Source organism: Pseudomonas sp. FW306-02-D09B, assembly GCF_058782685.1.
In genome coordinates this window covers 1-55339 of sequence record NZ_JBYSXY010000001.1, presented here as the reverse complement: position 1 = coordinate 55339, position 55339 = coordinate 1, and the positions used below count along the sequence as shown (strand labels likewise).

The following is a 55339-nucleotide window of genomic DNA, read 5'->3' as shown; positions in this document are numbered from 1 at the left end:
TCATGCACAACGACTCACGGTGAATTTTCGCTTCGAAGAAGGCAGCGCCAACCTGGACAACAAGGCCCGACAGGACCTGTCGCGGGTGCTCGACTATTTAAAGCAGCACGACAAGCTGAACAAACAGGTGACACTGGTTGGCTTCGGCGATGCCAAGACCGATTCGCAGCGGGCGGCCCTGCTATCGAGGCTGCGTGCCATGGCCGTGCGCCGCGAGCTGGTGAAAAGTGCTGTGATATTTCGCGAGATTCGTGGCTTTGGAGACGAAATGCCGGTGGCGGCCAACAGCGCCGATGAAGGACGGATCAAGAATCGCCGGGTGGAAGTCTGGGTTTACTGACAGCCGCGCTCACTCTGGCGATTCAGGCTTGCGCAATAAATAGGTGTCCATGATCCAGCCGTTGGCCAACCGCGCGGCTTTCCTGACCCGCGTTATCTCTTGCGCAACGTCTTTGAGCTTGCCGGAAATAAGAATTTCATCCGGCGTGCCAAGGTAGGCGCCCCAGTAAATCTGTTGCTCCTGATCGGCCACCTGCAGGTAGGAATCTTCTGCATCGAGCATCACCACCAGGCTGTCGGCGTCGCTGACCTGGCCCGCAGCCAGTCGGCGGCCGGTGGTAATTTCAATGGAGCGCCCAATCCGGTTCAACGGCACCTTGTGCTGCGCCGCCAAGGCCTGGACGCTGCTGATGCCGGGAATCACCTCGACGTTGAAGGTACAACGACCGGACTCGAGGATCGCCTGCAAAATGCGCAAGGTGCTGTCGTACAACGCCGGATCGCCCCACACCAGAAACGCCGCACATTCGTCTTCCGCCATCTCCTCGTTGATCAAGCGCTCGAAGATTTGTTGCTTATCGCGGTTCAGTTCTACGACGCTGGCGTTGTAGTCCACATCGCCGCGCACCCGCTCGGGGCTGTCGGCCTCGACGAAGCGATAAGCCGGATCGGTGATATAGCGCTCGCAGATTTCCCGCCGCAGGTCGATCAGCTTGTCCTTGCTCTGCCCCTTGTCCATCAGAAAGAACACATCGACCCGATTCAACGCATTGACCGCCTGCATGGTGATGTATTCGGGATTGCCGGCACCGATGCCAATGACCAGTAGCTGCTTCATGGATGCTTCACCTCGCTGTGCGTCATGGTGTCTAACGGCTCATCCGTAGATAAACGCACCAATTTCCTACACGAACTAAAGCACTAGCGTACAGCATCAGGCGAAACCCACGCAGGCCTTGTCGGACAAGACTTTCGCCCCACTTTAGTGCTTTTCAGGCACATGAAAAAATTCACTAGACATGTAGCATAAATTACATAAATACTGATTTAACGGATTATGAAATAAAAGCAACACCCCCCTCTAGCAGGAGCTCGGATGCCCTCACTCAGAGACCGGATCACCGATCCCGGCCTGGACCTCACGCCGTCGGAACGCAAAGTCATACGTGCATTACTGGACCAGTACCCGCGCAACGGGCTGGGCCCGATGTCACGCCTGTCCGAGCATGCCGGCGTCAGCGATCCGACCATCGTGCGCCTGGTGAAAAAACTCGGCTTCGGTGGCTATGCCGATTTTCAGGACGCACTCCTCAGCGACATGGATCACCGGCTGCGCTCGCCCAGTGCACTGTTGCAACCGCGTTCGCACCTCAAGCAAGACGATGTCTGGACCCATTACCTGGCGGACAGTCACCGCGCCCTGCTCGAAACCCAGGCCCTGACTCAACCCGAAGATGTGCGCATTCTGGCCGAATGGCTGCTGGATACACGGCATCAAGTGCATTGCTTCGGCGGACGCTTCAGCAGTTTCCTCGCCCACTACCTGCTCAATCATTTGCGCCTGTTGCGTGCGGGCTGCTTCGCCCTGGAAGACAACGCGCAACTGCCCGATCGGCTGTTCGATGTGCAACGCCAGGACGTGGTGCTGTTGTTCGACTATCGACGCTATCAATCCCAGGCACTGCGCGTTGCCAGCGCGGCCAGGAACCGGCATGCACGCGTCGTGCTGTTCACCGATATCTACGCCTCGCCGCTGCGCGAGATGGCGGATCTGGTGATCACTGCGCCCGTGGAGTCGGCGTCGGCCTTCGACACTCTGGTGCCGGCGCTGGCCCAGGTCGAAGCCTTGATTGCCTGCCTGGCGCCGCGTTGCCCGGATCTCGCCGAGCGACTGGAAGGCATCGACGCGCTACGAAGCGATTTCACCACTCACCTGCTGGAGGAAAAATAAGGATGTTTATGCTCCCCCATCACTCGCCCCGTGACTTGCCGTTTGCTACCGACCACACCGCGCTGCTGCTGGTGGACATGCAACGCGCCTGGCTTGAGCCGCAGTTCGACCCGCACCTGCAAGGGCCCGACGCCAAGTACTTCCTCGAGCGCACCCGCCAACAGGTGATTCCCAACCAGCTCCGGCTGTTGGCCTCCGTGCGCACGGCTCGGCAGAACGTTCTGCACACGCTCATCGAAAGCCTCACCGCCGACGGTCGAGACCGCTCGCTGGACCACAAACTGTCGGACATGCACCTGCCAAAAGGCAGCCCGCACGCCGCCATCATTGAAGAACTGACACCGGCCGAAAACGAAATCGTCTTGCCCAAGACCTCCTCCGGGGTCTTCAACTCGACCAACATCGACTATGTGCTGCGCAACCTGCAAACCCGACACCTGATCATCGCCGGCATCGTCACCGACCAGTGTGTCGACATGGCCGTGCGCGATGCGGCTGATCGCGGCTATCTGGTGACGTTGGTCGAAGACGCCTGCGCGACCTATACCGAGCAACGCCATCTGGCGTGCCTGAACGCGATCAAGGGCTATTGCTGGATCACCGACACGCAGACCGTGCTCGACCGTTTGCAGGCGTTGCAGGCATGAGTCGCGCCAACAGCAGTGAGCCCCTGACGCCCGTGGCCATGACCACCATCGTCACCACCGACCTGATCGGCGTGACCCGCGGCCGCTCGTTTCCCAGCGATGAACTCGAACACTACAAAGCCGCCGGTTGCGGTTGGGTCCCGGCCAACAGCGCGCTGACCCCGCAAGACATCATCGCCTCCAGCAACCCGTGGGGTGCCTACGGTGACTTGCGGCTGATCCCCGACCTGGCCAGCCGGGTGACGGTCAACAACGGTCCCGATGCCAGTGCGCCGGCCCTGGATTTCATCCATGGCGACATTTGCGAAACCGATGGCCGTCCATGGGCGGCCTGCCCGCGGACGCTGCTGCGCAACGAAGTACAGCGTTACCACGATGAACTGGGGCTGCAGATCACGTCGGCCTTCGAGCACGAATTCAACCTCACCACCGACAGCGCCCAAACCGAGCATCTGGCGTTTTCGCTGGAGGCCCAGCGTCAGGGCGCGGCATTCGGCGGCTGGCTGCTCAGCGCCTTGCGCGCAGGTGGGGTCGAGCCGGAAATGTTCCTGCCCGAATATGGCAAACACCAATACGAAATCACCTGCCGGCCAACCCAGGGCGTCGCGGCGGCCGACCGCGCGGTCAATGTGCGCGAGATCACCCGTGAGATCGCCCGGCAAATGGGCCTGAACCTGAGCTTTGCACCCAAAACGTCCGAGCACGCGGTATGCAACGGCGTGCACCTGCACCTGAGCCTGCACGACCTGTCCGGCGATCCGGTGTTGTATGACGCTGGGACCGCGAATGGCCTGTCGACCCTCGGCCAGCACTGGTCTGCAGGCGTGTTGCACTACTTGCCGGCCCTCTGCGCATTGACTGCGCCGACACCGATTTCCTATGAGCGCCTGCAACCGCATCACTGGAGCGCATCGTATGCGTGCCTGGGCCAACGCAACCGCGAGGCCTCGCTGCGGATCTGCCCGACCGTGAGCCTGGGCGGCAAATCCGAAGCCGCGCAATACAACCTCGAATTCCGCGCCATGGACGCCACGGCCTCCCCGCATCTGGCGCTGGCCGCCGTGCTGATTGCCGGCCGACTGGGCATCGAGCAACGCCTGGCGCTAAACGCAATCACCGACGAAGTCCCGGACTCGCTGAATGAAGAACAACGCCAGCGCCGCGGCATCGTCGCCCTACCCGCGTCACTCGCGCAGGCCCTGAGCCACTTGCGGGGCAGCGAGGCCTTGCTTGAAGCCTTGCCAAGCGCCTTGCTCGACACTTACTTCGCCGTCAAAACCGAGGAACTCGCCTTGACCCAACACCTGTCGCCCGCCCAACTGTGTGAGCACTATGCACGCCTCTACTGAGTCCGCCGAGTTCGGGCTCTACACCGAGCCGGCGTACAGCCTGAGCCGGGAAGCGTCCGAGCACCCGCTGATTCTGGTGTGTGAACATGCCAGCCGCTACATCCCGACGGCCTTGAACGATCTGGGGTTGAGCAGCGAAGCCGCGCACGAGCACATTGCCTGGGACATCGGCGCGCTGGCGCTCGCCGAGAGCTTGTCGAAAGCCCTTGGCGCAACCCTGCTGGCTGCCAACTACTCGCGCCTGCTGATCGACCTCAACCGTCCGTTGCAGGCCCCGGACAGCATCCCGGCCCAGAGCGAAATTTACCCGGTGCCGGGGAATCAGAACCTCGACGAAGCGACCCGCGACTACCGACGCCAGTGCCTGTTCACGCCGTTTCACACCCGCCTTGGCCAACTGATCGATGCTCGCGTGGCCGAGGGTCGCACGGTGCGGGTGGTGGGTATTCACAGCTTCACGCCGATCTACTTCGGCCAGCCTCGAGCGCTGGAAGCCGGCGTGCTCTATGGGCAGGCCGAGGAGTATGCGAACCGGCTGATCGACGGGTTGGCCAGGCATCCACTGCGGGTCGCCGGCAATCAGCCCTACAAAATCAATCCGGCGAGCGACATGACAGTGCCGTTTCACGGCGACGCCCGTGGCATCGACTCGGTGCTGATCGAGGTGCGCAACGACCTGTTGCGCAATCGGCTGGCAGTCCAGACCTGGAGCGATTATCTGGCGCCGTTGCTGTAGAGCCACGGCCTCAAGCGAACCGTTTCAAGCTGAAAACACACGGATGGTTGTACCGGTAAAACAACGATAAATAACGCGGTAGCGTGTTTTTACCTGTCAGGTTCAAACACATTGCCGTAGTGGCTCACAAGGAGAACCGCTTCATGGAAATAGAAGAATTCGGCTACAAGCAAGAGTTGAAACGCAGCCTGTCACTGACCGATCTGGTGGTTTACGGGATGATTTTCATGATCCCCATCGCCCCGTTCGGCGTATACGGCTACGTCAACCAAGAGGCGCCCGGCATGGTGCCGCTGGCCTACATCATCGGCATGGTGGCAATGCTGTTCACCGCCTTGAGTTACGGCAGCATGGCACGGGCCTTCCCGATCGCCGGCTCGGTCTACTCCTATGCTCAACGCGGGTTGCACCCGCATGTCGGCTTTATCGCCGGCTGGCTGATGCTGCTCGACTACCTGCTGATCCCGCCGCTGCTCTACGTGTATGCGGCGATGGCGTTGAATCACCTGTACCCGGACATTCCCAAGGTCGGTTTCATCCTCGCCTTCCTGGTCAGTGCGACCTTCGTCAACCTGCGGGGAATCACCTTTACCGCACGGATGAACATCATCTTTCTGCTGGCGCAACTGGTGGTGCTGGGGATCTTCCTGTTCTACGCCTGGACCGCCTTGCACGGTGGCGCCGGTAACGGCCAGCTGACCCTGGCGCCGTTGTACAACCCGGAACACTTCAACTTCGCATTGCTGATGCAAGCGGTGTCGATTGCGGTGTTATCGTTCTTAGGCTTCGATGCGATATCGACCCTGGCCGAAGAGATCAAGGGCGACCCTGGCCGCAGCGTCGGCAAAGCCGCGTTGATCACGTTGGTGGTCATGGGGGTGATTTTTGTCGTGCAGACCTGGATCGCCACAGACCTGGCCGCCGGCATGGGCTTCAAGTCCGCCGATACCGCGTTCTATGAAATCGCCGAAATCGCCGCCGGCAGCTGGCTGGCGACTGTCACCGGTGTGGCCACGGCACTGGCCTGGGGCGTGGCGGTGGCGATCACCTCGCAAGCCGCGGTATCGCGCCTGCTGTTCGGCATGGCACGCGACGGCAAGCTGCCCAAAGTGCTGGCCAAGGTCCATCCGAAACACAACACCCCGCACATCAGCATTTACCTGGTGGCGGTGCTGTCGCTGCTGATCTGCTACCTGTTCATCAACTCGGTGGACACCCTGACTTCATTGGTCAACTTCGGGGCCCTGAGCGGCTTCATGCTGCTGCACCTGACGGTGATCAACTACTACTGGCGTCGGCAGAAGTCTGGCCAGTTCATCCGTCATCTGGTCTGCCCGGTGATCGGCTTCATCATCGTCAGCGCCATCCTCTACAACATGGGTGTCGATGCGCAAAAGCTCGGCGGTATCTGGATTGCAGCGGGCCTGGTCTATCTGTTTTTCCTCAACAGAATCGGTGCCAGCGCTGTATTGCCGGACCCTTCCAACAATTAGAAAAGGTCAGCATTTAAAACGTCGAGCGGTCGCTGACAGGGATTAGCCGACCGCCGTTGTAGTGCGTGGAAACCGACAGTGATAGTCAAGCCTGATGCCCGGTATCAGGCCCTTTGATACAGGAGTACATCCATGCTGGCCTTACGCCCAGTTCAGTTATCCGACCTGCCTCAGTTGCAACAACTTGCGCGCGACAGCCTGGTGGGTGTCACCTCGTTGCCGGACGACACCGAGCGCCTGCGCCAGAAGATTCTCGCATCCTGCGCATCGTTTGCCAGTGACGTGAAGAGCCAGGGGCCGGAGAACTATTTCTTCGTGCTGGAAGATCTGGCCAGTCAACGGCTGCTGGGCTGTTCGGAAGTCCTCGCGACCGCCGGTTTCAACGAGCCCTTCTACAGCCTGCGCAACCGCCCGTTCACCAGTGAGTCGCGCGAGCTGAACATTCATCACGGGGTGCCGGCGCTGTCGTTATGCCAGGACCTCAGCGCCCATACCTTGCTGCGCGGTTTTCACATCAACACCGAGCTTGAACGCACGCCCTCCTCGGAAATGCTTTCACGGGCCCGACTGATGTTCATCGCCGCCCATCCGCAACGCTTTTCCGACGCCGTGATTACCGAAATCGTCGGCTACAGCAGCGACACGGGTGAATCGCCATTCTGGGATGCGCTGGGCAAGCACTTTTTCGACCTGCCCTACGTCGAGGCCGAACGTCTCTGCGGCTTGCAGAACCGAAGCTTTCTCGCCGAGTTGATGCCGCACTACCCGATCTACGTGCCGATGCTGCCGCAAAGCGCTCAGGCGTGTATTGGCCGGATTCATCCGGATGGCCAGGAAGCCTTCGACATCCTTGAGCGTGAAGGCTTCGAGGCCAACAGCTACATCGACCTCTTCGACGGTGGGCCAACGCTGTTTGCGCGCACCCCGAGCATTCGTTCGATCGCCCAGACCCGCACGGCCGTTGCCCGCCTGAGTTCACACAGCGGCGGCAAGACGCCGTACCTGCTGAGCAATGATTCTTTGGAAAACTACCGGGCGATTGTCGCCGAACTGGACTGGAGCGCAGACGAACCCGTCATGCTCGACGCCACCCAGCTCGACGCCTTGCAACTGGACAACGGCGGCCCGGTTCGGCTGATTGCGCTATGAAGCAGGTCTTCCGCACTCAAGGAGCTCCATCATGATCGTGCGCCCGGTTCAAATGACCGACCTGCCTGCGTTACTGGCGCTGGCACGCAGCGCCGGCCCGGGGTTCACCTCGCTGCCGGCCAACGAAGAACGTCTGACCCTGCGCGTACGCTGGGCGCAGCGGACCTTTGCCGGTCAGGTTGAACGGGCCGACGCCGACTACCTGTTCGTGCTCGAAGACGACGATCAGCAAGTGATCGGCGTCAGCGCCCTTGCAGGTGCCGTCGGGCTGCGCGAGCCCTGGTACAACTACCGCGTCGGGTTGACGGTCAACACCTCGGCGGACCTGGGAATCCGTCGACAAATCCCGACCTTGTTCCTCAACAACGAAATGACCGGCCAATCGGAAATCTGCTCATTGTTCCTGCGCCCGGATCAGCGCCAAGGCCATAACGGCCGCCTGCTGTCGGTGGCGCGATTGCTGTTTGTCGCCGAGTTCCCGCACTTGTTCGGCGAAAAACTGATCGCCGAACTGCGCGGCAGCGCCGACGAGCACGGGTGCTCGCCGTTCTGGGACAGCCTGGGTCGACATTTTTTCAAAATGGATTTCAGCCACGCCGATCACCTGTCCGGGCTCGGCAACAAGTCGTTCATCGCCGAGCTGATGCCGCGTCAGCCGCTGTACACCTGCATGCTCACCGAGCAAGCCCAGGCGGTAATCGGCAAGGCTCATCAAAACGCCGAACCGGCGCGCAGAATCCTCTGCAACGAAGGCTTTGCCCATAAGGGTTACATCGACATCTTCGACGGCGGCCCGGTCATCGAAGCCCAGGTCTCGAAAATCCGTGCCGTGCGCAACAGCCAGTCTCTGGACCTGATGGTCGGCACACCTGACGACAATGCACCGCTCTGGCTGATCCATAACCAGCGCCTGGAAAACTGCCGCATCACCGCCGCCCGCGCCCGACTGGTCGGCAACAGCTTGCTGGTCGATCGCCTGACCGCCAAGCGCCTGCAATTGCAAGCTGGCAGCTCGGTACGCGCCGTGCCGTTGCTCAAGCAACAACAGCAGGCGGTTGCCGCATAACGTGCCAAACAAACAGCAAAAAACCCGCACATGGCGGGCTTTCTGCTTGATGGGGTCAAATCCTTTTGTCAGTTCAATCTGCGCTTCAGGATGTAAGTAATTCGTGAAAAGCCTGTCGCAGGATCGAGAAAAAGACAGACCGCACTGAACACTCTATTTAACTGAATCCAAAACCGGTTCCGGCAACCGCCGCCCGAGCACATCCAGCAGATCACAACCGTCACGCAACGGGATGGCGCACAGCAAGGCGAAATCGTTGAGGATCACCGAATCGCTGGCAATCTCCCCGCGCATCGCCAGATTCTCCAGCACTTGAGTCACCGCACGAATGCGATAACGGGCAGCGTCGAGCAGGATATCGAGCGGCGCGTGGGTGTCGACGAACAGGGTCGGCATGTCAGAGCAGTTACTGGTGAGGGCCATGTAGCGGTTGGAGGGATGGGAAGTTGGCGGGACGTAGGGTGGATTGGGGGTGTAGGTGTTCATTGTTCTGATTCCTAACGTATGGGTTGAAGCCGCCAGACATCACTTCCACGCAATAGGTGGCGGCTGTACGCAGGTGTGGAAGACCGGGACGTTAGGCACCCGGCGCGCTCGAAAGCGCCCCGCGCACAGCCACCATAAAACTCAGACGATAAAAAACGCCGAACTGGTGGCGCTTTGTGCGCCTAACGATAGAAGGGCTTCCACACCCTGTCACTGAATTTGCAGTGACAGCCCAAAGACTATCGATGAAGCCCATCACGCACCAGTTCATGCACACCGCCACAGCATGCGGGAAATATCCGACAAGTTCGCCCGGAAACTTCATCGACTGAACGGACGCCATCGCGGGCAAGCCACGCTCCCACAGGTTTGCGCGCGTTCTGTTGATCGTTCCCACGCTCCGCGTCAGCTCGTGAATCGGAACGCGGAGCGTCCCCGGCGGCATTCCCACGCGGAGCATGGGAACGATCTCAAGCCCTACGCGCCCCAACCACTCAGGCCGGCTGTCAGGCCGCCGTGCTGTGGCTGTTGATCTTGATCCACCCGCCCCTTCGGGAGGCCGAGTGGAGGTGTTCATCAGGGGGTGGGCGCGCAGCGCCGTACGGCGCAGCCGGACACATCGAGAGGAGGTCGTCGCGAAGCAGACCGTAGGCGATGCCCCCTGATGGACACCGGAGCGAGGGTACGCCGAGCCTAGGCGAGGTGCCGTACGCTTGGGGCGAAGACCTTTGGTTACTTTGGGGCGTTTGCCAAAGTGACCCGCTGTAAGAGCGGAACCGTAAGCCGCCGTTACCGCAGAAATGGATATGTACACCAGCGGGAGATTGGTCGGCTATCGGGCCGCCATCGCGGGCAAGCCCGGCTCCCACAGTGGATTGGTGTATATCTGTGAGAGATAGGCCGGCTGTCAGGCCGCCTTCACAGGCAAGCCAGCTCCCACAGGTTTGATTGGGGTACATCCGCGAGAGATTGGCCGGCTGTCAGGCCGCCTTCGCAGGCAAGCCAGCTCCCACAGGTTTGATTGGGGTACATCCGCGAGAGATTGGCCGGCTGTCAGGCCGCCTTCGCGAGCAAGCCCGCTCCCACAGGTTTGATTGGGGTACATCCGCGGGAGATGGGTCGGCTGTCAGGCCGCTAAGGCCAACAGATCGCAGCCTGCGGCAACTACAGGCGAACTTCGTCCTTGAGAATGTCAAACAACGCCTGCGCCGCCGCCGACAACTCATGCCCCGGCTTGGTCAACACCCCAATGGCCCGCTCAATCACCGGATCACTCAAGGTAATGCAACACGCCCCAAGCTCACGCATCTGCTCGACACACAACGCCGGCACCGCACTCACCCCCAGCCCACTGGCAACCATCCGCCCGACGGTCGCCAACTGATGACTCTCAAACTCCACCGGCAACTTCATCTGCCGCGCCTGCAAGTGCTCCTCAAGCATCACCCGCACCGTCGACGGCCGCTGCAACGTGATAAACGGCTGCTCCAGCAGCGTTTTCCAGTCAATCTCGGCACGCTCGGCCAGCGGCGAATCACTCGGCACCACCGCAACAAAACGATCCATGTACAACGGAGTGAATTCCAACGAAGAACTCTGCGTCGGCTCAAACGCCACGCCAAGCTCCACATGACGGTCACGGACCATTTCCAGCACCTGCTCGTTGATCACGTCGTTCACCGTGACGTTGACCTTCGGGTAGCGCGCACGAAAGGTCTTGAGAATCGGCGGCAGCAAATTGCCGGCAAACGACGGCATCGCCGCCAGCGTCACCCGCCCTCGTTGCAGGGTGAAACGCTGGCGCATTTCATCCTCGGCGTTGTCCCAGTCAGCAATCAACCGCCGGGCCAGCGGCAGCAGGGATTCACCTTCCGGGGTCAGCGCAACGTTGCGGGTGGTACGGCTGAACAGCCGCCCGCCTAGCCCGTCTTCCAGCGCCTTGATGGTCAAACTCAACGCCGACTGCGACAGATGCAGCCGCTCACAGGCCACCGCAAAGCTCAAACTCTGCGCCACTGCCAAAAACGCCCTGATCTGCTTGACTGTCATCACCGTCCCTCACCATGCTGACCATTACCGACTGCTGAGTTTTATCTATCAATCAACCTTAAAAATCAACTTATCAAATCAATCTGATAGAGCAACACTCCACCCCATACGGCTAGCCAGCCGCCCACAAAGAATAAAAGAGGTGCATATGGCAGGTTTCGACAAGCGCGTGAGTTCCTATGAGGAGGCTCTGGCAGGCCTCGAAGACGGTATGACCGTGATCTCTGGCGGCTTCGGGTTGTGCGGTATTCCGGAAAACCTGATCGCCGAGATCAAGCGCAAAGGTACCCGTGACCTGACCGTGGTTTCCAACAACTGCGGCGTCGACGGTTTTGGCCTCGGCGTCCTGCTGGAGGACCGCCAGATCTGCAAAGTGGTCGCCTCCTATGTTGGCGAAAACGCCCTGTTCGAAAAGCAACTGCTGAGCGGCGAGATTGAAGTCGTGCTGACCCCGCAAGGCACCCTGGCGGAAAAAATGCGCGCTGGCGGCGCTGGCATTCCGGCGTTCTTCACCGCCACCGGCGTCGGCACGCCAGTCGCCGAGGGCAAGGAAATCCGTGAATTCAAGGGCCGTCCGTACCTGATGGAAGAGTCCATCACCGGCGACTTCGCCATCGTCAAAGGCTGGAAAGCCGACCACTTCGGCAACGTGATCTACCGCCACACCGCGCAGAACTTCAACCCGCTGGCCGCCACCGCCGGCAAGATCACCGTGGTCGAAGTCGAAGAGATCGTCGAACCCGGCGAGCTGGACCCTACACAGATCCACACCCCAGGCATCTACGTCGACCGGGTCATCTGCGGCACGTTCGAAAAACGTATCGAACAACGCACCGTGCGCAAGTGATCCTCGCCCCAAGCCCGAACAGTGGAGAATAAAAAAATGGCTCTTACCCGCGAACAAATGGCTCAGCGCGTCGCCCGCGAAATGAAAGACGGCTACTACGTGAACCTCGGCATCGGCATTCCGACCCTGGTTGCCAACTACATCCCCGAAGGGATGGAAGTCATGCTGCAATCGGAAAACGGCCTGCTCGGCATGGGCGCCTTTCCGACCGACGATAAAGTCGACGCGGACATGATCAACGCCGGCAAGCAGACCGTCACCGCGCGCATTGGCGCCTCGATTTTCTCGTCTGCAGAATCCTTCGCGATGATCCGCGGCGGCCACATCGACCTCACCGTACTCGGTGCATTTGAAGTCGACGTACAGGGCAACATCGCCTCGTGGATGATCCCCGGCAAACTGGTCAAGGGCATGGGCGGCGCGATGGACCTGGTGGCCGGTGCCGACAACATCATCGTGACCATGACCCACGCCTCCAAGGACGGTGAATCGAAACTGCTGCCGTATTGCAGCCTGCCGCTGACCGGTGCCAATTGCATCAAGCGCGTGCTGACCGATCTGGCCTACCTGGAAATCGAAAACGGCGCATTCATCCTCAAGGAGCGCGCACCCGGTGTGAGCGTCGAGGAAATCGTCAGCAAGACCGCTGGTAAACTGATCGTTCCCGAGCATGTTCCGGAAATGCAGTTCGCCTGAACCGTCCCCTGAGGAGAAATTCGATGCAAGACGTTGTGATTGTTGCCGCCACTCGTACCGCCATTGGCAGTTTTCAGGGTTCGCTGGCCAGCATCCCGGCACCGGAACTCGGTGCCGCGGTGATTCGTCAATTGCTCGCAAAAACCGGTCTGGCAGCGGATCAGGTCGATGAAGTGATCCTCGGTCAGGTGCTGACCGCGGGCTCCGGCCAGAACCCGGCGCGCCAGGCGTCGATCCTCGCCGGCCTGCCCCACGCCGTACCGGCGCTGACCCTGAACAAGGTCTGCGGCTCGGGCCTCAAGGCCTTGCATCTGGGTGCGCAAGCGATTCGTTGCGGTGACGCCGAGGTGATCATCGCCGGTGGCATGGAAAACATGAGCCTGGCGCCATACGTGTTGCCGGCTGCTCGCACCGGCCTGCGCATGGGCCACGCGAAAATGGTCGACAGCATGATCAGCGACGGCCTGTGGGATGCGTTCAACGACTACCACATGGGCATCACCGCCGAGAACCTGGTGGACAAGTACCACCTGACCCGTGAGGAGCAGGATGCGTTCGCCGCCGCTTCGCAACAAAAAGCCACGGCGGCTATCGCAGCCGGGCGTTTTGCCGACGAGATCACGCCGATCCTGATCCCGCAGCGTAAAGGTGATCCGCTGTCCTTCGCGGTCGACGAACAACCGCGCGCCGAGACTACTGCCGAGTCTTTGGCCAAGCTCAAACCGGCCTTCAAGAAAGACGGCAGCGTCACCGCCGGCAATGCCTCTTCGCTCAATGACGGCGCCGCTGCGGTGTTGCTGATGAGCGCCGACAAGGCCAAGCAATTGGGCTTGCCGGTGCTGGCAAAAATCGCCGCCTACGCCAATGCCGGCGTCGACCCGGCGATCATGGGCATTGCTCCCGTTTCCGCGACCCGCCGCTGCCTCGACAAGGCCGGCTGGAACCTCGATCAACTGGACCTGATCGAAGCCAACGAAGCCTTCGCCGCGCAGTCACTGGCGGTCGGCAAAGAGCTGGAATGGGATGCCAGCAAGGTCAACGTCAACGGCGGTGCCATTGCATTGGGTCACCCTATTGGTGCGTCGGGATGCCGGGTGCTGGTGTCGTTGCTGCACGAAATGATCAAGCGTGACGCCAAGAAAGGCCTCGCCACCTTGTGCATCGGTGGTGGTCAGGGCGTGGCCCTGGCAATCGAGCGGGCCTAAACCCGCAGGGGTTCAACAGTCAGCGTGCGGACCCACGATATCCGCTCGCTGACTGGCAACACACCCGGCGCGACTTCGGTGGCGCCGGGTCTTTTTTTGCCTCGCGAACACTGTTTTTCCAGGAACCCGTCCATTAAGAGAAAAGCGCGTCGAACACAAAACCTGTGGCGAGGGAGCTTGCTCCCGCTCGACTGCGAAGCGGTCGTAATCCGGCAATCGCGTTCCATCTGAATGCTCGCGGTGACTGGCTTTAGGGTCGCTTCGCGACCCAGCGGGAGCAAGCTCCCTCGCCACAATTGATCAATCATCCAAAGGTTTGATCAATCATCCAAAGGTTGCGGTGGCGCTGCCGGTTTTGCTCCTTTGCCCTTTTTTCCGCCCTTGACCGGCGCAGCCTCTACGGGTGGCGGCGCAGGTGGTGCTGCCTCTTTCTCAGCAGCTGGAAGCTGGTCAACGGTGGCGAACAGATCCTTGGCCTCGATCGGGCCGAGGTGGTCGAGTTTTTTCTCGCCGTCCTTGCCCACCAGAATGACCTTGGTCTCGCCACTGACGCCCAGTTTCAACTCGCGAATCAGCGCCATGGTGGTTTGCGCATCGAGGTCCTTGCCGTCACGTTGGCCCATGAGGTTGACCACGGTGTACAGCACCATATTGCGTTCTTTGAAGGCCTGGCTGTTGGCCGGTTCCGCCAGGGACTTTTTCAGGCTGACCAGTGTCGGGTCGATGCTGCTGGGAGCGATGACAATCAGCGGCCGGGTCCTGCCGCGTTCCTGGGCCAGGGGCGTGTCGTTGTCGGCGGCGAATAGAGGGCCGGCGACAGCGAGCAGAGTTGCAAGGGTCAGTGACCGAATGAGCATGCGCATCTCCTTTTGATTTCCACACTTTATGATTGCGCATCAAGGCGAAAGATCCAGTTCCGTCGCCTGAAATTTCTATCGCCATGCTGCGAAGCTTAGGCGAGCGGGCTTAATCCGCAACCGAATTTCGCGACACGGGTTTAGGCCATTTAGTTTGTCCAGGCTCACACCGCCAAGGCCAAAACACACGGCGCAGGTTTTTATCGCGTACTACACTTTTATTTGTCCCCCATAGGGGGGACGTTGCCAAATCCGGGTCCGTAAGCAGCGGGTTTGTCGAAGAAACCCGCCCATGACGCTGGAGCCAATGGCTACTCGTAATCGTCCTGTGGGGCACTGCCCCACAGTGACGTCATGCAGGACGACGTTTTCGCGTCCAACTCGCCCGGACATGTTGTGTGTCCGGGCATTCGCGTGGCAGACGGTTGGCTTCACAACGCGCCTGCCGTGTCGCCCTGATCATCCATCTGACTGCCGCCTGAAAGGTTGCTGCCTCTGCACACGCCCTCCTTCACCGGTGGTCTTTTTTCAGGAGGAGCAGTTATGGACGAAGCCAAACTCAATGACTTCATGGGCAAGGTGGTTTCCGACATGGGCGGCGCAGCGATGCTCGCGAACATGATCCTGGGCGATGAACTCGGTTTGTACCGGGCGATGGCCGACAGCCAGCCTGTCACCCCTGAAGAACTGGCCAGCAAGACTGGCTGCAATGCACGACTGTTGCGCGAATGGCTCAGTGCTCACGCAGCCTCTGGCTACATGGAGCACGTCGACGGAAAATTCCGCCTGCCAGAAGAACAAGCCCTGGCGCTGGCGATCGAGGACTCACCGGTTTATGTCCCGGGCGGCGCCGCAGTGATTGCCTCGTTTTACCATGACAAAGACAAACTGATCGCCGCCATGCGTGGCAATGGTGCCCTCGCCTGGGGCGATCACCACAGCTGCATGTTCAAAGGCACCGAACGCTTCTTCAGACCCGGCTACCGCGCACACCTGGTCGGCGAGTGGTTACCTGCGCTTGAAGGCGTGGTGGACAAACTGAAAGCCGGGGCCAAGGTCGCGGATGTCGGTTGCGGCCACGGCGCTTCAACGGTGGTCATGGCCAAAGCGTTCCCCGCCTCCAATTTTGTCGGCTTCGACTATCACGCGCCGTCCATCACCACTGCTACCCAACGCGCTGAAGAAGGTGGCGTGGCCGATAGTGCTCGCTTCGTTCAGAGTACCGCCAAGAACTTTCCGGGCAATGACTACGATTTGATCTGCTACTTCGATTGCCTCCACGACATGGGCGACCCGGTGGGCGCTGCCAAACACGCCTATCAGGCGCTCAAGCCCGACGGGACGGTGCTGTTGGTGGAGCCGTATGCCAATGACCATCTCGACGAAAACGCGACTCCGGTAGGACGGCTGTTCTACGCCGCGTCTACGTTCATCTGCACGCCTAACTCGTTGTCTCAGGAAGTCGGCCTGGGGCTCGGGGCTCAAGCGGGGGAAGCACGGCTGCGGGATGTATTCACCCAGGCCGGATTCACGCATTTCCGCCGGGCAGCAGAGACACCGTTCAACCTGATTCTGGAGGCGCGTAAATAAGTGCTGTAGGTGACATCCCGTGTCAGGCGCTGAAGGAACAGCGCCCGGCCTGGATCAAAACACCAATTTGTAGCCGATGAACACCAGCATGACGGCCAGGCAAGGACGCAACACACCGTCGGAAATTTTCCCGGTCAGGTGACTGCCGATATAGATCCCCGGCAACGACCCCATCAGCAGAAAGCCCAGCAGGTGCCAATCCATATTGCCCATGCTCGCATGCCCCAGTCCCGCAACCAGGGTCAGCGGTACGGCGTGGGCGATTTCTGTGCCGACCAGGCGTTTGGTTGCCAGGAACGGGTACAGGATGAACAGCGCCACAGTCCCCAGTGCGCCGGCTCCGATGGAGGTCAAGGCGACCATCGCACCGAGTATCGCGCCCGTGACAATGGTCAGCAGGTTCAGGTTCCGGTTACTGAGGTGGTAATGGTCGCCCGCATGTTTTTGGGCAAACGCCAAGAGCTGGCGCTTGAAGAAAATAGCCAGCGCCGTCAGCAGCAATACAAAGCCCAACGCCTGCTTGATAACGGCATTGGTCGCGTGCGGATCCGTGTTGAGGTATTTCAGGAACAACAAGGTCATGACAACGGCAGGCACACTGCCCAATGTCAGCCAGCCGGTAATTTTCCAGTCGATGTTCCGGTGCTTTTGATGAACCAGCACACCACCGGACTTGGTGATCGCGGCATACAACAAATCAGTCCCGACGGCGGTGGCCGGGTTGATGCCGAACCATAGAAGGATCGGCGTCATCAACGAGCCACCCCCTACACCGGTCATTCCAACAACGAACCCGACAACCAAGCCTGCGACTACAAAACCCAAATTACCGAAGTCCATTGCCATACCTTACAAAACCAGCGCGACGACTTAAAAATCTGGCAGTCAGCATAGCGATTTTTCTTATAACCACTTATACCAATATGATCTGACTTTATAACTTCCCGCCATCAACCGTAGCCGCCAATCCTCCTTGTGCCGTCAGGGCACTGTCTCCTTGTTGCGCCATGACCGTCTGGCTGAAACAGCAGCCTGTTTGATATTTTTATTTTCACACATTTGATTTATGAAATAAAACGTGTCATTTATACATTCCATGGACACGCAACCCGCTGCACCCCCTCGCCAGACCGGAAGGCATTCACCCCCAAACACCCTATCCACGGAGTCAACAATATGAACAAGACCGGACTTCTGGCTGCTCTGGCATTTTGCGCCGTCAGCACCCTGGCCCACGCCGACGAAGACAGCTTGCGTATCGGTATCGAAGCCGCCTACCCGCCGTTCTCCTTCAAGACCCCGGAAGGCAATATCAGCGGGTTCGACTACGACATCGGCAACGCCCTGTGCGAAGAAATGAAGATCAAATGCCAGTGGGTCATCCAGGAATTCGACGGGATGATCCCCTCGTTGAAAGTGCGCAAGATCGACGCGGTGCTGTCGTCGATGTCGATTACCGACGACCGCCTGAAGTCAGTCGACTTCAGCGAAAAGTACTACCACACCCCCGGCAAGTTCGCGGCGAAGGCCGGCCAGGCGATCAATGACCCGAAGGTCGATCTCAAAGGCAAGAAACTCGGTGTGCAACGCTCCTCCACCTACGACCGTTACGCCACCGAGCAACTGGCGCCCGCCGGCGTCGAGGTGGTGCGTTACTCATCACAGAATGAAGCCTTCCTGGACCTGGCCTCGGGCCGCCTGGACGCCACCCTCGCCGACATCGTCAACACCAACGAGAGCTTCATCAAGACCCCGGCCGGTAACGGCTTCGCCTTGGTAGGACCGGACATCAATGATCCGAAATACTTCGGCCGGGGCGCCGGGATTGCGCTGCGCAAAGGCGATACCGCGAACGCGGCACGCCTGAACACGGCGATTGATGCGATCCGTGCCAACGGCAAGTACCAGCAGGTCATGGCCAAGTACTTCGCGTTCGATATCTACGGCGAATAAGCCTTCCTGTAACGCTGGCGTCGGCCTTGCGCCGACGCCGCTTTTCTTGCTGGTCCCGCGCGCCTGCCGGTGCTTCGGGTGAGGAACTTCATCATGCTTCACGGCTACGGATCGAGCATTCTCGATGGCGCCTGGCTGTCGATCAATCTGGCTCTGAGCTCCATGGCACTGGCCATTACCCTGGGCCTGATCGGCGCGGCGTTTCGCCTCTCGCCGCTCAAATGGTTGTCGACGCTGGGCGAAGGCTACACCACAGTGATTCGCGGTATCCCCGACCTGGTACTGATTCTGCTGATTTTCTATGGCGGCCAGGACCTGGTGAACCGCATCGCCCTCGGGCTCGGTTACACCCACTACATCGACATCAACCCGTTTGTGGCGGGTGTCTGCACCATGGGTTTCATTTTCGGTGCCTACCTCTCGGAAACCTTTCGCGGTGCCTTCATGGCGATCCCGCAAGGTCAGGCTGAAGCCGGTGCGGCCTATGGCATGAGCAGCGCCCAGGTGTTCTGGCGGATTCTGGTGCCGCAGATGATTCGCTTCGCGATTCCCGGCTTCACCAACAACTGGCTGGTGCTGACCAAATCCACGGCGTTGATATCGGTGATCGGCCTGCAGGACATGATGTTCAAGGCCAAGAACGCTGCCGACGCGACCCACGAACCCTTTACGTTTTTCCTCGCGGTGGCGGCGCTGTACCTGGTGCTGACCAGCGTCTCGTTGCTGGTGCTGCGCGCACTGGAAAAACACTACTCGGTCGGCATCAAAGCCGCCGTTCTGTGAGTGGGAGCGAACCGACCATGCTCGACTACAACCTGATCTGGGAAAACCTGCCGCTGTATTTCAGTGGCGCGTTATTGACCCTAAAAGTACTTCTGATTTCCCTGGCTTTTGGCCTGATGCTGGCCATTCCGCTGGCGTTGATGCGCGTCTCCCGCTCGCCGCTGATCAACTTCCCGGCCTGGCTCTACACCTACGCCATTCGTGGCACGCCGATGCTGGTGCAGCTGTTTTTGATCTATTACGGCCTGGCACAGTTTGAAGCGGTACGCCAAAGCGTGCTCTGGCCGTACCTGTCCAGCGCGACCTTTTGCGCCTGCCTGGCCTTTGCGATCAACACCAGTGCCTATAGCGCAGAGCTGCTGGCCGGCAGTCTGAAGTCCACCCCCAACGGCGAGATCGAAGCCGCCAAGGCGATGGGCATGTCGCGCCTGACCCTGTACCGCCGCATTCTGCTGCCGTCGGCCCTGCGCCGGGCGTTGCCGCAGTACAGCAATGAAGTGCTGATGATGCTGCAGACCACCAGCCTGGCGTCGATCGTCACCCTGGTCGACATCACTGGTGCGGCGCGCACGGTCAGCTCGCGGTTCTACCTGCCGTTCGAAGCGTTCATCACTGCCGGCCTGATCTACCTGGTCCTGACCTTCATTCTCGTGCGTCTGTTCAAGCTCGCCGAACGCCACTGGCTGGCGTACCTGGCCCCACGCAAGCACTAAGGAAATCCCATGGAGCACATTCACTACGTTCTACCCTGGAGCGCCTGCGGCACTGAACGCACGCTGTCGCTGTTTCGATTTGGCAGCGGCTCACGCAAGGCTTACATCCAGGCGTCCTTGCATGCCGACGAACTGCCCGGCATGCGCGTCGCCGTCGAACTCAAGCGCCGTCTGCGCGAGCTGGAATTACAAGGCCGCCTGACCGGCGTGATCGAACTGGTGCCGATGGCCAATCCGATCGGCATCGGGCAAATGTTCCAGGCCACCCATCAGGGACGCTTCGAATTCAACAGCGGCAAGAACTTCAACCGTGACTTCCCGGAACTGGCCGAAGCCGTGGCCGTGCACCTGAAAGGCCAACTGGGCAAGGATGCCGAGGCCAATGTGGCGCTGATCCGGCGTGCCATGATCGAGGTCATTGCCGACATGCCGCTGGCCGAATCGGAACTCGACGGCCTGCGCCGCCTGCTGTTGCAGCACGCCTGCGATGCTGATGTGGTGCTGGACCTGCACTGCGATTTCGAGTCGATCATGTTGCTGTATGCGCTGCCGCAAAACTGGCCACGCCTGCGCTCACTGGCTGCACGCCTGAACGCCGGTGCCGTGCTGTTGGCCGAGGACGCTGGCGGCAATGCCTTCGATGAAGCCTGCGCTATTCCCTGGTTGCGCCTGGCCGAACTGTTCCCGCTGGCGAACATTCCACTGGCCTGCGTGGCGACCACCATCGAACTGCGCGGCATGGCCGACACCGAACGTGAACCGTGCATGGCCAGTGCCGAACAGATCCTCGGCTACCTGGCCGAACAGGGCCTGATCAGCGGCGACTGGCCAGACGCGCCGGCCACCTGCTGCGATGCGACGCCCTTCGCCGGTGCGCAATACGCTTATGCGCCACACCCCGGTGTGGTGAGTTTTCTGCAACCGTTGGGTGCCCGGGTCTCGGTCGGCGACCCGCTGTTCGAAGTGCTCGACCCGCTGACCGATCGTCACAGCGTGGTGAAGGCCAGCACCGACGGCATTCTTTATGCCCGCGAACGCCTGCGCTTTGCCCAACCGGGTTTGTGGCTGGCCAAGGTCGCAGGCTCTACCCCCATTCGCCAGGGTCGCTTGCTCAGCGACTGACTCAAGAGAATCGACACCATGAACACACTTGAAATTCAGGACCTGCACAAACGCTACGGCACCCACGAAGTGCTCAAGGGCGTGTCCCTGGAAGCCAAAGCCGGCGACGTGATCAGTATCATCGGCTCCAGTGGCTCGGGTAAAAGCACCTTCCTGCGTTGCATCAACCTGCTGGAGCAACCCAACTCGGGCAACATCCTGCTCAATGGCGAGCAGCTGAAACTGGTCGCCAACAAGACCGGTGGACTCAAGGCCGCCGAGCCAAAACAGCTGCAACGCATGCGCTCGCGGCTGGCAATGGTGTTTCAGCATTTCAACCTCTGGTCGCACATGAGCGCCCTTGAAAACGTCATGGAAGCGCCGGTGCATGTGCTGGGCCTGGACAAGAAACTCGCCCGGGAAAAGGCCGAGCACTACCTGAACAAGGTCGGCGTGGCCCATCGCATGGGCGCTTATCCGGCGCACATGTCGGGTGGCGAACAGCAGCGCGTGGCGATTGCTCGCGCGCTGGCGATGGAGCCGGAAGTGATGTTGTTCGATGAACCGACCTCGGCGCTCGACCCGGAGTTGGTCGGCGAAGTGCTTAAAGTCATGCAGGACCTGGCCCTGGAAGGTCGGACCATGGTGGTGGTGACCCACGAAATGGGTTTTGCCAGGGAGGTGTCGAACCAACTGGTGTTCCTGCACAAAGGTCAGGTCGAAGAACGTGGCAACCCGCGTGAAGTGCTGGTCAACCCACAGTCCGAACGCCTCCAGCAGTTCTTGGCCGGCAGCCTGAAGTAAGCCGCTTGCCGACCGTTCCGGGTGCTGCACGCCAACGGTCGGCTTCGGATACACTGGCGCGCACTCATGTCAGGGACCAGACCTGGTCCCTTCCAACCTCCTGCGGATGTTGAGCCGGTTATGCCTACTCCTTCGAAAAACACCACGGTCTACGCCGCGCCGGTCATGCGCAAACTGGCAGAAATTCTTGCCGACTTGCAGCCGTCACTGCGCAAGGTGGCAGACTTCATCCTGCGTCATCCGCTGAAAGCCGCGACACTCACCATCGAAGAGATGGCCCATGAAACCTCCACCTCACCAGCGGCGGTCAACCGTCTGGCCAAGGCGTTGGACCTGGGCGGTTACAGCGGCATGAAAGCCGAACTGGTCGCGACCTTGCAGCAGATGGTCTCCCCGGTGGACAAACTGCGTAACGAGCTGGCGCACCGCCCCGGTGGTGCGTTCGGGCTGCATGAGCAGATCCAGAGCGCCACCAGCAACCTCGGCACCGCTGGCACCAACAATCACCCCGACACCTTCGAAGCCGTGGTCACCTGCCTGATCGAGGCGCGCAAGATCTACATCCTCGGGTTTGGCAACAGTGTCTACATGGCCGGTCTCGCGGCCTCGACACTGATGCCTTTCTGCGCCGACGCCACGGCGATCAGCATGGAAGGCGGCAACGAAAACGCCGCCTATCGACTGGCTGCAATTACCGATCAGGACGTGCTGTTGGCGATCTCGCTGCCGCGTTATTCCCTCGACACCCTGCAACTGTCGCGCTTTGCCCATGAGCGTGGCGCGACGGTGCTGGCGATCACCGACTCGCCCGCCTCACCCTTGACCCACATTGCTCAGCACGTGCTGTTTGCGCCGGCCGACCACCCGGTGCTGACCAGTTCCAATATCGCGGTACTGGCACTGATCGAAGGCCTGGTTGCCGGCGTGATGGCGCGTAACAAAGAGGCGGTGAAGCTGGCGACCGAACTCACCGAAAGCGTGATGAATTACCTGCACATTCCCGGCAGCAGCAAAACCCCGAAAAAGTGAGACGGCGGGTCACAGCCACCAGCGCAGCAGGAAAAAGAAGCCCATGCTCAACAGCATGCTGATCAGGGTACTGCGGGTGTAGAGCACCAGGCCGATGGCGACCAGTGAACTGATCAGATACGGATTGTCGTACTGCAGATTCAGTTGATGGTCGGGCATGAACACAATCGGCCCGCAGATCGCCGTGAGCATGCCCGGCACCGCAAATCCGAGAAATTGCCGCGCGTTGCTGCTCAGGCGCACGGGCAACCGTGGTTCAAGGAACACATAGCGGTTGAGGAAAACCAGCATGCCCATTCCGAAAATAACCGCCCAGACCATCATGTGCGCGCTCCATAAAACTTGTTGCAGACAAACCCGGCACTCATTCCCAGCAAGCCGGCCAGCACCAGCGCCGAGCCCCAGTGCCAATAATTGAAGAGCACCGAGCAGAACAGCGACACCGCCACACAGACAACCGTCGGGACGTTGCGCACCACGGGGGTGATCAACGCGATAAACGTGGCCGCGATGGAAAAATCCAGGCCCAGGTGTTCGAGGCCCGGAATGCTGCTGCCCAGCACAATCCCGGCCAGGGTGAAGAGATTCCACGCGACATAAAAGGTCAGGCCCACCCCGAGGGCGTACCAGCGATTGAACTGCCGTTGGTCAAATTGACTGGTCAACGCGAACAGCTCGTCGGTGAGCAAAAAGCCCAGCCCCACCCGCCAGCGACCCGGCAACGGCGAAACCACCGGACGCATGCTCATGCCGTACAGCAGGTGTTGCGAGGTCAGCAGCAAGGTGGTCAGCAGAATCGAGAAAATCCCGGCGCCGCCCTTGAGCATCCCGATCGCGACCAACTGCGCAGCACCCGCAAAGACGATGCTCGACAGGCCCTGGCCTTGCAGTGGAGTGAGGTTGGCCTCAATGGCCATCGAACCCGCCAACAGCCCCCATGGCGCAGTCGCCAGGGACAAGGGCATGACGGCAGCGGCACCGCGCAAGAAAGCACTGCGCGGCAATAGATTGTCAGACATAGCGCTCTACAACGAAGGAAAGGTCGCCAACTGTGTCAGCCGATCAGCCCCCTGTCTTGAACAATCTTGCGTAATTGCACATCCAGGCGCAGGCAGGTGATTGAGCACTGGCCGGTAAAAAGTACTGCTCGATATACATGGCAACGACAGGAGATGGTCTATTTTTAATGGGTGTCGACTTCGGGTCGTTTGAGTGCAGGTGAACCTTATCGCCGGATAGCCGGTCGATAGGTGCAGCCCAGGGTCTGTACGAAAACTCGCCGAGCGGCGATCAGGCAAGGCAAAAACAGGCGAGGAACGGCTGGGGTCGCACCCGACTTTAGGGGCCTAAATGAGCATTATCCGCTGCGCGGCCCCTTCGGGCCGTCCTTCGGACGTTCTCACTCCGTTCGTCCGAGCCTGTTTTTAACGCAGTCTGGTCGACGCGCAGGCAGTTTTCGTACAGAGCCTAGCCAGGTTTGCCGGTGACCCCGTCGGTAGTAGCAACTGGCCCGTATCATTTGCTGGAGAACGCCCCCTTGATAACGACCCGACGCATGGCCACGCTTAAAGCCTGGGGCGCCCACGGTTTTACCGCAACCGGCGTGGTGACCGCCTTCCTGGCGACCCTCGCCTTGTTCGATAACCAGCCCAGGGCCTGCCTGCTGTGGCTGGGCGTGGCGCTGATCGTCGACGGTGTGGACGGCGCGCTGGCGCGCAAGGTGAATGTGCAAACGGTACTGCCGCATCTCGACGGCTCCATACTGGATCTGGTCATCGACTATCTGACCTACGTGTTCATCCCGGCCCTGTTCATCTACCGTTACATCGACTTGCCAGCCTATACCCCGCTGCTGACTACCTCGGTGATCCTGGTCTCGTCGCTCTATTGCTTCTGCAACGTCAACATGAAGAGCAAGGACAATTACTTCCAGGGCTTCCCCGCCGCGTGGAACGTCGTCACCCTGTGCCTCTACATCATTGCGCCGACACCCTGGCTGACGCTGCTGACCATTATCGGCCTGGCGCTGTTGACGGTGACCCGGATGAAGTTCCTGCACCCGTTTCGGGTGCGGCGGTTCATGCCGATCAACATTGCCGTGACGTCCATCTGGTTGCTGTGCAGCCTGTCACTGGTCCTCAACCATCCGACCGCCAACCCTTGGGTCATGGGGCTGTGGCTGGCGATGTCAGCTTACTTTCTGGGGATCTGCATCTGCCGCTCGGCCGCAGACTGGCTTGAGCGCAGTCATCATTAATGGAGGCATGAATGCCTATCCATATCGTGCAATTGGGCACACCCCGAACACCCCATGAAGGGCTGCGCCTGGGCACTGTCCGCCGCCCACCGCGCGGCGTTCCGAAAGCCGAATTCGCCAGCCGCGACTACTACGACACCTGGCTCCCCGTCCTGTCGCCCAGCGCAGAGCTGGTAACAGAAGCCAAAGCCGCGGAAGACGAAAAAGACTGGGAAGCCTTTCGACGTAAATTCAAGGCCGAAATGAACCACCCTGCCCCTAGCCAACTGCTCGATTTGCTGGCTGCCCTGTCCCATCAAACCTCGCTGACCATCGGCTGCTACTGCAAGGAAGAACGCCACTGCCATCGCTCGGTGTTGCGGGAGTTGTTGATTGCTCGCGGGGCACAGGTTGCAGCGCTTGAAGAGGTGTAGTTGGCTGTTTGCTTCGAGGGGCGTTGGCGACGGGATGTGAGCGGCAGAGTTCGGCTGTGGATTCAACCGGTCGATGGGAGATGTATCCAGGCGAGACAGTTGAAGAGCATCTGTCGGCAACCCGGACGACGGCAAGCGATACGCTACACTTCCCTGGCTCTGCCGCGGCACCTGAGGTGCCAAACCCTCGTCTCCTGATCTGGAGGTATCCAATGAGCGCTAACAACATACTCACTTCCTTCACCGGCTGGGCCGCGACGGCAGCCGGCGCGCCACTGGAGCGCTATAGCTACGATCCTGGTCCATTGGGGGAAGAGGAAGTAGAAGTCGCCGTGGAGTATTGCGGCGTCTGCCACTCCGACCAGTCGCTGATCGATAACGAATGGGGCATCAGCCAGTATCCCTTTATCCCCGGCCACGAAGTCGTCGGCAGTATCGTGCGAGTCGGCGCACAGGTACGCGGTCTCGACGTGGGGCAACGGGTGGGCATTGGTTGGTACAAGGGCAGTTGCATGCATTGCTCCTCGTGTATCGGAGGCTCCCACCATCTGTGCGGCACCGTCCAACCCACCATAGTCGGCAGCAACGGCGGCTTCGCCGACCGCCTGCGTTCGCACTGGGCCTGGGCCCTTCCAATACCGAGCGGACTCGACCCGGCCATGGCGGGCCCGCTGTTCTGCGCCGGCTCGACGGTGTTCAACCCGCTGGTGGAATTCGACGTCAAGCCCACTGACCGAGTCGGCGTGGTGGGCATCGGCGGCCTCGGTCATCTGGCACTGCGCTTCCTCAACGCCTGGGGCTGCGAAGTCACGGCCTTTACCTCGTCATTGAGCAAGCAGGACGAAGCCAGGCGCCTGGGCGCGCACAACGTAGTCGCCTCGACCGACAGTAACGCGCTGAAGTCCATCGCCGGCACTTTGGATTTCCTGCTGGTCACCGCCAACGCCGACCTCGACTGGCCAGCCATGCTCGGAACCCTGCGCGGCAAGGGCCGCCTGCATTTTGTTGGCGCCGTGCCTGGCGCGATTCCAGTGCACGTGTTCAATCTGCTTCCCCAACAAAAGAGCCTGTCCGCCTCGCCGGTCGGCTCGCCCAGTACCACAGCGACCATGCTGGAATTCTGCGTACGCCATCAAATCCTGCCGCAGGTCGAGCACTTCCCCATGAGCCGAGTCAACGAAGCCATCGATCACCTGCGCAGTGGCAAGGCTCGTTATCGCATCGTGCTGGATGCCGGTAAATGACTGAATGGCGCGTGGGGTGACGCCCGTACGCGCCTTTAAACTGCGCTCCCCCCTTCACTGGCTCGAACGGAGAAGGCACCGACTTCTCCGTTTGCCTCGCACGATTCGTCAATGGATGGTTTGGGATCATCGAGAAACTTCGGGGGGTGTAAAAAACTAAAGGGGGGAAGCTATGGTTTAAGACGCGTTTTGTCTCGCGAGAGACATCCGCTTTGGGCCGGTTACATCCCCTCGCGACAGGCAGCAATCGGCCCAGAGTGTGTAAAAACGCTTCGCCAAAATTGAAGTGTGCGCGTCTACGTTTAATCTGAAATTTATCGACCCGTCAGCAGATGTGGATTTCGCGTAGAAGCGCGATTTCCCGTCCAGTTTTGAGTGCCTGTCGTGCTCAAAAACGTTTTTACACACCCTCGGCCATTAGTTGCCCCCCTAAAGCGCAGATATCGGCCAGGAGCAGACATTCGAACCGCCGACCAATACACTGCTGCGACAATCGTACTCAAAAAATTTTGTGCAAATGTTCACACAAGAAGAAGGGTTTCAAATGAGTCTTGATCTGTGCCTGGAAGCGGATAGTGCACTCACAGCCCCGATACTGGGGAAAGCCTTAAATAATGCTGGTGCCTGGGAAATCATCGTTGCTGGCGACAGATTGGAAGCTACCTTTATCTCGGGACTAACGTTGAGTACCGATGGCGTAACCACGGACTCTAGGATTTATGCTGAGAATACGAAGGGCATCGACTTCCGTGTTGCTATGCGTTGTAGCATCAGAATCAAAGGCCCCGAGCCGGAGGGGCAGTCTGCTATGGAAGATCTGGACAAAATAGCCCAATCCATCGCTCAGATGTGCTCGTCCCTCTTCCTGATAAGCTTCCAGCTCGAAGAAACATTGTACTGGCGGGACGCAGCGGGGCTGCATCGTCCTGGATGCCAGAGCCTCCAAAAACAATGACGAATCTACCTGGACGCACTCTGTCTACTACTTGGCATTTGCGGCACATCTCAACGAAATGGCTATTAGCTGCTTTTCGCGATGGGCCGTTTTAGATCGGTTCCGGCCTGTCTCGACCGCAATAAAACGGTAAAAAAGCAGATGCTTGAACATGAAGCATGTTAAATCCAGAATATTTACTAAAAGAAAATGTACATGAAGAAGCTAAGTAATGATTTCAGTGGAGCACTCCGATCGTTTGCGTACTTCATGGCAAGTGGAAGCCACTACATGCTTGAAAACGTGGAGTACCTCGACATTTATGGCTCTGAGCCGAGTGCAATTGAGATGGTCTTCGCGATATTCGCGAACGTAATAGAGATGGACAGTGAAGGCAAGGTGCTAAATTTCACCTACGCCCAAAGAAGAGCGACTGACTACTTAAGGTCATACTGCGACCCATCGTTCAAAGTAACGCCGCCTCTTGAAGACTGGGAAACTGAGTTCTATGGACCGCCCTCACTCGGACGCTAAGAAATGGCTTTAGCTCGCAGACACGAGGGACCCGAAGCAGATGCCTGTGACTCTTTCTCCACCGAAACACAGGCATTTGAGCGATAACTCCTTGTATATGACAGCTAGTGGTCTAGCGCTTGGCTGAGCGGCCGCCGCTTCTTACTGTTCGCTGGTCAGATCACCTTGCAGTTCCCTGAGACCTGCCGGACTTGAATAGAGGTTTTCCAAAGCCAATGTTTCAGCCAGTTGCTGCGGCGAAAGCGCTTTCTCTTCCTTCTCAAGCTGCATGCGCATGGGGTCTGCAATATCGCTCGGCAGCGTCTGTTTGAGCGCCACACGCAATAATCCGCAAGCCTTGAGCTTGTTACTTTTGATGCCCTGCCCATTATCGAGATGAATGGCGAGGGTAACTAGCGCCACAGCGTTTCCTTGAGTGGCCGCCTGCAACAACCAACGATTCGCCAGTGGATAGTTCACTGGCACATCACCGCCACTACTGTAGAGGTAGCCGAGGACGAACTGTGCGTTGACCCGGCCCTGATCGGCAGCGCGGGTATACCAATGCAATGCGGCGGGTAGGTCTTTGGGGGTGCCAGTGCCATGTAAAGTGGCCGCTCCCAACATTTCGAACGCAAGGCTATCGCCGGCATTGGCCGCTTGGGTTAGCAATTTCACCGCGTGTTGAGGGTCTGCTGGAATCCCTTTACCAAAGAAATAGAGAGTACCTAGTAGCGTTAGAGCCTCGGCATCGCCTTGAGCGCCTGCCTTGCTAGCCCAGTTGAAAGCCTGCTGGTCGTTTGCCTCAATTCCGTTACCTTTGTAATAAAGGGTAGCTAGTTGTCGTTGAGCTTTGGCATGACCTTGCTCTGCAGCCTTGCTGAACCATGTCGCAGCTTGGGCAACGTCCGTCGGCATATCCAGGCCCGCAATACTTGCAACACCCATATAATACTGGGCGTCTGCGTTCCCGTGATCGGCCGACTCAGTTATCCACTGAAGCCCCTTTGGTCGATCAACGTCGATACCTCGACCGTAATATTGAATGATGCCGAGCTTGTACTGCGCGACACGGTCCCCTTTTTCTGCTGCACGTAAGTACCAGTCTGCGGCTTTGCCAGGGTTGCGGCCAACTACCAGGCCCTCCTCATAGGCTGAGGCGATCAAGACAGTGAGGCTGTAAGGGCTTCGCCACAGGGTGACAACGAAAGAAACAAGAAGAAATGCCACGAGGCTGAGAAATAGAGCAACTAAGGACCGGCGCAATTTCGAATCCGTTCATGAATGGTGAGCGGGAAGTGTATCGATGCTTCTACGTACTGCCTATGAGTGCCCGCATCTGGTCGATTTTTGCCTGCCACAACCGGTTGAAACCGACCCAAAGCGGACTTCTACACTCTCTGATTGAATAAGCTATCGCCCACCGCACGATACTGATCAACACTTGGACTTGAACGAATGACAGACAATCCTTTCCGTATTCCAACAGATGCTGAAATTTCTGACGCAGAGAGCAGGCTCGATTTTCGCTTTCCCGATGAATATATCCACTTCCTGAAAGGTGGCAGCGATGTCGCAAACGCCGCATTTGAACCAGCGGTGATTTTGGGGGGATGCAGCCATCTGGATATCTTTGAAATTGCCGAAGCCGCCTGGGCCCAGGGCGTGCCTCGGGATTGGTTGCCTTTCATTGAAGACAACAGCGACTACTTCTGCATATCGCGGGCTGGAGTTGTTCGATACTGGTCACATAACGGAAGTACAGACGAAAATTGGCCAACCTTTGCCGCCTGGTTCGAACAGGTCTGCATAGCCCTTGAGTAGTGTCTGTACGATATCTGCAATTCATTCCAAGTGTCCGCTGCTGGCCGTTTTCTTCCGGTCGCACGATTTTTACCAGTCACGAATGGCCGAAATCGACCCAATGCGATCATCGAGATTGTGGCCAGTGTAAAAACGCCTGGCACTCTCTCGCAGCCGACTTCAGGCGGAGCAGAATGCCAAGCTATCAAGATCGATCTCGGCGTAGCTCCCCAAATCGCCCTTGTAAAGAGAGATCCTGAACACTCCCAGCTCGGATTGTAAGAACTCAACAAGCTTTCTAAGGCTACCGTTTTTAGACATCGAAGTCGGACGTACTACCGTTGCCTGTCCGGGTTCGTCATCGTAAATTCTGATCAGAAACACATCCTCTTCATTCTGAATGTCGTAGTTATAACCACGGTATTCATATCCAATATCGTGGTCGACATCATCAAAGCGAGTAGATTTCACTATCTTCAAAGTAGCATCCGGCATTCGGGTTCCATAGGAGGATCGCCTCGTGAAGCGCTTTATTCAAGGTGAACATCGAGGTCAAAGCACCTTACTTCCCGAGAGCCTCGACGACTACGTCAGCGATACCAATCCGGTGCGCGTAGTTGACGTCTTTGTCGACGAACTCGACCTGGTCAATCTGGGTTTTGACAAGGGTAAAAGGGGGCCAGTGAGATCAGGCAACTGCTACCGCATCAGTGGATGCCGGCCTAACTTACGCAAGGTGAGTTGGGCGGACGCTTACGCCAAGCGGACGGGTTTCGAAGAAACAGCGACCGGATGCTAGCTCCGGTCGCTGTCGTGAAGGGTTACGCTATGCAGGCATTAAGCGCTTTTGTATTTGTAATATTCGTCGGAGCGAACCCATTTCCCCAGGTCTACGTTCCTCCAGTCGGGTGTGATTGCACTGGATAGTGCCCCTGAGCCCGTCCGTGATGTATCGATGGTTCCTATGTCGGAAAACGAAACCGTGTCGCGCCGACCTTTATAGGTAGTGCATTTCAGCACGAACGTCCCGTTCTTCTCATCGATGCTTTCCAGTATGCCTTGTACGGCCAGTGGATTCCCGCCTCCGCTCTTTTTCACGCGCCAGACGAGCAGATACCGGTTGAGTGATTGCTTGAGGTGGGCCGCCACTTGAGCACGGGTGACATACTCATTGACATAAGCAGCACAAGCCGTGTTGACGGGGCTGAGGATATTTCTGATCTGCCGCTTCTTGTTGTAGTACTCCCGCATAGGGTCCGCACCAAGTTCTTCGGAAGAATAGATGGTGCTTTGGCTTGCGAGGTAATGGTAGGCGTCGCTCGAGGCCATTTCGGCAGCGGCAGCATCGGCAATCGCATCAATGCCCTCCTTACCAGGTGCAGCCTTGGCTGCGTCATCGGTTACGGATTTGATGGCGCTGGTGATGAGATCGTTGCCAGCACCTTGGCCCTCGTGGTAGGCGGTACAGGCTGCCTCGTAGGCGGTGTAGGCAGCTTCAAGCGCGTCGTTGTCTACGTTCGCTTTCTTGGCAGCAGCGAGTGCCTTGCGGGCCTTGTCGAAGGCGACGATGGGCGCCCCCTTGTCGAAGGCGACGATTAGCACTCCCCAAACCAGTGCATACACCTGGGCATCCCGCAGCGCCCGCACCACATCCGGGTCAGTAGCCGCGTCCTTTTTTTCCGTGATGATAGCGAGGCGATTTTTTACCGCGTCGTAGGTTTTGCAGTCGCGAATACTTGAGAGCAACGCGTCCAGTTCTGTAGCCATAAATCGGACTCCTTGTCTGATCAAATTGGAAAGGCGCTGGCACTTATGTTTGCCAGCCTGTCCATGTATAGGCCACCTTTTGAGAGGCTGCCACTGTCAGTTTGTTTTTTTCTTACAACGACTTACAGGTGATTGGCCGGTAGATCCGGGAGTGGACTTCGAAGACGACACAGTGAACAGCCCAGGTTCTGCCACCGTCCGCGCGGCACGGGGGATCTACGAGGTAGATTTTCTTCTCCCAGACAAACGCTGAACATGAGCAAGAGGTGTTGCGCAGACGCTTACTTTCGGTCCAGGCTTTCGCCAAAGCCACGGATCATCTGCAACAACGACTTCACCCGCAGCGGCAGATTCCCGGCCGGGTACACCGCGTGCATCTGCGGGCTTTCGCCGCTGCTGGAGGTGAGCGTGTATTCGGGACAGACCCGAAGCAGGCGCCCCGCTTCCACTTCGGGCTCTGCGATCCAGTCCGCCAGACGGGCGATGCCGACGCCCGCCAGGGCCGCCTGGAACACCGCCGAACCGGAGTTGAAGCGAAACTTGGGATCGGCCCGAAAGCTGATGGCCTGCGTCTCACTGCGAAAATTCCAGTCTTTTAGAATCCGCGGCGCCGTGTGCAGGATCAGCGAGTGCGCCTCCAGCGCTTCGATGGAGTCGGGTGTCCCGCGCCGCTCCAGGTACCCGGGGCTGGCGTACAGGTATCGTGAATAACTCCAGAGCGCAAAGCCGATCAGGTCACTGGATTGCGGATACCCGCCACGAATCGAGAAGTCCAGTTTGCTCTTGGCCGGGTCGATGGTGTCATCGGTGAAAATCCCATCGACGCTCACGTCTGGATAACGCTCACCGTACTGCGCGATCAGCCGGGGCAATACCCCGTGGCCGAGAAACTCGGGGGCGGAAAAGCGGACCCAGCCGTAGGCCTGGCCGCTGATTCCGGCCAGGTCTTCATCCGCCTCACGTTGCAGATCCAGCATTTTGTAGGCGTGGGGCAACAAGCGCTCACCCGCCTCGGTCAAGCTCACGGCATTGGACGAGCGATTGAACAACTTGACCCCGACACTTTCCTCCAGGGCTTGAACAGCGCGGGTCAGCGAACTGGGGGAGCGCCCCAGAGAACGTGCCGCCGCGACAAAACTGCGCTTGCGAGCCACCGTCGCAAAGGCTTCAAGTTCCCCCAACATATCCAGTGCCATTCACCACCTCGTTGCACTTTTCACAATGTGGCATTGCAACACAAAAAAAGCCGTTCCGTTAACCTTCCCGCTCAATCCACACCGCTGGACCTTCACCACTCCTTCATCGTCAGGGCCTGATTTCATGATCGATATTGTCATCCTTTGCGTGTTCGCCTTTGCTGCCGGCCTGATTGATGCGGCGGTCGGCGGCGGCGGACTGATCCAGATACCTGCGCTGTTCAACGTGCTGCCCACGGCGCAACCCGCGGCACTGCTGGGTACCAACAAGGTCGCGGCAGCCTGCGGCACCGCATTCGCAGCCCGGTCTTTCGTGCGTAAAGTGGTGATCGACTGGGGGCTGGTGATTCCCGCTGCCTGTGCGGCCTTTGTCATGTCCTTCTTCGGCGCGGCCACGGTGTCGTCCGTCCCGCAGTCGGTGATCCGGCCGGCAGTGCTGGTGTTGATCGTGCTGATGGCGATCTACACCTTCTGGAAAAAGGACTTCGGCGCCCTGCACAAACCCATGCACATCGGCACCCGGGAGAAACTGCTGGCGATCGTCATCGGCGGTGCGATTGGCTTCTACGACGGACTGTTCGGTCCCGGCACCGGCAGCTTCCTGATCTTCCTGTTTATCCGCTGCTTCGCCTTCGACTTCCTGCATGCCTCGGCGTCGGCCAAACTGGTGAACATCGCGACCAACGTCGCGGCGCTGATCTTCTTTATTCCCACGGGTAACGTGCTCTACCTGATCGCCCTCCCCATGGCCGCATTCAACATCCTCGGCGCGCTGACCGGCACCTGGCTGGCGGTGCGTAAAGGCGTGCCCTTTGTCCGGGCGCTGTTCCTGGTGTTGCTGGTGATCCTGATCAGCAAACTGTCTTACGACCTGTTCGTGTGAACCCGAAGAAAACCACAGGCATCCAATGCTTGATCGCGCATTCACGCAGGATCAACTGGTCGGTGCTTACCGCCAACTCTGCCTGGCAGCAGGTTCGGATCGGTTTCCCGGTTGATCCGAGGTCACTTTACTTTTCCGTCATACAGGGGATAGATAGCGTGTTACACCCCCTACTTGATACCTGATGTAATCAATCGAGAGATACGATGCCCCGGCATTTTGACGATGTGCAACTCGGCAGCATTGAGCTGTTCTGTCTGGCAGTCGAGTTTGAAAGTTTCACTGCCGCTGCACAGGCAGCCGGAGTGACGCCTGCCGCCGTGAGCCGCTCGGTGTCACGCCTGGAGGAGCGTCTGGCGGTGCGCTTGTTTGTACGCACCACCCGGCAGATACGCCTGACCGAGGCCGGTCGGGTCTATTACGAGCAATGCCGGCAAGCATTGACTCAACTGGTTGACGCGGAACGTAAAGTGACGGGCCAGCAGCAGGCGCCCTCAGGGGAATTGCGCATCAGCGCACCGACACCCTATGCGCATTTTCGACTGTTACCGCGCCTTGCCGAGTTTCGTCGACGCTATCCACTGGTCAAGGTAGTCGTGCACGTCAGTAACCGGAACATCGATTTCGCTGAGGAAGGTTACGATCTGGCCATCCGCGGTCGAGCGCCCGATGACTCGGCGCTGATTGCGCGCACACTCGAGAATGCGGAGCTGGTGGTCGTAGCCTCTCCCGAGTACCTTCGGCAACATGGCGTTCCGCAGGCACTGTCGGACCTGGAGTCACACGATTGCATTCAATTCGAACTGCCCAGTAGCGGAAGGAATGTGCCGTGGACCTTCATCGTCGATCAGCGGTCGGTGAGCGTGAACACCTCTGGAAATACCACCTGCCTTGAAGATTATCTGGCAACGATCACGATGGCCAGACACGGCGCCGGGATCGTGCAGGCGTACCGGTTTACCGTTCAGGCGCAAATCGAAAGCGGTGAACTGGTCGAGGTACTCGGGGAGTTTGGTGGCGCTACCCGCCCCTTCATGTTGCTGTATCCCCATGCCCGCTATCTACCGATGAAAGTCAGAGCGCTGATTGATTTCTTGACGGCCCCGGAGTCAATTCATTGATTGCCAGGTCAGGTGCTCTTTCTCTGGGGGCTGAACACAAACCGATTTGGAAGGCTGCCGCTTCCCCCTTTTAGTTCGGGTCCAACAATCCTCCACTCCAGTTACGCGACACCCGGGTTCCGGTGAATTTCGCCACCACCATGCCCTGTTGCACAAGGCGATCCCGATAACGTGTCACCATCCGCCCCGCTTGCTCGGCAAACAGCAACACTTCGGAAGATGGATCACCCGGACGCCCCAGAATCCGCGCAAACCGCTGCCCTTCTTCGACAAAATCGCCCAGCTCCTTTTCAAAGATCAGCACCCCGGGCTGCGGCGCGAGAATGGTCTCCATGTGGCTCATCTCTATCGCCTCGACAGGCAAATCGCCTGGCGACAGCGGCTCATCGATCACCCCGCACGCGCAAAGCCAGGCGTATAGCCCCGCAGCATCCTGCTCGGCAAACCGGTCGCTGACATCGCCCTGCCCGCGCAACTCCAGGGTCGCCGCCAGGTGCTGGTCCGTGACGCCATCGCGCAGCCAGGGTGCAATGATGGTTTCCTCGAAGGAGCCATCGCCACCGTCATCCCAGATGATCGCCACCGCCATCTTCATCGCCGCCGCCAGTTCACGGCCACGTGGCCAGAAACTGCGGTGAACATAGAGGTACGGCATTGCCTCGTCATCGGTGTGCAGATCGAGCATTAAGTCCGCCGTAGCCGCCAGTTGTACCAGGCTTTTTTGCCAGGCCTGGACAGGAGTCGAAGGTCGGGCCATCGCTGTCGACTGGTCGAATGAACGGTTGAAATTATGGCCCGTGGCGTCGTGAAACCGACCGAGTATTCGTCCTTGACGAAACTGTCCGATGCCCAGGGGATTGGCCTGCGGCACCACTGTCACACTGCCCTTGAGGCGGCCCTCGGCTTCGACAACCTGGAGTCGCTGCATCAACAGATGCAGGACCAGCATCCCGGCGATTTCATCGGCATGGACCCCCGCCTGCAAGTGCACCTTCGGTCCGCCGCCATTGCCCTCGAATCGCCACACGCCGACCCGTACCGCGTCGCCGTTATTGTTCCGAACAGCGAACGAAATATCCTGCGCCATACGTGTGCCCTCTCATCATGACTGTTGACCCCGATGCTCGACGGACTCTGGATCGAGGGATGCCTGAGCCCCAAAACCTTCAGCCCCGCCAACGACCTCCCTGTCTGCCGTTGCGGGATAAAGGGGTTGCGTCACGGAGCATTCGGCGCCGACGATGTCCTGTGACGGGTGACGGCCAACGATCATCGCCAGGGTGCCGCTGACTGCGATCAGCCCGGCACCAATCATCAGCGACTCATCCATCAACGTGCCCCAGACCAGATTTGACAGCAGGAACGCCCAGACCAACCCGGTATACTCGAACGGTGCCAGCAAAATCGCCGTGGCCCGCTGGAAACTGGCGAACAGCAGGAACTGCCCGATACCGCCCACCAGCCCGGCACCGAGCATCCCCAACCAGGCCGGGGTCGGCGATGGGGTGTGGGTCCAGGGCAACGCCAGCATCATGCAAATGACAAACACCCCATTGGTGATCAGCATCTGCTCCAACACCGATGTCTGGTCATCCACCTGCCGCAACTGGATGTAGGTGAAGGCCCAGCACATCGCCGCCAATAGAGTCAGCACGATCGGCAAGGGCTCGGCCATGTTGCCGGGGCGACAGGCAATGATCACGCCGACAAAGCCGATGATCAGAGTGAACCACTGCCAGCCGCTGGCACGCTCCTTGAGGATGACGACCGCCAGCACCGTGACCATGATCGGTGCCGAAAAATACAGCGTGGTCATCTCTGCCAGCGTCAAGTCCCGGGCTGCCGTGTAATACAGCAGCCAGGCAACAAGCGACAGCAACCCGCGCACCACCAGCAAGCGCCGGCTCGGTGAGCGCCAGGCCCGTTGAATCAGCCGCAAGCGTCCTGCCAGCAGGCAAGCGAGCACCACCACGAGGCTGCGCCAGAACAGGATGCTGACCACCGAATAGTCGGCCACCAGCCACTTGATGCTCGCATCCTGCAAGGCCAGGAATGCGTAACCCAAGGTGCACAGGCCGATGCCCTGCAACGACCGGTCAACCCGTGGCGCGCTCATTACACCGCCCTGCGCAGCGGCGTCCCGCGCCGTTCGGCAAAAGCGAACAGCGCCTCGATCAGGAACGTCAGGCAGACATACACCCCGGCCACCAGCAGCAACGGTTGATAGACTTGCAGGGTCTGGGCACGGACCACGTTGGCGGCGCCCAGCAGATCGATCACCGCGATGGTCGAGGCCAGCGCCGTGGACTTCAGCAACATCACGGTCTCCCCGGCCAATGTCGGCAACAGCAACCGCATGGCCCGTGGCAAGCGCACCCGCAGCAAGGACTGGCGCGGGGTCATGCCAAACGCCGAAGCGGCTTCCATTTCACCTTTTGGCACCGCCAGCAGGCCGCCGCGAATCACTTCGCCCACATAGGCCCCCACCGACAGCACCAGGGCGAACACGATGTACCAGTAGCCGTCACGCAGATAAGGCCAGAGAAAACTGCCACGGATCAGCGGAAACTGCGCAAACAGACTGCCAAGCCCGTAATAGAAGATGTAGATCTGAATCAGCAACGGTGTACCGCGAAACACGCTGGTGTAGAACAGGCTGGCCTTGGCGATGACTTTATTCTTCGAGATCCGGGCCAACGCCACCAGCACCGCGAGCACAAAACCGAACGCACTGGCAAACAACAGAAGGGTGATGCTCGTTTGCAGCCCTCGGCCCAACAGCGCCGCATATTCAACTATCCACGCTGGAATCATTTCATTCACTCAGCCAAGGGCATCCAGCGACGCGTGCGTCGCTCAAGCCGTCCCGACAGGTAGTTGGACACCAACGTCACCACGTAGTACATCGCCGCGGCCGTGAGGTAGAACAACAGGTAATGACGCGTCGAACCCGCCCCTTGCTTGGCGGTGTACAACAGCTCGTTGGTGCCGACCACGCTGATCAATGCACTGTCCTTGATCAGGTTGATCCACAGGTTGGCCATCCCGGCCATCGCATAAGGCGCCATGATCGGCAGCGTTACGCGCCGGAACAGTCCGAACCCGCTCTGGCCGAACGCCCTCGCCGCCTCGATCTGACCAAAGGGAATCGCCTGGATCGCCGCCCGAAAAATCTCCGAAGCGTAGGCGCCCTGCACCAACCCCAGTACCAGGATTGCCGCCAGAGGGCCGCTGACATCCATCGCGCCGTACCCCATCCGGGCCATCAGCGAATTGAGGAGCATGGAGCCGACGTAGTACAGCAACAGGATCAGCAACAACTCCGGAACCGCCCGGAACAATGTGGTGTAGCCACGCATCAGTGCGGCAATCGGTTTGGGCGCGCTCAACTTGAGACAGGCCACCACCAGGCCAATGAACAGCCCGACCACAAAGGCCCCGGCCGATATCTGCAGGGTCATCCAGAGCCCCTTCAACAGCGCACTGCCCCATCCTTGCTCGCTGAAATCGATCAACTCGAACATTGCTGGCATTTCACTCTCCGGTTAGCAGGCGTGAGGACACCGCTGGACCTTGTGGGAGCGGGCTTGCTCGCGAAGGCGGTGTGTCAGTCGACATCATTGCTGAATGGTCGACCGCATTCGCGAGCAAGCCCGCTCCCACAGGATCTGTGTTCAGATCAGAACGCGGGCTTCACGCTGGTCCCGAAGTAGCTTTGGGAGAGGTCGTCATAGTCCTTGCTCGCCAGCAGGGTCTTGATCGCCTTGTCGAGATTGGCCTTGAGCTCGGTGTCATCCTTGCGCAGACCGGCGCCCACGCCTTTGCCGAAGATCGGGTCATAAGGCACCGTGCCCAGGTAGGCCAGGTCCTTGGCATCCGGCGTCTTGACGAATGCCGCCATGGCCGTGCCGTCCGCCATCATCAAGTCGACACGACCGGCAATCAGGTCGGCGTTGGCCGAGTCCTGGGTGTCGTAATACTTCACGTCGGCAATTTTCTCGTAGTAAGCCTTCAGGTAACTGGCGCTCACTGTCGAGTTCTGCACCGCGATGATCTTGCCCTTGAGGTCATCCGGGTACTTGTTCACCGCCGTGCCCTTGGGCCCGACAAGCGCAATCGCCGAATCGTAGTAGGCCTTGCTGAACGCGATCTGTTTTTCGCGCTCTTCGGTCACCGACATGGAAGAGAAAATTACGTCGATCTTCTTCGCCAGCAGCGACGGGATGATCCCGTCCCACGCCACTTCCTTGATCTCGCACTCGGCTTTCATTTCGCTGCACAGCTTGTGGATCAGGTCGACTTCAAAGCCTTTCCATTCACCATTGGCCTGCTTCTCGGTGTACGGCGGATACGGTTCGGCGGCGACCGCGAACCTGATCGGCTGGGCCTGTGCCGCGCTCATGCCGGCCAGCATTACGCAGGCCACGCCGGTCAACCAGTTTGCCAAACGTCGATTTCCCATGATTGTTCCCCGTTTTTTTTATGTTATTAGCGAGTCTGATGAGCGTTGACGAACTGCCGGCAACGTTCGCTGCGTGGGTGTACGAACACTTCGTCCGGCGAACCGGCTTCCTCGATCAACCCTTGATGCAAGTAGGCGACTTTGGAAGAAACATCGCGTGCGAAGGCCATCTCATGGGTTACCAGGATCATGGTCCGGCCTTCTTCGGCGAGAGAGCGGATCACCCGCAGCACTTCGCCGACCAGTTCCGGGTCGAGTGCCGAGGTGGGTTCATCGAACAGCATGACCTTGGGCCGCATGGCCAGGGCCCGGGCGATGGCCACCCGTTGTTGCTGTCCCCCGGAGAGAAACGCCGGGTACTCGTTGCGCTTGGCCGCAAGCCCGACGCGTTCAAGCAAGGCTTCGGCCCGTTCAGTGGCCTCCGCACGGCTTTCACGCAGGACCTGAGTCGGCGCTTCGATGAGGTTTTCCAGCACCGTGCGATGGGGCCAGAGGTTGAAGTTCTGGAACACCATGCCCAGGCTCGAACGGATCCGTACCAGTTGTTTGGCATCGGACACCAGCGGCGCGCCGGGACGGTCGAAGTTCAACTGAATGCTTTCGCCGTCCACCAGGATGCGTCCCTGGTCCGGCACTTCGAGCATGTTGATGCAGCGCAGCAAGGTACTTTTTCCCGAGCCGCTGGCGCCGATCAGCGAGATCACATCGCCTTCGCGGGCCGTCAGGGAGACGCCTTTGAGGACTTCGATATTGCCGAAGCGTTTGTGCAGGCCATCAACCTCGATCATGGTCTTGGCCGCGACCGGCTCGGCAGCCGCTTCACTGGTCACACGGGGGATCGCCGGTCGCGGCGCTTCGCCTTTCAACACCCGGACAAAATCGCGAATACGCTGGCAGGCCTGGGCCAGTCGTTCTTCACCGAGCGTGAACGAGAGCCGCACAAAGCCTTGTGCCGGTTCGCCGAAAGCAGCCGCATCGAGGACCGATACCCGCGCCTCGCGCAACAGACGCCAGGCGAACTCCAGAGAACTCAGGCCAGTGTCCCGCACGTCCACCAGCACGAACATCCCGGCATCGGGCGTGAGCACTGAAATACCCGGGCAATCGGACAAGCCTTTCACCACCAGATCACGACGACGGCGATAGATTTCTCGCATGCCGTGGGTCACCTCCTCATGGGCCTGCACAGCCTTGAGCGCGGCCTCCATGACAAACCCCGGCAAGCCGTAGAGCATGCTCAGCATCAGGGTTTCGGCATGCGCCACCAGGGTTTCATCGGCGACGATCCAGCCGATCCGCCAGCCGGTCATGGCATGGGATTTCGACAGGCTGCCAATGACCACGCAACGCTCGGCCATGCCCGGCAAGGCTGCCAGGCTGAGGTGCTCGCGTTCGAACGCCAGGCTCTCATAGACCTCATCCACCACGACCCACAGGTCATGGGTGATGGCGAGGTCGGCGATGGCTTGCAGCTCTTCGCGGTTGAGCACCACGCCGGTGGGGTTGTTCGGATTGGAGAGGAAAATCGCCCGGGTGCGCGGGGTTATGGCCTTGGCCAGCACCGCGGCATCGAGCCGGAAACCCGAATCCGCCGCGCAAGGCACCCGCACCAGCGTCGCGCCGGAGGCCTTGAGCGTCGCCTCGTAAGTCACGTACATCGGGTCCAGGGCAAGCACTTCGTCGCCGGCAGTCAGCAGGCACAGCGAGGTGATGAACAGTGCGTTCTGCGCTCCCGCCACGTTGATGACGTTTGACGCTTGCAGCTCACGGCCAAACAGTTGGCTGTACCGCGCGGCGATGGCTTCGCGCAAGGCCAGGCGACCGGCGATTTCGGTGTAGTGAGTGTCGCCTTCACGCAGCGCATCAACCGCGGCATCGGTGATGAAGTCTGGCGTGGGGAAATCCGGGTCCCCGACGCTGAGGATGATGACATCCTCACCACGACGCTGGGCGTCAAACGCCGCATTGTGAATATCCCAGGCAGCAACGCCCTGGCCCGAGATTCGCTCAACAAAGGGTGAAAACCGCATGCCAGTGCCTCGTTCGGGAAGAAGAAACGCAAGCCCGCAACCAGCCGGGGAAGAAGGTGGAACGAACATAGTCCAAGCTGAACAGTCGTTCAACAGAAAAGTCACGAGGGTTCGCGTTCAGCGTCAACAGGTCGTTTTTACGACAGTCGAGGCACTTTCCAGTACTCGAATGACAGGCAGAAGTGAGGTTGCTGTGACGCTAACGACGGCGGGCAACCCGAGTGGATTGCGCGAAATGGACGTTGCAGGTTCCGCTGCCGCGCCAGCGGTCATTGCGATGTGACGATGAAACCAGGGTTTCGAAAACAGTGATCAGACCAGCAGATCGACGGTCTGCAACATGCGCCGATAAGGCGAGTCCGGATGCCCCATCTCGAAGTGAATGGTTTCGATCAGACATTCCAGAAACCGCTCGGCCGCCGGCCGCAGGGGCTGTCCGCTTCGGCTGATGGCTCCCACCGAGGCGCTGCTGACCGGTTCGCGCAACGGCAAGGCGCACAAACCTTCTCGCTGAGCGCAAATCTCCACCAGTGGCCAAGGAAAGATGCTCAACATGTCGGTTTCACGCAGCAGACTCAAGATGATCGATAGCGAATGGGCGTAATGCACATGCCCTTGCGTCGTAATCGTCCCGTCTTGCTGCGACGCCAGAATCCAGTCGGCCAACGCCAGTTCCTCTAAGGCTCGACAGTTCGACAAGGGATGTTGCTGACGGGCCACCACCGCGCAGTCAGCGGTGAACAGCGGGAGATAGGTCAGGTCGGCGCTGGAACACCGGGTATCAAGCCGTCCGATGAAAAGATCGACGCTCGCATCCCGCACCCGCGGACAGGCGACGGACGAAAGGCCTTCATGCAGTTCAAGTTGCACGTTTGGAAACAGTTGGCGAAAACGCACGACTGCCTTGGGCATGAGCGTCATCGCTAACCACGGTGTGACGGCTACCGACAAACGTCCAACCAGTTCCCCGTTGCAATCAGCCAACACTTGACGGGCATTGACCATCTGCGCCACCAGCAAGCGTGACTGAATCAACAGCTTCTTGCCGAGTTCGGTAAACACAATCCCGGTGGTATTGCGGATCAGCAATTGCGTAGCGGTGTCTGTCTCCAGCTTCTGTATGGCCTTGGTGACTGCGGCCGGCGAGGTGTCGAGCCTTTTTGCAGCACCGCGAATGCTGCCTGCATCGGCCACTGCCACCAGTGCGTTGAGTTGATAGAACTTCATAGTGTCCACCGGTGTTAACCCAGGGTTGCCTTGTTCACTTTCGATTGCCTACTGGCCTTGGCTTTGGCCCTCTAAGCTCAGACCAACGCCACCTGGGCTTCTGGCATCACCAGAGGACCGTATCAGAAAAAGCCCAGGCATTTTGATGAAACGCATGATGTCGTGAGCCATAGCGTTGGATGTGGCCCTGGCGACAGATTTGTTTCTCCTCCTGGTCACAAAGGAAAGACGCTGCCAATGACTCAGTTCATGCCGCTATTAAAAGAGATCGAGCACGAAATGCGCGAACTCCGCCACCATCTCCATGCCAACCCTGAACTCGGTTATCAGGAGGTCGAGACCAGCGAACTGGTCGCCGAGCGATTAACCCGATGGGGATATGAAGTGACGCGTGGCTACGCCGAAACCGCGGTTATCGCCACGCTTAAAAAAGGTACCAGCCCTCGTGTGCTTGGCATTAGGGCTGACATGGACGCACTGCCTATTCTAGAGAAAACCGGCCTCCCCTATGCGAGCCGGATACCCGGCAAAATGCATGCGTGTGGCCATGACGGGCATACCGTGATGCTCCTCGCCGCTGCATACGCCCTTGCCCATGGTCATCCGTTCGATGGCACCGTACACCTGATTTTCCAGCCAGCCGAAGAAGGCCTGGCCGGCGCCCGAAGAATGATTCAGGAAGGTGTGCTACAAAAATTCCCCTGCGATGCGGTATTCGCTGCACACAACATGCCTGGCTATCCCGTCGGAAAACTCGGGTTCCGAGCCGGGCCCTTCATGGCCTCCGCCGACCAGGTCAATGTCACGATTCACGGAAAAGGCGGTCACGGCGCAATGCCGCATTTGAGCGTCGACCCTGTGGTGGTCTGCGCAAGCATCATCATGGCCTTGCAGACAATCGTCTCGCGCAACGTTTCACCTCAGGACATGAGCGTTATCACCGTCGGGGCGATTAACGCCGGCAAGGCGTCCAATGTGATCCCCGACAGCGCGCATATGCTGATGTCGGTCCGCTCGCTGAACAATGCGGTCCGAGACCGTCTGGAGAGCCAGATAAAACGCCTCATCCACGCCCAGGCGGAGGCGTTCGGCGCGACAGCCGAGATTCACTACAGTGCCGACTACCCGTTGCTGGTGAATGACGAAGAAATGACCCGCTTCGCCAGCCAGGTGGCCATCGACTGGCTCGGTGAGGACGAAGTAATGAGAGACATCGTGCCCTTCAATGGCAGCGAGGATTTCGCCTATTTCCTGCAGCAATGCCCTGGCTGTTACCTGATCATCGGCAATGGCGACGGTGAAAAGAGCTGCATGGCTCACGACCCACGCTACGACTTCAATGACGACATCCTGATCCGTGGCGCTGGCTATTGGGTCAAGTTGACCGAGGCTTTTTTACCGCTTACCGCTTAACGCTTGAGCAAAGACCTGCAAACCGTGAAAACCAATAAAAAAACGAGGTCATCATGCAGCTACGCACACTTCAATACACCGTCATGTTGTTCGGGCTGATCATCACCCCGCTATCGCAGGCACAACAAGTGATCAAGTTCGGCGTTGACCCCAGCTATCCTCCGTTCGAGCAAAAGCAGCCGGACGGTTCATTGAGTGGTTTTGATATCGATCTGGGCAACGCCCTGTGTGCCGAGCTAAGCGTCAAATGCATTTGGGTCGAGCAGAACTTCGATGGCATGGTCCCGGCGTTGAAAGCGAAGAAATTCGACGCGATCCTGTCGGCATTCAGCGCCACCGAGGCGCGTCGCCAGCAGGTCGATTTCAGCCATAAGATCTACACCGCGCCGTCTTCTCTCGTCGCCAGGAAAAACGCCGGATTGCTGCCGACGGCAGCGTCATTGAAAGGGAAATCCGTAGGCGTTGTTCAAGGCTCACTGCAAGAAAGCTTTGCCAAGTCGGAATGGGGCAGCCAAGGCGTCGAGATCCTTTCCTACCAAACCCAGGACCAGGTGTTTTCAGACCTCATCAACGGGCGCCTGGAGGCTGCGTTCCAGGCCTCGGTGCAGGCCGATATCGGGTTATTGCAAAAGCCTCAAGGTCAAGGATTTGCCTTCGCGGGTGACCCCATCACCGACAAACGCATCATTGGCGATGGCGTCGCAATCGGTGTCAGAAAAAACGAGCCTGATCTGCGAGAGCAGCTGAATACCGCCATTGCCGGCATTCGCCAATCAGGCCAATACGACCGAATTGCAAAGCAGTATTTCAACTTTGATATTTATGGCGAGTGAGGTAATCCCCATGAACGAAATGACTCAATGCGCTGAGCCTCGTCTTGCCGTCCCCGTCAGTGACGAGATTGTGCGCGCCTTCCAGACTCAGGGCGCGGTGTGCATCCGCAATGCGTTTTCTGCGCAGCAAATCAGCGAACTGACCCAAGGCATCGAATTGAACCTTGCCCATCCCAGCCCTCGCGCAAAAGTGGCGAGCAGCGCCAGCGACCCGGGATGGTTCTTCGAGGATTTTTGTAACTGGCAAGAGAATGAGCACTATCGCAAGTTCATTTTCAACTCCGCCATCGCGCCTATTGCTGCCGCCCTGTTGAACAGTCAACGCGTGCGCCTGCACCATGACCACTTGCTGGTCAAAGAGCCCAATACGCGCCAGCGCACGCCTTGGCATCAGGACCAGCCTTACTACAACATCAGTGGCTCGGACACCGTGAGCTTCTGGATTCCCGTCGATCCAGTGCCCAGGGAATCGACCCTTGAGTTTATAGCGGGTTCACACAAGGGCCCCTGGTTGATGCCTCGGTCTTTCATGGACAGCCAGGCCAAATGGTTTGCCGAGGGAACCCTGGACGAGCTACCGGACATCGAAAACCATCGCGACGATTTTCCCATCCTGGGATGGGCATTGTCGCCGGGCGACATGGTGTGTTTTAACATGTTGACCTTGCATGCCTCTGCCGGGGTCGGAGGACAAAACCGCCGCCGCGCGTTTTCAGTAAGGGTCATAGGCGATGACGTCCGGCATGCTCCCAGACCCTGGGCCACCTCACCCGATTTCCCTGGACTGCGAGAGACCCTGGCACCCGATGCTCCTCTGGAGCACGCGCTGTTCCCGACACTTTGGCATCGCGGGATTTAATCTCCGAGCGATGCATAACGACTGAGCGCCAGCGCCGACAGCTATAGACGGAAGCGCAGCACCAGGGCTTGCTGGTTGTTGGCTACTTGCTGCAGGTGCTCGCCGCTGCTGCGGGTATGTGCCGCATTGCGCCGGTTATCACGGGTCATGTCGTGCAAGCGGTGCATATGCTGATTCACCTCCTGTGTGGTTCCGGCCTGTTCGTTCGCAGCGACAGCGATCTGCACCGCGAGGGCATGCACGCCTTGCAGGGAGTTATCCAACTGGCTGAGCGAGGTCAGCACGACCTGGGTTTCACGCTCCAGCGAATGCGCTTGTTCGGCCGAGGCCTGCATCGCCTGCAAGGCTTCGGTGGACGAACTTTGCAAGGTGCTGGTGATGGCAACAATTTCTTCGGTGGCGCTGCTGGTGCGTTGGGCAAGGTTACGCACTTCATCGGCGACCACCGCAAAGCCACGGCCTTGTTCCCCGGCGCGCGCGGCTTCGATAGCGGCGTTGAGCGCCAGCAGATTGGTTTGTTCGGCAATGCCCCGGATCACCGCGAGCACGCTGCCGATTTGCAGGGCGTCGCTGGTCAGGGTGTCGACCACTCTGCCCGCCCGACCGATGTCATTCAGCAGGCGTCCCTGCTGGCCGATCATCTGTTGCAAGGTGCCCTGCATCTCGCCAAAGGCACCCCGTGCGGCAGTACTGCCTTGTGCGCTGTCGGCAGCGTTGCGGGCGATGTCCTGCACGGTGCAGGACATTTGTTCGACGGCGCTGACAACCATTTCCAGCGACTCTTGCTGCAGATCGAGACGTTCACTGGTTTGCCCGGCGGCACTTAGAATCTCGCTGCTGGCCTGACCAACGTCCTGGCTGGATTGGCGCAGACGCTCAATCACATCGCGCCAGGCCTGGGCCATTTCATGCAGGGCCAGCATCAAGCCCGCCTGTTGTCGGTGCTCGGTCGGCAGGTTCAGCTCGCCTGCGGCCAAGCGACGGGCCAGCACGGTCATATTGCTCGGTTCGCCGCCCAGCGGGCGCATCACACTGCGGCTGACCAGCCAGGTGGCGATGGCAACGGCGGCGACGGTCAGCAGGCCGAGCAGCAAGACCTGCCACATCAACTGACGTACCGGGGCAAACGCCTGGGTCTGATCCATTTCGGCAATCAGGGCCCAATGGTTGTCATCAAAGGCGATGGGGACAAACACTTTCAGCGCAGTGTTACCGTCCAGCCCCGGTTCGGCGATACGCCCCTGCTGGCCTGCCAGGGCATTGCTGACGGCACTGCCCGTGAGACCGGTTTGTGCATTGAGGCTGCGGTTGACCTGGCGTTCAGGGAAACGTGCCGAGTCCGAGCGCAAGCCGGCATCACTGCCGACCAGGTAGGTTTCGCCTTTTTCCCCCAGGCCCTGGCGGGTTTGCATCACGTTATTGAGCGGGGCGATGGGTAACTCCAGAACCAGGATCATTTGTTGCTCACCGTTCGACATGACGGGGGTGGCCAGATACTGGGTCGGCTCTTTGCTCGATGGGTTGTACTGCAGGTCGCTGATCAACGGTTTGCCGCTATCGCGGCTTTGCTTCACCAGACGCGCCAGCGAGGTGTCGCGCAGGCTGTCTTCGCCGAGGTTGTGCTTTTCGTCACTGTCGCTCTGCACACTGAGCATGATGGTGCCATCGGGCATGATCAGTTTCAGCTCGCGATAACCAAAGGTGCTGATGAAGTGTTGAAACATCGGGCGGTCGTAATGGGCGGTGCTGATCAGCGCGGTGTCGTCGAGTCCCTGGTAACTGTTGCTCAGGTTACTGGCCAGGGTGCTGATCTGGTTGCGCCGTTCCTGCCAGTTATCCAGCAATTGCTGCTGTTTGATATGGGCAACCGCCTCAAGAGCGTTCAGCGTCTGCTCGCGCAAGGCCGTACTGGCTTGTTGATAGACCGTAAAGGCCATGCCCAGAACCGGGATCAAACCGATCAGCAGGTAGCTTAGGGCTAACTTCAAGCGTAACGGCATGTTCAACGACTCCACGGGTAGAAGGGTTACAGATCAAGGCATCTGTAAAATATTCTGCAAGAACCGTGCAAATTACCGAACACACTGTTTTGTATCAGGCCACAACGTCTACCCTGATCTTCACTGACCTCGGGTAAATGCAGGCATTCGTGGCGCGTCAGATCCGAAGGATGACAAGCTCACCGGTGAGTTCGAGATAGCGGAGTGAGGTGTAAAGACAGCGTCGAAAACGACGACCAGGCATACAGAAGGAGGAACAGCCAAGGGAGAAAGTGCGGTTGTCGGCATCGACGGGGAATGTCTGGGTGCCGCTTCAGCCGATCATGTCGAATCAGCTGTCTGCCTTTGAGCAACGCTTTGAATAACGTCGCCCGGCAAAGACGCTCATCCCGAACTCGCGCAAAACCTGGCGGTTGAGGGAATACCTGGATGAACTTGGGAAAATGGCAGGGGCGGCTGGATTTGAACCAACGCATGGCAGGATCAAAACCTGCTGCCTTACCGCTTGGCGACGCCCCTGTAGCTGTTGCTGCAAGCCCCGTGAGGGCCTCTGCAAGAACGCGCGGAAATTTATCAACTTTTGTTTCGTCTGGGAAGCCCCCAAAGCACATAAATTGGTTTTAAAACAGCCACTTGCTTTTGATCGAATTAAACAACCCTCCCCTGCCCGAGCCTGAGGCAATCGTTGCAAGGGAGGGACGCCGAGTGAATTACTTCGGTTGCGCCACGGTGCGCAAATAGGGTTTCAACGTCTTGAAGCCCTGCGGGTACTTCTTCCTGGCTTCTTCGTCGGACACCGACGTGGGAATGATCACGTCCTCACCCGGACGCCAGTTCACCGGGGTGGCGACCGTGTGCTTGGCGTTTAATTGCAGCGAGTCGAGCAGGCGCAACACTTCATCGAAATTGCGTCCGGCACTCATTGGGTAGATCAGCATCGCCTTGACTTTCTTGTCCGGGCCGACGATGAACACGGAGCGCACCGTCGCGTTGTCCGCGGCAGTGCGTGAGCCGCCGCTGGCATTCGGGTGAATCATGTCGTAGAGCTTCGCCACGACCAGGTTCTCGTCGCCGATCATCGGATAATTGACCGCATGCCCCTGGGTTTCTGCGATGTCACCGAGCCAGGCCCGGTGGTCACTGACCGGGTCGACGCTGAGCCCGACTATCTTGGTGTTGCGCTTGTCGAACTCAGGCTTGAGTCCGGCCATATAACCGAGTTCAGTAGTACAGACAGGCGTGAAGTCCTTCGGATGCGAGAACAGGATCGCCCACTTGTCGCCAATCCACTCGTGGAAGTGGATCGGGCCTTCAGTACTTTCGGCAGTGAAGTCCGGTGCTTCATCGCCAATGCGAATTGCCATGTTCAATCTCCTTACAGTGACTGATGGGGAAGCTGTCAGCCCCTGACAGCGGGCCCGACGGCGTTGGGTGCCAGCGTTGGACTGGCAACGCGAATCAGTATAGGAGACGTATCAAGACAGCCGTGACAATCGCTTGGCCCGGCCTTGCGGTGGCGGCGTTTTCATTTGACCAGTCGCGTTTCCTTGGAGGGTCTGTATCCAAAGTACGAGCTATAGCATTTGCTGAAATGACTGGGTGAAACAAAACCGCAGGCCACCAGCACATCAACCTGGGACAGCTCGGTGTGTTGCAGCAGTCGCCGCGCCTCGGTGATCCGCAGTTCCATGTAATACCGTTGCGGCGTCGTGCCCAGTTGCTCCTTGAACAAGCGTTCGAGCTGTCGACGGGAACGGCCGGCATAAACCGCCAGTTGTTCCAGCTCCAGCGGCTCTTCGAGGTTGGCATCCATCAGCTTGACCACCTCACGCAATGGCGCGCTCACACAGACATTTTCAGCTGGTTTGATGCGCCGATAACGAGACTCCTCGAAAGCCAGAATGTCCTCGATACCCTCGACCAGTGCTTTATCGTGCAGTCCCTTGATCCAGTCCAGCGCCATATGGAATGCCCCCGCGGGACTGGAAGCGGTGAGCCGGTCTCGATCAATGACAAAAGCTTCGCTGGTGACATGCGTCGCCTTGGAGATTTCCGCGAGTGCGGGGCGATGTTCCGGGTGAATGGCGCAACGATACCCATCCAGCAAGCCGGCGCTGCCGAGGAACCAGGCGCCATTCCACAACCCGGCCAGACTCACGCCACGGTCTGCCGCTGCTCGCAACAGGCTGATCAGCTCATCAGTCGCCTTCAGTTCTGTCCGGTAGCCGCCGCAAATGACCAACAGGTCCAGGTCCTGGATGGCTGAAGAATCAAAACGCGCATCCGGACGAATGACCAGGCCGAGATCACTGATGACCTCCCCGTCATTCAAGCCGAACGTTCGGGAAGCGAACAACCCGGGGCGTAGCAGATTCGCGGTGACAATCGTATCCAGCGCCTGGGTAAACGCGGGCAGCGAGAAATGCTCGAGCAGCAGAAATCCTGCCCGGGTCATTTGAGCAGACTCACTGGGATTCTCATTCAGATAGCGAAGGTTTTTCCCCTTCATGCCTCCGCTAAATTGGCGTCGTTCGATCAATGTTCGACCTACTCGGTTGCGTTAACCCACCGGTCATTTGGTGCGTCGGTAAAGCGCAATGCTAACCGTATAAGTTTCAACACCACCAGCACCATTATGCAACTGCTCAGGCAAGCTGAAAGCCGTGCAAAAACGGGTGACATGATCCACTTTCAGCGCCATGACCGCCCGTAACCCTGAACAGGCGTCAGCTCATGCTTCGCTATGCTTAACCACACACCGCTGGAGCGGTCGAATACGAGCTTCGTGGCATCAGTGCCGGGAGCAAAGGCAGGGAGATGAGGCAGCTATCTGAAAAGAGAATCGAATAATGAAAATGCTAATGATGGTCGAGTGCCCGAATGAACCCTTCAACGCGCTCGTCAGGGCCGGGAAGGTCGGCGAAGTCATCGGGCGAATCCTGGAAAGCATCAAACCGGAGGCTGCCTACTTTACCGAGCAGGATGGACTGCGCGGCGGGATTTTCCTGATCGACGTACAAGACTCCTCCCAGATCCCCAGCTTTGCAGAACCGTTCTTTCTCAACTTCGATGCCACCTGCAAGTTCCGTCTGGTCATGAGCCCACAGGACCTGCAAAGGGCCGGCCTGGAGGCACTCGGAAACACGTGGGGCTGAGGACGATCAGTGCGGGGTGGTTTTGTCCGCCCCCCACCCTCATCGGGTCGCGACGAACCCGCTGGGCAATAGCGGTTGCCGATAGCTATGATTGGAGACCATGACAGCCTCTCTCCAGATTCGACAACCCTGCCCGCCCGGTGCCTGCGATTGCAGGCGCGAACAGTTGCTGGACATACCCAGCGCGGACTTGCGCATCCTGCACCTGACCCGCCAGGAGGAAAAGCGCCTGCTCGACCGGCTGGAGAATCTGCAGAGCCTGGCCGACCTCGAGCACATGCAGCGACGGATGTACGAGCAGTTAGGCATTCGCGTGCACATCACCCCAAGCGTGCACGAAGTGCGAAGCATGCGCGGCATCGGCATTCAGCTTCTGGACCTGCCAGGGCTGTGCCGCAAAACCCGTCAGTCGATTCCGGCCGCCATTCGTCGCGGTCTGGAAAAACACCCCGAGATCGCCTACGAGCTGCTTAACGCTCACGACCTTTTGCGCGATGCCTGAGGCGCCGCCCGGCGTACACCTCTTGCAAAGACGCAGCGGGCGACAAGCGACTATCGAGAGCGTCTCAATGGCGCAGCAATTTGCGCAGCGGCACGCCGTCCTTGAGCACGGGAGACTTGATGACGATGTAACTGAAGTACTTGGAGATGCCGATGTTCTTGTCCAGCAGGCTCTCGATCACTTCCTGATAGTGCTGGATGCTGCGGGTCATGAAGCGCACCAGATAATCGTAGCCACCGCTGATCAGATGGCATTCGAGCACTTCATCCACCAGGCGGATATTGGACTCGAATTTGGCGAAGTCTTCGCGCTTGTGATCGCTCAGGGTGATCTCGGTGAACACCGTGACCGAGTCAGTGATCTTGGCCAGGTTCAAATGCGCCTTGTAACTCGAGATGTACCCGGCCGACTCCAGTCGCTTGACCCGTTGCAGGCACGGACTGGCTGACAGCCCCACGGCATCGGCCAGGCTGACGTTGGTCATGCGCCCGTCTTTTTGCAACTCAACCAAGATGCTGATGTCGATCCGGTCCAGTTTCACTAAACCTTCCATTGCGTACCTCTTGATTGCCGTTTGTAGGACAATCTTCTAGCAAAATCAGCGCCGTAAAGACAGCTGATGCTGAGCCACCAGGTCAGCCATGCTGTTAATGCAGTAATCCGCCGCACACGACGTTGCAGGTTTTGCCCGCCCGCGACAAATCAGGCACACATCGCTGGCCGTCTGTCGACCGGCAGAAGGTCGGGTCACCTGCAGGATCTCCCGGGCCTCAAGCCCATTGGCCTGTAACCAGTCCCGATCCAGCAAGGGATCGCTGGCCAGTGAAATGAAGTCGTCGGGCATGACCCCCAAACGCTCACAGAGCAGCCCTCGATCTTCGGCATCCCGATCGCCCTGCACCAGCAAGCGATAGAACTTGCGCAAGTACAACATCGCGCCGGGCGCGTCTTCGAACAGCGACCAACTGGCCACCGAACGGGCAAAACTCATGCCCTCCTCCCAACTGGCTCGCAGCCCCCAGCGCTCGGCCAACTGGCGATGGGCGAAACACAGCAAGCCACTAAAGCCCAGTTCACCGAAACGCGGGTAGAGCGCACGCACCACCTCGCTGTATTCGGCCAATACCTGCTCCTTGTCCGGACGACCGCCAAGGCTGTCGAGCAGCGGTTGCAGCGCCGTCCAGACTCCCGAATCGCGATCGACCAGGACTTCATCGCAATCGATGAGCAACGCTCGATAATCAGTCAGCCCCATGGTACGCCAAGCCTCCAATAATGCACTCCGTCACCCCATGCGCCATAAATGCTCACGGGCGGTACCTCGCGGTACCGCCCGAAGCAGGCATGAACTCAGTTCAAGACGCGTGCCAATGCTGCTTCAAGAATCTGCAGCGCTTCGTCGATCTGATCTTCTGTTGTCACCAGCGGCGCAAGGAAGCGCAGCACGTTGCGGTACACGCCGCATTTGATCACCAGCAGACCGCCCGCTCGGGCTTCGTCGATCAGCCGCTGATTCAGCTCCGCATCCGGGGTACGCGCGTCGTCATCCTTGATCAATTCGATCGCCAGCATGAACCCGCTACCGCGCACGTCGCCGATTTGTGGGTGACGGGCCTGCAAGCGCAGCAACCCCTGACGCAAACGCTCGCCCAGAGCATCGCCACGCGCCAGCAGCTGTTCTTGCTCATAGGCGTCGATCACCGCCAGCGCTGCAGCGCATGACAGCGCGTTACCGCCATAAGTACCGCCCAGGCCACCGGGCAATGGCGCGTCCATGATCCCGGCCTTGCCAACCACACCGGATAACGGTAGACCACCGGCAAGACTCTTGGCGACGGTCACCAGGTCCGGCTGGATACCGGCGTGCTGGAAACCGAACCACTTGCCGGTACGGCCAAAACCGGTCTGGATTTCATCGAGAATCAGCACAATCCCGTGTTTTTCAGTGAGGGCACGCAGCGCCTGAAGGAACTCCACCGGTGCCGAGAGGAAACCACCGTCGCCCTGGACCGGTTCAATGATGATTGCCGCGACCCGCTCAGGGGCGACCTGGGTGGCCAGCAACTCGTCCAGCGCCTTGAGCGCCATCTCACTGCTGACGCCGCGATAGGCATTCGGGTACGGCGTGTGGAACACCTCCGGCGCGAACGGCCCGAAGTTCTGCTTGTACGGCTGGCTCATGCCGGTCAGCGTGGTGCCGAGCAAGGTGCGACCGTGAAACCCGCCACGAAACGCAATCACTGCCGAGCGGTTGGTGTGAGCGCGGGCGATCTTCACCGCGTTTTCCACGGCCTCGGCGCCAGAAGTAAAGAACGCCGCTTTATAGGCTTCGTTGCCGCCGATCATTTCGCACAGGCGCTGGGCCAGATCAAGATAAGGCTTATAGGCCACCACCTGAAAACACGCGTGGGAGACCTTTTGCAACTGAGCCTGCACCGCAGCAACCACCTTCGGGTGGTTATGCCCGATGTTGAGCACGCCAATGCCGCCGACAAAATCCAGGTAGCGCTTGCCGTCCACGTCCCACAATTCGGCACCTTGGGCGCGATCGATCACCAACGGGTGAGCGGTAACCAGGCCACGTGGCACGAATTGATCGCGCTGACGGAGCAAATGAGGGGTTTCGTCGACTTTGCTGTTCATGGCATTTCCCATCGTGAGTCCGGCAACCGGGAGGTGGTTGCGATGGTGTTCAGGTTAAGGCTTGTGCGAAACGAACTACGCCGAACTTGCACCCTGAGAAATTCGGATCGACTGTTTTCACCCCGTCAAACGGCAGATTCCTTCAGCCCGCCGAATCTGCCGGGGCATGCCTGATAGAAACAGGCGCGACGCGTTTAACCCGGCCCTTTCGACAGATCCTGCGTTGGCGTTGCGCGATGATGGACAGCCTCTTCACCCTTCAGGAAATGCCCATGGCCCTGCTTTATAAAGCTGACCCGGTACGCGGCGAACAGTGGAAGGCGTTGTTCGCCGAGCATGCCCCGGATATCGAATGGCGCGCCTGGCCGGACATCGGCGACCCCAAGGACATTCAGTACCTCGCCGCCTGGCAGGCACCGGATGATCTCGAGGTTCTACTGCCCAACCTGCGCGTGTTGTTTGCGTTGTCCGCCGGGGTCGATCAACTGGATCTGAGTCGCCTGCCGACAAGCTTGCCGGTGGTGCGCCTGCTGGACCCTGGCATCACTCGCGGCATGTGCGAATACGCCAGTTTCGCGGTGCTCAGCCTGCACCGGGACATGTTGCGCTATCGCCAGCAACAAATGGCCCGGTGCTGGCAGGCACACTTGCTGCAACCGGCGGCCAAGCGCCGGGTTGGCGTCATGGGCCTCGGGACCCAGGCCCGGCAGATTCTGGCGACCTTGCAGCCCCTGGGTTTTGCCTTGTCCGGCTGGGCGCGCAGTGCCCATCACATTCAGGGTGTCGATTGCCACGCCGGTATCGAGCAGTTACCCACGTTCCTGAGCCAGTGCGACATTCTGTTGTGCGTACTGCCGCTGACCGATCAGACCCAAGGCATCCTCGACCACACGCTGTTCCAGCAACTGCCCCGTGGCGCGGCGCTGATCAACATGGGCCGTGGCGGGCATCTGGTGGAAAGTGATTTGCTCGAGGCGCTGGACAGCGGGCAGCTGAGCGGCGCGGTACTCGATGTGCTACAGGAGGAACCGGCACCGGTGGATCATCCGTTTTGGGACCATCCGCAGATTCTGCTGACCCCGCACATTGCGGCGATGACACAGCCGGAAAGTGCGTTTGGGGTGTTGTTGGAGAATATTCGGCGTCATCAAAGTGGCAAGCCGATGGTCGGCCAGATCGATCGCGCCCAAGGCTACTGAATACACCACAAAACAAATGTGGGAAGGGCCGGGCGACGTTCGCTTGCTCGCGAAAGCGGTGTGCCAGGCGACATCAATATCGATTGAAAGTCCGCCTTCGCG

Annotated in this window: 56 protein-coding genes, 1 tRNA gene and 1 pseudogene (1 of these 58 cut by a window edge); 33 read left to right on the top strand and 25 right to left on the bottom strand. The window is 59.2% G+C overall.

Going from position 1 to position 55339, the window contains the following annotated elements; translation table 11 throughout:
- A protein-coding gene (locus AC3WK5_RS00290) for a substrate-binding domain-containing protein (protein ID WP_103317402.1) crosses the window boundary here: on the top strand, positions 1–340 show its end. Its footprint begins 1001 nt before the window's first position; only the last 340 of its 1341 coding nucleotides appear in the window; the start codon falls outside the window, past its left edge; the stop codon is at positions 338–340.
- Positions 341–349: 9 nt separating this feature from the next.
- Here the strand turns inward: AC3WK5_RS00290 and cobF are convergent, their stop codons facing one another.
- The gene (gene cobF / locus AC3WK5_RS00285) at positions 350–1117 is read right to left on the bottom strand and encodes a precorrin-6A synthase (deacetylating) (protein WP_103317226.1); all 768 of its coding nucleotides are present in this window, start codon (positions 1115–1117) and stop codon (positions 350–352) included.
- A gap of 258 nt (positions 1118–1375) precedes the next feature.
- On the opposite strand from cobF, the gene AC3WK5_RS00280 reads away from it, so the two are divergent.
- The 7 genes from AC3WK5_RS00280 (at position 1376) to astA (ending at position 8670) form a co-directional block, all read left to right on the top strand.
- Positions 1376–2230 (top strand): MurR/RpiR family transcriptional regulator, encoded by an 855-nt coding sequence (locus AC3WK5_RS00280; RefSeq protein ID WP_103317228.1) that lies wholly within the window; start codon positions 1376–1378, stop codon positions 2228–2230.
- 2 nt (positions 2231–2232) lie between these two features.
- Positions 2233–2877 carry a cysteine hydrolase family protein gene (locus tag AC3WK5_RS00275; RefSeq protein ID WP_103317230.1) on the top strand — a complete coding sequence of 215 codons (645 nt, stop codon included), beginning with the start codon at positions 2233–2235 and terminating at the stop codon, positions 2875–2877.
- Complete coding sequence (locus AC3WK5_RS00270) at positions 2874–4226, top strand: type I glutamate--ammonia ligase (RefSeq protein WP_103317232.1); 1353 nt, start codon at positions 2874–2876, stop codon at positions 4224–4226. Before AC3WK5_RS00275 ends, AC3WK5_RS00270 begins: the two co-directional genes overlap by 4 nt.
- Positions 4210–4962 (top strand): N-formylglutamate amidohydrolase, encoded by a 753-nt coding sequence (locus AC3WK5_RS00265; protein ID WP_103317235.1) that lies wholly within the window; start codon positions 4210–4212, stop codon positions 4960–4962. Before AC3WK5_RS00270 ends, AC3WK5_RS00265 begins: the two co-directional genes overlap by 17 nt.
- Positions 4963–5105: 143 nt before the next feature.
- On the top strand, positions 5106–6455 hold the full coding sequence (locus AC3WK5_RS00260) for an APC family permease (protein WP_103317237.1): 1350 nt from the start codon (positions 5106–5108) through the stop codon (positions 6453–6455).
- A 132-nt stretch (positions 6456–6587) separates the two neighbouring features.
- Positions 6588–7604 (top strand): arginine N-succinyltransferase, encoded by a 1017-nt coding sequence (locus tag AC3WK5_RS00255; protein WP_103317239.1) that lies wholly within the window; start codon positions 6588–6590, stop codon positions 7602–7604.
- 31 nt (positions 7605–7635) lie between these two features.
- Positions 7636–8670: an arginine N-succinyltransferase gene (astA, locus tag AC3WK5_RS00250; RefSeq protein ID WP_103317241.1), complete on the top strand. Its 1035-nt coding sequence runs from the start codon at positions 7636–7638 to the stop codon at positions 8668–8670.
- A gap of 153 nt (positions 8671–8823) precedes the next feature.
- Here the strand turns inward: astA and AC3WK5_RS00245 are convergent, their stop codons facing one another.
- Positions 8824–9156, bottom strand: coding sequence for a hypothetical protein (locus tag AC3WK5_RS00245; RefSeq protein WP_103317243.1), 333 nt, complete (start codon positions 9154–9156; stop codon positions 8824–8826).
- A gap of 1164 nt (positions 9157–10320) precedes the next feature.
- Entirely contained in the window at positions 10321–11205 is an 885-nt protein-coding gene (locus AC3WK5_RS00240) for a LysR family transcriptional regulator (protein ID WP_054597883.1), read from the bottom strand.
- Between the two features lie 148 nt (positions 11206–11353).
- Here AC3WK5_RS00240 and AC3WK5_RS00235 point away from each other — a divergent pair, with 148 nt between their 5' ends.
- The 3 genes from AC3WK5_RS00235 to AC3WK5_RS00225 are packed head-to-tail and all read left to right on the top strand — an operon-like array spanning position 11354 to position 13953.
- Positions 11354–12052 (top strand): CoA transferase subunit A, encoded by a 699-nt coding sequence (locus AC3WK5_RS00235; RefSeq protein ID WP_103317247.1) that lies wholly within the window; start codon positions 11354–11356, stop codon positions 12050–12052.
- Between the two features lie 36 nt (positions 12053–12088).
- Positions 12089–12748 (top strand): CoA transferase subunit B, encoded by a 660-nt coding sequence (locus tag AC3WK5_RS00230; protein WP_103317249.1) that lies wholly within the window; start codon positions 12089–12091, stop codon positions 12746–12748.
- Between the two features lie 23 nt (positions 12749–12771).
- Positions 12772–13953: an acetyl-CoA C-acetyltransferase gene (locus AC3WK5_RS00225; RefSeq protein WP_103317251.1), complete on the top strand. Its 1182-nt coding sequence runs from the start codon at positions 12772–12774 to the stop codon at positions 13951–13953.
- 320 nt (positions 13954–14273) lie between these two features.
- On the opposite strand, the gene AC3WK5_RS00220 is transcribed toward AC3WK5_RS00225, so the two are convergent.
- Positions 14274–14810 (bottom strand): DUF4174 domain-containing protein, encoded by a 537-nt coding sequence (locus AC3WK5_RS00220; RefSeq protein ID WP_103317253.1) that lies wholly within the window; start codon positions 14808–14810, stop codon positions 14274–14276.
- Positions 14811–15353: 543 nt separating this feature from the next.
- Here AC3WK5_RS00220 and AC3WK5_RS00215 point away from each other — a divergent pair.
- Positions 15354–16400 carry a class I SAM-dependent methyltransferase gene (locus AC3WK5_RS00215; protein ID WP_054597889.1) on the top strand — a complete coding sequence of 349 codons (1047 nt, stop codon included), beginning with the start codon at positions 15354–15356 and terminating at the stop codon, positions 16398–16400.
- 54 nt (positions 16401–16454) lie between these two features.
- Here the strand turns inward: AC3WK5_RS00215 and AC3WK5_RS00210 are convergent, their stop codons facing one another.
- Complete coding sequence (locus tag AC3WK5_RS00210) at positions 16455–17240, bottom strand: sulfite exporter TauE/SafE family protein (RefSeq protein WP_103317255.1); 786 nt, start codon at positions 17238–17240, stop codon at positions 16455–16457.
- Between the two features lie 336 nt (positions 17241–17576).
- On the opposite strand from AC3WK5_RS00210, the gene AC3WK5_RS00205 reads away from it, so the two are divergent.
- The 6 genes from AC3WK5_RS00205 (at position 17577) to AC3WK5_RS00180 (ending at position 22783) form a co-directional block, all read left to right on the top strand.
- Positions 17577–18353 carry an ABC transporter substrate-binding protein gene (locus tag AC3WK5_RS00205; protein ID WP_019689781.1) on the top strand — a complete coding sequence of 259 codons (777 nt, stop codon included), beginning with the start codon at positions 17577–17579 and terminating at the stop codon, positions 18351–18353.
- Positions 18354–18446: 93 nt separating this feature from the next.
- Complete coding sequence (locus AC3WK5_RS00200) at positions 18447–19136, top strand: ABC transporter permease (RefSeq protein ID WP_103317257.1); 690 nt, start codon at positions 18447–18449, stop codon at positions 19134–19136.
- Positions 19137–19153: 17 nt separating this feature from the next.
- Complete coding sequence (locus AC3WK5_RS00195) at positions 19154–19849, top strand: ABC transporter permease (RefSeq protein WP_103317259.1); 696 nt, start codon at positions 19154–19156, stop codon at positions 19847–19849.
- Positions 19850–19858: 9 nt separating this feature from the next.
- The gene (locus AC3WK5_RS00190; RefSeq protein WP_103317261.1) at positions 19859–20971 is read left to right on the top strand and encodes a succinylglutamate desuccinylase/aspartoacylase family protein; all 1113 of its coding nucleotides are present in this window, start codon (positions 19859–19861) and stop codon (positions 20969–20971) included.
- Positions 20972–20989: 18 nt separating this feature from the next.
- Complete coding sequence (locus tag AC3WK5_RS00185; RefSeq protein ID WP_019689777.1) at positions 20990–21754, top strand: ABC transporter ATP-binding protein; 765 nt, start codon at positions 20990–20992, stop codon at positions 21752–21754.
- 120 nt (positions 21755–21874) lie between these two features.
- Positions 21875–22783 (top strand): MurR/RpiR family transcriptional regulator, encoded by a 909-nt coding sequence (locus AC3WK5_RS00180; protein ID WP_103317263.1) that lies wholly within the window; start codon positions 21875–21877, stop codon positions 22781–22783.
- Positions 22784–22792: 9 nt separating this feature from the next.
- Here AC3WK5_RS00180 and AC3WK5_RS00175 read toward each other — a convergent pair whose 3' ends face one another.
- Entirely contained in the window at positions 22793–23104 is a 312-nt protein-coding gene (locus AC3WK5_RS00175; RefSeq protein ID WP_162491294.1) for an AzlD domain-containing protein, read from the bottom strand.
- Positions 23104–23802: an AzlC family ABC transporter permease gene (locus AC3WK5_RS00170; RefSeq protein WP_103317265.1), complete on the bottom strand. Its 699-nt coding sequence runs from the start codon at positions 23800–23802 to the stop codon at positions 23104–23106. Before AC3WK5_RS00170 ends, AC3WK5_RS00175 begins: the two co-directional genes overlap by 1 nt.
- Before the next feature lie 518 nt (positions 23803–24320).
- Here AC3WK5_RS00170 and pcsA point away from each other — a divergent pair.
- From pcsA to AC3WK5_RS00145, 5 genes are all read left to right on the top strand, one after another.
- A complete protein-coding gene (gene pcsA / locus AC3WK5_RS00165) occupies positions 24321–25040 on the top strand; it encodes a phosphatidylcholine synthase (RefSeq protein ID WP_054597897.1) in 720 nt (239 codons plus the stop codon).
- An 11-nt stretch (positions 25041–25051) separates the two neighbouring features.
- Positions 25052–25453, top strand: coding sequence for a DUF488 domain-containing protein (locus tag AC3WK5_RS00160; protein WP_103317267.1), 402 nt, complete (start codon positions 25052–25054; stop codon positions 25451–25453).
- 212 nt (positions 25454–25665) lie between these two features.
- Entirely contained in the window at positions 25666–26697 is a 1032-nt protein-coding gene (ahr, locus tag AC3WK5_RS00155) for an NADPH-dependent aldehyde reductase Ahr (protein WP_103317269.1), read from the top strand.
- Positions 26698–27241: 544 nt separating this feature from the next.
- Positions 27242–27652 carry a hypothetical protein gene (locus AC3WK5_RS00150; RefSeq protein ID WP_103317271.1) on the top strand — a complete coding sequence of 137 codons (411 nt, stop codon included), beginning with the start codon at positions 27242–27244 and terminating at the stop codon, positions 27650–27652.
- Positions 27653–27847: 195 nt separating this feature from the next.
- A complete protein-coding gene (locus tag AC3WK5_RS00145) occupies positions 27848–28165 on the top strand; it encodes a DUF7677 family protein (RefSeq protein WP_103317274.1) in 318 nt (105 codons plus the stop codon).
- A gap of 141 nt (positions 28166–28306) precedes the next feature.
- Here AC3WK5_RS00145 and AC3WK5_RS00140 read toward each other — a convergent pair whose 3' ends face one another.
- A complete protein-coding gene (locus AC3WK5_RS00140) occupies positions 28307–29410 on the bottom strand; it encodes a tetratricopeptide repeat protein (RefSeq protein ID WP_103317276.1) in 1104 nt (367 codons plus the stop codon).
- A 192-nt stretch (positions 29411–29602) separates the two neighbouring features.
- Between AC3WK5_RS00140 and AC3WK5_RS00135 the strand changes: the two genes are divergently transcribed.
- The gene (locus AC3WK5_RS00135) at positions 29603–29968 is read left to right on the top strand and encodes an SMI1/KNR4 family protein (RefSeq protein ID WP_103317278.1); all 366 of its coding nucleotides are present in this window, start codon (positions 29603–29605) and stop codon (positions 29966–29968) included.
- Between the two features lie 159 nt (positions 29969–30127).
- Here AC3WK5_RS00135 and AC3WK5_RS00130 read toward each other — a convergent pair whose 3' ends face one another.
- The gene (locus AC3WK5_RS00130; RefSeq protein ID WP_256585241.1) at positions 30128–30442 is read right to left on the bottom strand and encodes a hypothetical protein; all 315 of its coding nucleotides are present in this window, start codon (positions 30440–30442) and stop codon (positions 30128–30130) included.
- 25 nt (positions 30443–30467) lie between these two features.
- Here AC3WK5_RS00130 and AC3WK5_RS00125 point away from each other — a divergent pair.
- Positions 30468–30611: pseudogene (locus AC3WK5_RS00125) on the top strand (IS5/IS1182 family transposase); the annotation flags it as partial.
- A 173-nt stretch (positions 30612–30784) separates the two neighbouring features.
- On the opposite strand, the gene AC3WK5_RS00120 reads toward AC3WK5_RS00125, so the two are convergent.
- Both AC3WK5_RS00120 and AC3WK5_RS00115 read right to left on the bottom strand, forming a co-directional pair.
- On the bottom strand, positions 30785–31714 hold the full coding sequence (locus AC3WK5_RS00120) for a hypothetical protein (protein WP_103317280.1): 930 nt from the start codon (positions 31712–31714) through the stop codon (positions 30785–30787).
- 281 nt (positions 31715–31995) lie between these two features.
- Positions 31996–32910 carry a LysR family transcriptional regulator gene (locus AC3WK5_RS00115; RefSeq protein WP_103317282.1) on the bottom strand — a complete coding sequence of 305 codons (915 nt, stop codon included), beginning with the start codon at positions 32908–32910 and terminating at the stop codon, positions 31996–31998.
- 124 nt (positions 32911–33034) lie between these two features.
- Here AC3WK5_RS00115 and AC3WK5_RS00110 point away from each other — a divergent pair, with 124 nt between their 5' ends.
- The gene (locus AC3WK5_RS00110) at positions 33035–33793 is read left to right on the top strand and encodes a sulfite exporter TauE/SafE family protein (RefSeq protein ID WP_103317284.1); all 759 of its coding nucleotides are present in this window, start codon (positions 33035–33037) and stop codon (positions 33791–33793) included.
- 206 nt (positions 33794–33999) lie between these two features.
- Entirely contained in the window at positions 34000–34914 is a 915-nt protein-coding gene (locus tag AC3WK5_RS00105) for a LysR family transcriptional regulator (RefSeq protein ID WP_103317286.1), read from the top strand.
- 70 nt (positions 34915–34984) lie between these two features.
- Here AC3WK5_RS00105 and AC3WK5_RS00100 read toward each other — a convergent pair whose 3' ends face one another.
- The 7 genes from AC3WK5_RS00100 to AC3WK5_RS00070 all read right to left on the bottom strand — a co-directional run bounded on the left by AC3WK5_RS00100 (position 34985) and on the right by AC3WK5_RS00070 (position 42633).
- On the bottom strand, positions 34985–36001 hold the full coding sequence (locus tag AC3WK5_RS00100; protein WP_103317288.1) for a M14 family metallopeptidase: 1017 nt from the start codon (positions 35999–36001) through the stop codon (positions 34985–34987).
- 15 nt (positions 36002–36016) lie between these two features.
- Complete coding sequence (locus AC3WK5_RS00095) at positions 36017–37030, bottom strand: DMT family transporter (RefSeq protein ID WP_103317290.1); 1014 nt, start codon at positions 37028–37030, stop codon at positions 36017–36019.
- The gene (locus tag AC3WK5_RS00090) at positions 37030–37728 is read right to left on the bottom strand and encodes an ABC transporter permease (RefSeq protein ID WP_024264665.1); all 699 of its coding nucleotides are present in this window, start codon (positions 37726–37728) and stop codon (positions 37030–37032) included. The genes AC3WK5_RS00095 and AC3WK5_RS00090 overlap by 1 nt, the downstream gene beginning before the upstream one ends.
- A gap of 5 nt (positions 37729–37733) precedes the next feature.
- Positions 37734–38447 (bottom strand): ABC transporter permease, encoded by a 714-nt coding sequence (locus tag AC3WK5_RS00085; RefSeq protein WP_019689753.1) that lies wholly within the window; start codon positions 38445–38447, stop codon positions 37734–37736.
- A gap of 146 nt (positions 38448–38593) precedes the next feature.
- Entirely contained in the window at positions 38594–39376 is a 783-nt protein-coding gene (locus tag AC3WK5_RS00080) for a transporter substrate-binding domain-containing protein (protein WP_103317292.1), read from the bottom strand.
- A 26-nt stretch (positions 39377–39402) separates the two neighbouring features.
- The gene (locus AC3WK5_RS00075) at positions 39403–41406 is read right to left on the bottom strand and encodes an aminotransferase class I/II-fold pyridoxal phosphate-dependent enzyme (protein WP_103317294.1); all 2004 of its coding nucleotides are present in this window, start codon (positions 41404–41406) and stop codon (positions 39403–39405) included.
- 312 nt (positions 41407–41718) lie between these two features.
- Entirely contained in the window at positions 41719–42633 is a 915-nt protein-coding gene (locus tag AC3WK5_RS00070) for a LysR family transcriptional regulator (protein ID WP_054597924.1), read from the bottom strand.
- Positions 42634–42870: 237 nt separating this feature from the next.
- On the opposite strand from AC3WK5_RS00070, the gene AC3WK5_RS00065 reads away from it, so the two are divergent.
- From AC3WK5_RS00065 to AC3WK5_RS00055, 3 genes are all read left to right on the top strand, one after another.
- A complete protein-coding gene (locus AC3WK5_RS00065) occupies positions 42871–44046 on the top strand; it encodes a M20 aminoacylase family protein (RefSeq protein ID WP_103317296.1) in 1176 nt (391 codons plus the stop codon).
- An 83-nt stretch (positions 44047–44129) separates the two neighbouring features.
- Complete coding sequence (locus AC3WK5_RS00060) at positions 44130–44879, top strand: ABC transporter substrate-binding protein (RefSeq protein ID WP_256585242.1); 750 nt, start codon at positions 44130–44132, stop codon at positions 44877–44879.
- A 10-nt stretch (positions 44880–44889) separates the two neighbouring features.
- Positions 44890–45738, top strand: coding sequence for a phytanoyl-CoA dioxygenase family protein (locus AC3WK5_RS00055; protein WP_218275933.1), 849 nt, complete (start codon positions 44890–44892; stop codon positions 45736–45738).
- Between the two features lie 41 nt (positions 45739–45779).
- Here the strand turns inward: AC3WK5_RS00055 and AC3WK5_RS00050 are convergent, their stop codons facing one another.
- The 4 genes from AC3WK5_RS00050 to AC3WK5_RS00035 all read right to left on the bottom strand — a co-directional run bounded on the left by AC3WK5_RS00050 (position 45780) and on the right by AC3WK5_RS00035 (position 50277).
- Entirely contained in the window at positions 45780–47738 is a 1959-nt protein-coding gene (locus tag AC3WK5_RS00050) for a methyl-accepting chemotaxis protein (RefSeq protein WP_103317298.1), read from the bottom strand.
- A 444-nt stretch (positions 47739–48182) separates the two neighbouring features.
- Positions 48183–48257 (bottom strand) — tRNA-Gln (locus tag AC3WK5_RS00045).
- Between the two features lie 191 nt (positions 48258–48448).
- Positions 48449–49102, bottom strand: coding sequence for a peroxiredoxin (locus tag AC3WK5_RS00040; protein ID WP_103317300.1), 654 nt, complete (start codon positions 49100–49102; stop codon positions 48449–48451).
- A gap of 161 nt (positions 49103–49263) precedes the next feature.
- On the bottom strand, positions 49264–50277 hold the full coding sequence (locus AC3WK5_RS00035; protein WP_177474893.1) for a GlxA family transcriptional regulator: 1014 nt from the start codon (positions 50275–50277) through the stop codon (positions 49264–49266).
- 310 nt (positions 50278–50587) lie between these two features.
- Here AC3WK5_RS00035 and AC3WK5_RS00030 point away from each other — a divergent pair, with 310 nt between their 5' ends.
- Both AC3WK5_RS00030 and AC3WK5_RS00025 read left to right on the top strand, forming a co-directional pair.
- Entirely contained in the window at positions 50588–50893 is a 306-nt protein-coding gene (locus AC3WK5_RS00030) for a hypothetical protein (RefSeq protein ID WP_054597930.1), read from the top strand.
- Positions 50894–50993: 100 nt separating this feature from the next.
- Positions 50994–51395: a hypothetical protein gene (locus AC3WK5_RS00025; protein ID WP_054597931.1), complete on the top strand. Its 402-nt coding sequence runs from the start codon at positions 50994–50996 to the stop codon at positions 51393–51395.
- 64 nt (positions 51396–51459) lie between these two features.
- Here AC3WK5_RS00025 and AC3WK5_RS00020 read toward each other — a convergent pair whose 3' ends face one another.
- From AC3WK5_RS00020 to gabT, 3 genes are all read right to left on the bottom strand, one after another.
- Complete coding sequence (locus AC3WK5_RS00020; RefSeq protein WP_008055821.1) at positions 51460–51948, bottom strand: Lrp/AsnC family transcriptional regulator; 489 nt, start codon at positions 51946–51948, stop codon at positions 51460–51462.
- Positions 51949–51993: 45 nt separating this feature from the next.
- Positions 51994–52650: an HAD family hydrolase gene (locus AC3WK5_RS00015; RefSeq protein ID WP_103317305.1), complete on the bottom strand. Its 657-nt coding sequence runs from the start codon at positions 52648–52650 to the stop codon at positions 51994–51996.
- Positions 52651–52745: 95 nt separating this feature from the next.
- A complete protein-coding gene (gabT, locus tag AC3WK5_RS00010) occupies positions 52746–54038 on the bottom strand; it encodes a 4-aminobutyrate--2-oxoglutarate transaminase (protein WP_103317307.1) in 1293 nt (430 codons plus the stop codon).
- A gap of 272 nt (positions 54039–54310) precedes the next feature.
- Between gabT and AC3WK5_RS00005 the strand changes: the two genes are divergently transcribed.
- The gene (locus AC3WK5_RS00005) at positions 54311–55237 is read left to right on the top strand and encodes a 2-hydroxyacid dehydrogenase (protein ID WP_103317309.1); all 927 of its coding nucleotides are present in this window, start codon (positions 54311–54313) and stop codon (positions 55235–55237) included.
- Positions 55238–55339: the final 102 nt, after the last annotated feature.

What these genes read in the sequence shown, in the direction of transcription:
- cobF (WP_103317226.1), bottom strand. Translation starts at nt 1,117, where the DNA reads ATGAAGCAGCTACTGGTCATTGGCATCGGTGCCGGCAATCCCGAATAC.
- AC3WK5_RS00280 (WP_103317228.1), top strand. Translation starts at nt 1,376, where the DNA reads ATGCCCTCACTCAGAGACCGGATCACCGATCCCGGCCTGGACCTCACG.
- AC3WK5_RS00275 (WP_103317230.1), top strand. Translation starts at nt 2,233, where the DNA reads ATGTTTATGCTCCCCCATCACTCGCCCCGTGACTTGCCGTTTGCTACC.
- AC3WK5_RS00270 (WP_103317232.1), top strand. Translation starts at nt 2,874, where the DNA reads ATGAGTCGCGCCAACAGCAGTGAGCCCCTGACGCCCGTGGCCATGACC.
- AC3WK5_RS00265 (WP_103317235.1), top strand. Translation starts at nt 4,210, where the DNA reads ATGCACGCCTCTACTGAGTCCGCCGAGTTCGGGCTCTACACCGAGCCG.
- AC3WK5_RS00260 (WP_103317237.1), top strand. Translation starts at nt 5,106, where the DNA reads ATGGAAATAGAAGAATTCGGCTACAAGCAAGAGTTGAAACGCAGCCTG.
- AC3WK5_RS00255 (WP_103317239.1), top strand. Translation starts at nt 6,588, where the DNA reads ATGCTGGCCTTACGCCCAGTTCAGTTATCCGACCTGCCTCAGTTGCAA.
- astA (WP_103317241.1), top strand. Translation starts at nt 7,636, where the DNA reads ATGATCGTGCGCCCGGTTCAAATGACCGACCTGCCTGCGTTACTGGCG.
- AC3WK5_RS00245 (WP_103317243.1), bottom strand. Translation starts at nt 9,156, where the DNA reads ATGAACACCTACACCCCCAATCCACCCTACGTCCCGCCAACTTCCCAT.
- AC3WK5_RS00240 (WP_054597883.1), bottom strand. Translation starts at nt 11,205, where the DNA reads ATGACAGTCAAGCAGATCAGGGCGTTTTTGGCAGTGGCGCAGAGTTTG.
- AC3WK5_RS00235 (WP_103317247.1), top strand. Translation starts at nt 11,354, where the DNA reads ATGGCAGGTTTCGACAAGCGCGTGAGTTCCTATGAGGAGGCTCTGGCA.
- AC3WK5_RS00230 (WP_103317249.1), top strand. Translation starts at nt 12,089, where the DNA reads ATGGCTCTTACCCGCGAACAAATGGCTCAGCGCGTCGCCCGCGAAATG.
- AC3WK5_RS00225 (WP_103317251.1), top strand. Translation starts at nt 12,772, where the DNA reads ATGCAAGACGTTGTGATTGTTGCCGCCACTCGTACCGCCATTGGCAGT.
- AC3WK5_RS00220 (WP_103317253.1), bottom strand. Translation starts at nt 14,810, where the DNA reads ATGCTCATTCGGTCACTGACCCTTGCAACTCTGCTCGCTGTCGCCGGC.
- AC3WK5_RS00215 (WP_054597889.1), top strand. Translation starts at nt 15,354, where the DNA reads ATGGACGAAGCCAAACTCAATGACTTCATGGGCAAGGTGGTTTCCGAC.
- AC3WK5_RS00210 (WP_103317255.1), bottom strand. Translation starts at nt 17,240, where the DNA reads ATGGACTTCGGTAATTTGGGTTTTGTAGTCGCAGGCTTGGTTGTCGGG.
- AC3WK5_RS00205 (WP_019689781.1), top strand. Translation starts at nt 17,577, where the DNA reads ATGAACAAGACCGGACTTCTGGCTGCTCTGGCATTTTGCGCCGTCAGC.
- AC3WK5_RS00200 (WP_103317257.1), top strand. Translation starts at nt 18,447, where the DNA reads ATGCTTCACGGCTACGGATCGAGCATTCTCGATGGCGCCTGGCTGTCG.
- AC3WK5_RS00195 (WP_103317259.1), top strand. Translation starts at nt 19,154, where the DNA reads ATGCTCGACTACAACCTGATCTGGGAAAACCTGCCGCTGTATTTCAGT.
- AC3WK5_RS00190 (WP_103317261.1), top strand. Translation starts at nt 19,859, where the DNA reads ATGGAGCACATTCACTACGTTCTACCCTGGAGCGCCTGCGGCACTGAA.
- AC3WK5_RS00185 (WP_019689777.1), top strand. Translation starts at nt 20,990, where the DNA reads ATGAACACACTTGAAATTCAGGACCTGCACAAACGCTACGGCACCCAC.
- AC3WK5_RS00180 (WP_103317263.1), top strand. Translation starts at nt 21,875, where the DNA reads ATGCCTACTCCTTCGAAAAACACCACGGTCTACGCCGCGCCGGTCATG.
- AC3WK5_RS00175 (WP_162491294.1), bottom strand. Translation starts at nt 23,104, where the DNA reads ATGGTCTGGGCGGTTATTTTCGGAATGGGCATGCTGGTTTTCCTCAAC.
- AC3WK5_RS00170 (WP_103317265.1), bottom strand. Translation starts at nt 23,802, where the DNA reads ATGTCTGACAATCTATTGCCGCGCAGTGCTTTCTTGCGCGGTGCCGCT.
- AC3WK5_RS00160 (WP_103317267.1), top strand. Translation starts at nt 25,052, where the DNA reads ATGCCTATCCATATCGTGCAATTGGGCACACCCCGAACACCCCATGAA.
- ahr (WP_103317269.1), top strand. Translation starts at nt 25,666, where the DNA reads ATGAGCGCTAACAACATACTCACTTCCTTCACCGGCTGGGCCGCGACG.
- AC3WK5_RS00150 (WP_103317271.1), top strand. Translation starts at nt 27,242, where the DNA reads ATGAGTCTTGATCTGTGCCTGGAAGCGGATAGTGCACTCACAGCCCCG.
- AC3WK5_RS00145 (WP_103317274.1), top strand. Translation starts at nt 27,848, where the DNA reads ATGAAGAAGCTAAGTAATGATTTCAGTGGAGCACTCCGATCGTTTGCG.
- AC3WK5_RS00135 (WP_103317278.1), top strand. Translation starts at nt 29,603, where the DNA reads ATGACAGACAATCCTTTCCGTATTCCAACAGATGCTGAAATTTCTGAC.
- AC3WK5_RS00130 (WP_256585241.1), bottom strand. Translation starts at nt 30,442, where the DNA reads ATGCCGGATGCTACTTTGAAGATAGTGAAATCTACTCGCTTTGATGAT.
- AC3WK5_RS00120 (WP_103317280.1), bottom strand. Translation starts at nt 31,714, where the DNA reads ATGGCTACAGAACTGGACGCGTTGCTCTCAAGTATTCGCGACTGCAAA.
- AC3WK5_RS00115 (WP_103317282.1), bottom strand. Translation starts at nt 32,910, where the DNA reads ATGGCACTGGATATGTTGGGGGAACTTGAAGCCTTTGCGACGGTGGCT.
- AC3WK5_RS00110 (WP_103317284.1), top strand. Translation starts at nt 33,035, where the DNA reads ATGATCGATATTGTCATCCTTTGCGTGTTCGCCTTTGCTGCCGGCCTG.
- AC3WK5_RS00105 (WP_103317286.1), top strand. Translation starts at nt 34,000, where the DNA reads ATGCCCCGGCATTTTGACGATGTGCAACTCGGCAGCATTGAGCTGTTC.
- AC3WK5_RS00100 (WP_103317288.1), bottom strand. Translation starts at nt 36,001, where the DNA reads ATGGCGCAGGATATTTCGTTCGCTGTTCGGAACAATAACGGCGACGCG.
- AC3WK5_RS00095 (WP_103317290.1), bottom strand. Translation starts at nt 37,030, where the DNA reads ATGAGCGCGCCACGGGTTGACCGGTCGTTGCAGGGCATCGGCCTGTGC.
- AC3WK5_RS00090 (WP_024264665.1), bottom strand. Translation starts at nt 37,728, where the DNA reads ATGATTCCAGCGTGGATAGTTGAATATGCGGCGCTGTTGGGCCGAGGG.
- AC3WK5_RS00085 (WP_019689753.1), bottom strand. Translation starts at nt 38,447, where the DNA reads ATGCCAGCAATGTTCGAGTTGATCGATTTCAGCGAGCAAGGATGGGGC.
- AC3WK5_RS00080 (WP_103317292.1), bottom strand. Translation starts at nt 39,376, where the DNA reads ATGGGAAATCGACGTTTGGCAAACTGGTTGACCGGCGTGGCCTGCGTA.
- AC3WK5_RS00075 (WP_103317294.1), bottom strand. Translation starts at nt 41,406, where the DNA reads ATGCGGTTTTCACCCTTTGTTGAGCGAATCTCGGGCCAGGGCGTTGCT.
- AC3WK5_RS00070 (WP_054597924.1), bottom strand. Translation starts at nt 42,633, where the DNA reads ATGAAGTTCTATCAACTCAACGCACTGGTGGCAGTGGCCGATGCAGGC.
- AC3WK5_RS00065 (WP_103317296.1), top strand. Translation starts at nt 42,871, where the DNA reads ATGACTCAGTTCATGCCGCTATTAAAAGAGATCGAGCACGAAATGCGC.
- AC3WK5_RS00060 (WP_256585242.1), top strand. Translation starts at nt 44,130, where the DNA reads ATGTTGTTCGGGCTGATCATCACCCCGCTATCGCAGGCACAACAAGTG.
- AC3WK5_RS00055 (WP_218275933.1), top strand. Translation starts at nt 44,890, where the DNA reads ATGAACGAAATGACTCAATGCGCTGAGCCTCGTCTTGCCGTCCCCGTC.
- AC3WK5_RS00050 (WP_103317298.1), bottom strand. Translation starts at nt 47,738, where the DNA reads ATGCCGTTACGCTTGAAGTTAGCCCTAAGCTACCTGCTGATCGGTTTG.
- AC3WK5_RS00040 (WP_103317300.1), bottom strand. Translation starts at nt 49,102, where the DNA reads ATGGCAATTCGCATTGGCGATGAAGCACCGGACTTCACTGCCGAAAGT.
- AC3WK5_RS00030 (WP_054597930.1), top strand. Translation starts at nt 50,588, where the DNA reads ATGAAAATGCTAATGATGGTCGAGTGCCCGAATGAACCCTTCAACGCG.
- AC3WK5_RS00025 (WP_054597931.1), top strand. Translation starts at nt 50,994, where the DNA reads ATGACAGCCTCTCTCCAGATTCGACAACCCTGCCCGCCCGGTGCCTGC.
- AC3WK5_RS00020 (WP_008055821.1), bottom strand. Translation starts at nt 51,948, where the DNA reads ATGGAAGGTTTAGTGAAACTGGACCGGATCGACATCAGCATCTTGGTT.
- AC3WK5_RS00015 (WP_103317305.1), bottom strand. Translation starts at nt 52,650, where the DNA reads ATGGGGCTGACTGATTATCGAGCGTTGCTCATCGATTGCGATGAAGTC.
- gabT (WP_103317307.1), bottom strand. Translation starts at nt 54,038, where the DNA reads ATGAACAGCAAAGTCGACGAAACCCCTCATTTGCTCCGTCAGCGCGAT.
- AC3WK5_RS00005 (WP_103317309.1), top strand. Translation starts at nt 54,311, where the DNA reads ATGGCCCTGCTTTATAAAGCTGACCCGGTACGCGGCGAACAGTGGAAG.